The organism is Flavobacterium sp. 245 (assembly GCF_004362055.1).
Lineage (GTDB): Bacteria > Bacteroidota > Bacteroidia > Flavobacteriales > Flavobacteriaceae > Flavobacterium.
The window spans coordinates 230687-288357 of the sequence record NZ_SNXB01000006.1 but is presented as its reverse complement, the minus strand read 5'-3'; the positions used below and the strand labels follow the sequence as shown (position 1 = coordinate 288357).

General features: G+C 32.6%; 54 protein-coding genes (2 of these 54 running past the window's edge). 27 read left to right on the top strand and 27 right to left on the bottom strand.

Annotated features, from left to right (window positions below; genetic code table 11):
* The 5 genes from EV145_RS14215 to rpsF all read right to left on the bottom strand — a co-directional run.
* On the bottom strand, positions 1 to 2085 hold the 5' end (the start) of the coding sequence (locus EV145_RS14215) for a gliding motility-associated C-terminal domain-containing protein (protein WP_133525859.1). 8376 nt of this gene lie to the left of the window's left edge; the window shows 2085 of its 10461 coding nt (coding positions 1-2085); it begins with the start codon at positions 2083 to 2085; its stop codon lies beyond the left edge, outside the window.
* A 1230-nt stretch (positions 2086 to 3315) separates the two neighbouring features.
* The gene (locus EV145_RS14210) at positions 3316 to 3789 is read right to left on the bottom strand and encodes a DUF6495 family protein (RefSeq protein WP_133525858.1); all 474 of its coding nucleotides are present in this window, start codon (positions 3787 to 3789) and stop codon (positions 3316 to 3318) included.
* Between the two features lie 124 nt (positions 3790 to 3913).
* Positions 3914 to 4354, bottom strand: coding sequence for a 50S ribosomal protein L9 (rplI, locus tag EV145_RS14205; RefSeq protein WP_133525857.1), 441 nt, complete (start codon positions 4352 to 4354; stop codon positions 3914 to 3916).
* Between the two features lie 68 nt (positions 4355 to 4422).
* Positions 4423 to 4719: a 30S ribosomal protein S18 gene (gene rpsR / locus EV145_RS14200; protein ID WP_002987043.1), complete on the bottom strand. Its 297-nt coding sequence runs from the start codon at positions 4717 to 4719 to the stop codon at positions 4423 to 4425.
* A 5-nt stretch (positions 4720 to 4724) separates the two neighbouring features.
* Positions 4725 to 5066, bottom strand: coding sequence for a 30S ribosomal protein S6 (gene rpsF / locus EV145_RS14195; RefSeq protein WP_007810575.1), 342 nt, complete (start codon positions 5064 to 5066; stop codon positions 4725 to 4727).
* A 178-nt stretch (positions 5067 to 5244) separates the two neighbouring features.
* Between rpsF and EV145_RS14190 the strand changes: the two genes are divergently transcribed.
* Entirely contained in the window at positions 5245 to 5943 is a 699-nt protein-coding gene (locus tag EV145_RS14190) for a LytR/AlgR family response regulator transcription factor (protein ID WP_026729423.1), read from the top strand.
* Here EV145_RS14190 and priA read toward each other — a convergent pair.
* The 5 genes from priA to nadC form a co-directional block, all read right to left on the bottom strand.
* Positions 5940 to 8390 carry a primosomal protein N' gene (priA, locus tag EV145_RS14185; RefSeq protein ID WP_133525856.1) on the bottom strand — a complete coding sequence of 817 codons (2451 nt, stop codon included), beginning with the start codon at positions 8388 to 8390 and terminating at the stop codon, positions 5940 to 5942. The two genes, EV145_RS14190 and priA, sit on opposite strands and share 4 nt — an antisense overlap.
* Positions 8391 to 8419: 29 nt before the next feature.
* Positions 8420 to 9166, bottom strand: a complete 747-nt coding sequence (gene bla-B1-FLAV / locus EV145_RS14180) for a subclass B1 metallo-beta-lactamase (protein WP_133525855.1) — start codon at positions 9164 to 9166, stop codon at positions 8420 to 8422.
* 17 nt (positions 9167 to 9183) lie between these two features.
* Positions 9184 to 9609 (bottom strand): DUF2147 domain-containing protein, encoded by a 426-nt coding sequence (locus EV145_RS14175; protein ID WP_133525854.1) that lies wholly within the window; start codon positions 9607 to 9609, stop codon positions 9184 to 9186.
* Position 9610: 1 nt separating this feature from the next.
* Complete coding sequence (locus EV145_RS14170; protein WP_133525853.1) at positions 9611 to 10534, bottom strand: YihY/virulence factor BrkB family protein; 924 nt, start codon at positions 10532 to 10534, stop codon at positions 9611 to 9613.
* 80 nt (positions 10535 to 10614) lie between these two features.
* A complete protein-coding gene (gene nadC, locus EV145_RS14165; protein WP_133525852.1) occupies positions 10615 to 11472 on the bottom strand; it encodes a carboxylating nicotinate-nucleotide diphosphorylase in 858 nt (285 codons plus the stop codon).
* A gap of 297 nt (positions 11473 to 11769) precedes the next feature.
* Here nadC and EV145_RS14160 point away from each other — a divergent pair, with 297 nt between their 5' ends.
* From EV145_RS14160 to rlmH, 7 genes are all read left to right on the top strand, one after another.
* Positions 11770 to 12870, top strand: a complete 1101-nt coding sequence (locus EV145_RS14160; RefSeq protein ID WP_133525851.1) for a DNA alkylation repair protein — start codon at positions 11770 to 11772, stop codon at positions 12868 to 12870.
* A 284-nt stretch (positions 12871 to 13154) separates the two neighbouring features.
* Entirely contained in the window at positions 13155 to 14036 is an 882-nt protein-coding gene (locus EV145_RS14155) for a pirin family protein (RefSeq protein WP_133525850.1), read from the top strand.
* A gap of 3 nt (positions 14037 to 14039) precedes the next feature.
* Entirely contained in the window at positions 14040 to 14435 is a 396-nt protein-coding gene (locus tag EV145_RS14150) for an OsmC family protein (protein WP_133525849.1), read from the top strand.
* A 5-nt stretch (positions 14436 to 14440) separates the two neighbouring features.
* Positions 14441 to 14725: a GNAT family N-acetyltransferase gene (locus EV145_RS14145; RefSeq protein WP_133525848.1), complete on the top strand. Its 285-nt coding sequence runs from the start codon at positions 14441 to 14443 to the stop codon at positions 14723 to 14725.
* 206 nt (positions 14726 to 14931) lie between these two features.
* The gene (locus EV145_RS14140) at positions 14932 to 16347 is read left to right on the top strand and encodes an adenosine deaminase (RefSeq protein ID WP_133525847.1); all 1416 of its coding nucleotides are present in this window, start codon (positions 14932 to 14934) and stop codon (positions 16345 to 16347) included.
* Between the two features lie 13 nt (positions 16348 to 16360).
* Positions 16361 to 16663, top strand: a complete 303-nt coding sequence (locus tag EV145_RS14135) for an antibiotic biosynthesis monooxygenase family protein (protein ID WP_133525846.1) — start codon at positions 16361 to 16363, stop codon at positions 16661 to 16663.
* A 96-nt stretch (positions 16664 to 16759) separates the two neighbouring features.
* Positions 16760 to 17233 carry a 23S rRNA (pseudouridine(1915)-N(3))-methyltransferase RlmH gene (gene rlmH / locus EV145_RS14130; RefSeq protein ID WP_026982293.1) on the top strand — a complete coding sequence of 158 codons (474 nt, stop codon included), beginning with the start codon at positions 16760 to 16762 and terminating at the stop codon, positions 17231 to 17233.
* Between the two features lie 63 nt (positions 17234 to 17296).
* On the opposite strand, the gene EV145_RS14125 is transcribed toward rlmH, so the two are convergent.
* On the bottom strand, positions 17297 to 17947 hold the full coding sequence (locus EV145_RS14125) for a hypothetical protein (protein ID WP_133525845.1): 651 nt from the start codon (positions 17945 to 17947) through the stop codon (positions 17297 to 17299).
* Positions 17948 to 17981: 34 nt separating this feature from the next.
* Positions 17982 to 18806: a dihydropteroate synthase gene (gene folP, locus EV145_RS14120; protein WP_133525844.1), complete on the bottom strand. Its 825-nt coding sequence runs from the start codon at positions 18804 to 18806 to the stop codon at positions 17982 to 17984.
* A 252-nt stretch (positions 18807 to 19058) separates the two neighbouring features.
* Here folP and EV145_RS14115 point away from each other — a divergent pair, with 252 nt between their 5' ends.
* From EV145_RS14115 to EV145_RS14020, 19 genes are all read left to right on the top strand, one after another.
* On the top strand, positions 19059 to 19598 hold the full coding sequence (locus tag EV145_RS14115) for a DUF1599 domain-containing protein (protein ID WP_133525843.1): 540 nt from the start codon (positions 19059 to 19061) through the stop codon (positions 19596 to 19598).
* A gap of 77 nt (positions 19599 to 19675) precedes the next feature.
* Positions 19676 to 20797 carry a BT_3928 family protein gene (locus EV145_RS14110; protein WP_133525842.1) on the top strand — a complete coding sequence of 374 codons (1122 nt, stop codon included), beginning with the start codon at positions 19676 to 19678 and terminating at the stop codon, positions 20795 to 20797.
* 88 nt (positions 20798 to 20885) lie between these two features.
* Positions 20886 to 21956 carry a hypothetical protein gene (locus tag EV145_RS14105; RefSeq protein ID WP_133525841.1) on the top strand — a complete coding sequence of 357 codons (1071 nt, stop codon included), beginning with the start codon at positions 20886 to 20888 and terminating at the stop codon, positions 21954 to 21956.
* A 246-nt stretch (positions 21957 to 22202) separates the two neighbouring features.
* Positions 22203 to 22862 carry an alpha/beta hydrolase gene (locus EV145_RS14095; RefSeq protein ID WP_133525840.1) on the top strand — a complete coding sequence of 220 codons (660 nt, stop codon included), beginning with the start codon at positions 22203 to 22205 and terminating at the stop codon, positions 22860 to 22862.
* A 327-nt stretch (positions 22863 to 23189) separates the two neighbouring features.
* A complete protein-coding gene (locus EV145_RS14090) occupies positions 23190 to 23690 on the top strand; it encodes a TlpA family protein disulfide reductase (protein WP_133525839.1) in 501 nt (166 codons plus the stop codon).
* Between the two features lie 50 nt (positions 23691 to 23740).
* Complete coding sequence (tpiA, locus tag EV145_RS14085) at positions 23741 to 24493, top strand: triose-phosphate isomerase (RefSeq protein WP_133525838.1); 753 nt, start codon at positions 23741 to 23743, stop codon at positions 24491 to 24493.
* A gap of 198 nt (positions 24494 to 24691) precedes the next feature.
* Positions 24692 to 25525, top strand: coding sequence for a 50S ribosomal protein L11 methyltransferase (gene prmA, locus EV145_RS14080; protein ID WP_133525837.1), 834 nt, complete (start codon positions 24692 to 24694; stop codon positions 25523 to 25525).
* 34 nt (positions 25526 to 25559) lie between these two features.
* Complete coding sequence (locus EV145_RS14075) at positions 25560 to 25835, top strand: ATP-dependent Clp protease adaptor ClpS (protein WP_133525836.1); 276 nt, start codon at positions 25560 to 25562, stop codon at positions 25833 to 25835.
* Between the two features lie 64 nt (positions 25836 to 25899).
* The gene (locus tag EV145_RS14070) at positions 25900 to 27183 is read left to right on the top strand and encodes a sterol desaturase family protein (protein ID WP_133525835.1); all 1284 of its coding nucleotides are present in this window, start codon (positions 25900 to 25902) and stop codon (positions 27181 to 27183) included.
* Positions 27180 to 27854 (top strand): lysoplasmalogenase, encoded by a 675-nt coding sequence (locus EV145_RS14065; protein WP_133525834.1) that lies wholly within the window; start codon positions 27180 to 27182, stop codon positions 27852 to 27854. The genes EV145_RS14070 and EV145_RS14065 overlap by 4 nt, the downstream gene beginning before the upstream one ends.
* Before the next feature lie 90 nt (positions 27855 to 27944).
* Positions 27945 to 28400: a 2-dehydro-3-deoxyphosphooctonate aldolase gene (locus EV145_RS14060; protein ID WP_133525833.1), complete on the top strand. Its 456-nt coding sequence runs from the start codon at positions 27945 to 27947 to the stop codon at positions 28398 to 28400.
* Between the two features lie 33 nt (positions 28401 to 28433).
* Positions 28434 to 28766, top strand: coding sequence for a hypothetical protein (locus EV145_RS14055; protein ID WP_133525832.1), 333 nt, complete (start codon positions 28434 to 28436; stop codon positions 28764 to 28766).
* Between the two features lie 4 nt (positions 28767 to 28770).
* On the top strand, positions 28771 to 29220 hold the full coding sequence (locus EV145_RS22540) for a hypothetical protein (protein ID WP_133525831.1): 450 nt from the start codon (positions 28771 to 28773) through the stop codon (positions 29218 to 29220).
* 126 nt (positions 29221 to 29346) lie between these two features.
* Positions 29347 to 30141, top strand: a complete 795-nt coding sequence (locus EV145_RS14045) for an arylamine N-acetyltransferase family protein (protein WP_133525830.1) — start codon at positions 29347 to 29349, stop codon at positions 30139 to 30141.
* Between the two features lie 273 nt (positions 30142 to 30414).
* A complete protein-coding gene (gene kdsA, locus EV145_RS14040; protein ID WP_133525829.1) occupies positions 30415 to 31233 on the top strand; it encodes a 3-deoxy-8-phosphooctulonate synthase in 819 nt (272 codons plus the stop codon).
* Positions 31234 to 31253: 20 nt separating this feature from the next.
* Positions 31254 to 32159 carry a hypothetical protein gene (locus EV145_RS14035; protein WP_133525828.1) on the top strand — a complete coding sequence of 302 codons (906 nt, stop codon included), beginning with the start codon at positions 31254 to 31256 and terminating at the stop codon, positions 32157 to 32159.
* A 226-nt stretch (positions 32160 to 32385) separates the two neighbouring features.
* Positions 32386 to 33060: a YiiX family permuted papain-like enzyme gene (locus EV145_RS14030; protein ID WP_133525827.1), complete on the top strand. Its 675-nt coding sequence runs from the start codon at positions 32386 to 32388 to the stop codon at positions 33058 to 33060.
* Positions 33061 to 33149: 89 nt separating this feature from the next.
* Positions 33150 to 33602 carry a hypothetical protein gene (locus EV145_RS14025; RefSeq protein WP_133525826.1) on the top strand — a complete coding sequence of 151 codons (453 nt, stop codon included), beginning with the start codon at positions 33150 to 33152 and terminating at the stop codon, positions 33600 to 33602.
* A gap of 4 nt (positions 33603 to 33606) precedes the next feature.
* Positions 33607 to 33912: a hypothetical protein gene (locus EV145_RS14020; protein WP_133525825.1), complete on the top strand. Its 306-nt coding sequence runs from the start codon at positions 33607 to 33609 to the stop codon at positions 33910 to 33912.
* A gap of 79 nt (positions 33913 to 33991) precedes the next feature.
* On the opposite strand, the gene EV145_RS14015 is transcribed toward EV145_RS14020, so the two are convergent.
* The 15 genes from EV145_RS14015 to EV145_RS13945 form a co-directional block, all read right to left on the bottom strand.
* Complete coding sequence (locus EV145_RS14015) at positions 33992 to 35380, bottom strand: M20/M25/M40 family metallo-hydrolase (RefSeq protein ID WP_133525824.1); 1389 nt, start codon at positions 35378 to 35380, stop codon at positions 33992 to 33994.
* A gap of 147 nt (positions 35381 to 35527) precedes the next feature.
* Positions 35528 to 37453, bottom strand: a complete 1926-nt coding sequence (locus EV145_RS14010; protein WP_133525823.1) for a discoidin domain-containing protein — start codon at positions 37451 to 37453, stop codon at positions 35528 to 35530.
* 31 nt (positions 37454 to 37484) lie between these two features.
* A complete protein-coding gene (locus EV145_RS14005; protein ID WP_133525822.1) occupies positions 37485 to 38267 on the bottom strand; it encodes a glycerophosphodiester phosphodiesterase family protein in 783 nt (260 codons plus the stop codon).
* An 81-nt stretch (positions 38268 to 38348) separates the two neighbouring features.
* Positions 38349 to 40649: a beta-glucosidase BglX gene (gene bglX, locus EV145_RS14000; protein ID WP_133525821.1), complete on the bottom strand. Its 2301-nt coding sequence runs from the start codon at positions 40647 to 40649 to the stop codon at positions 38349 to 38351.
* A gap of 10 nt (positions 40650 to 40659) precedes the next feature.
* Positions 40660 to 41373: a prolyl oligopeptidase family serine peptidase gene (locus EV145_RS13995; RefSeq protein WP_133525820.1), complete on the bottom strand. Its 714-nt coding sequence runs from the start codon at positions 41371 to 41373 to the stop codon at positions 40660 to 40662.
* Between the two features lie 10 nt (positions 41374 to 41383).
* Positions 41384 to 42772 carry a glucoamylase family protein gene (locus tag EV145_RS13990; RefSeq protein ID WP_133525819.1) on the bottom strand — a complete coding sequence of 463 codons (1389 nt, stop codon included), beginning with the start codon at positions 42770 to 42772 and terminating at the stop codon, positions 41384 to 41386.
* 70 nt (positions 42773 to 42842) lie between these two features.
* Positions 42843 to 43820: a LamG-like jellyroll fold domain-containing protein gene (locus EV145_RS13985; RefSeq protein ID WP_133525818.1), complete on the bottom strand. Its 978-nt coding sequence runs from the start codon at positions 43818 to 43820 to the stop codon at positions 42843 to 42845.
* A gap of 19 nt (positions 43821 to 43839) precedes the next feature.
* Positions 43840 to 45294, bottom strand: a complete 1455-nt coding sequence (locus tag EV145_RS13980) for a RagB/SusD family nutrient uptake outer membrane protein (protein WP_133525817.1) — start codon at positions 45292 to 45294, stop codon at positions 43840 to 43842.
* 4 nt (positions 45295 to 45298) lie between these two features.
* Positions 45299 to 48331 carry a SusC/RagA family TonB-linked outer membrane protein gene (locus EV145_RS13975; RefSeq protein WP_133525816.1) on the bottom strand — a complete coding sequence of 1011 codons (3033 nt, stop codon included), beginning with the start codon at positions 48329 to 48331 and terminating at the stop codon, positions 45299 to 45301.
* 244 nt (positions 48332 to 48575) lie between these two features.
* A complete protein-coding gene (locus tag EV145_RS13970) occupies positions 48576 to 51320 on the bottom strand; it encodes a LuxR C-terminal-related transcriptional regulator (RefSeq protein WP_133525815.1) in 2745 nt (914 codons plus the stop codon).
* Between the two features lie 102 nt (positions 51321 to 51422).
* Entirely contained in the window at positions 51423 to 52607 is a 1185-nt protein-coding gene (locus tag EV145_RS13965; protein WP_133525814.1) for an acetate/propionate family kinase, read from the bottom strand.
* A 147-nt stretch (positions 52608 to 52754) separates the two neighbouring features.
* Positions 52755 to 54848, bottom strand: a complete 2094-nt coding sequence (gene pta / locus EV145_RS13960) for a phosphate acetyltransferase (RefSeq protein WP_133525813.1) — start codon at positions 54846 to 54848, stop codon at positions 52755 to 52757.
* Positions 54849 to 54892: 44 nt separating this feature from the next.
* Complete coding sequence (gene corA / locus EV145_RS13955; protein ID WP_133525812.1) at positions 54893 to 55966, bottom strand: magnesium/cobalt transporter CorA; 1074 nt, start codon at positions 55964 to 55966, stop codon at positions 54893 to 54895.
* Positions 55967 to 56451: 485 nt separating this feature from the next.
* On the bottom strand, positions 56452 to 57654 hold the full coding sequence (locus EV145_RS13950; protein ID WP_133525811.1) for a hypothetical protein: 1203 nt from the start codon (positions 57652 to 57654) through the stop codon (positions 56452 to 56454).
* On the bottom strand, positions 57651 to 57671 hold the end of the coding sequence (locus EV145_RS13945; protein WP_133525810.1) for a hypothetical protein. The gene runs 4788 nt beyond the window's last position; 21 of the gene's 4809 nt are visible here — the last part of the coding sequence; the start codon falls outside the window, past its right edge; it ends in the stop codon at positions 57651 to 57653. Before EV145_RS13945 ends, EV145_RS13950 begins: the two co-directional genes overlap by 4 nt.

Here is a 57671-nt window from a genome sequence, read left to right as displayed (position 1 = left end):
AATACTGGAAGAACCTGGACTAAGAGTTGCTGCAACTGGATTATTAACTGTGATTGGCACTGCAAAACGTACACTGTTTACACAGCCGTTTCGAGTGATCTCAGCATAATAAGTTGTATCAGCCGTTAAATTTGGCGTTGTAAAAGCTGCAGTACCTGCCAGTGAAGCACCGCCTGTGGCTGCAGAATACCAATTAACGGTTTCTCCAACAGCAAGGCCTGCAGTTAGTGTTGTATTTTGTCCGCTGCAAATAATTTTATTTCCAGTAACACTTGGATCGCTATATCTATAACTTGCCTGATAAATATCTAAACTTGTCAATACCGTTGCTAAACCACCTAAACGAACCTCTACTCGGTCAAAATTTGCACCTGCAGTAATACTCGCTTTAAAACGGTTTCCTCCTAATAATTGAACACTGACTAAATTATTTATAGAAATTCTGTCATTATTAAAAGTTGTTCCATTATATGTAGCTAAACTAATATAATTCAATAAACTTAAATCAAGAACACCTCCAGGTAATTCTAATTCAACATCTATAATATCTCCAGCTTTTCCCGGATTATTAAATTGTAATGTTTGCTGAATCCATCCGTTTATTAAGCCAACCGGCACAGTCAAACGTGCTGCTGTAGCAATATTTCCATCAACAGAATTGTCTTGATTCGTACTGCTGCACAATAAACAAAGCCCGTTTAAACTAGTCTGCTGACTGTTTGCCTGTAAACACCCACCTAATGGAGTAGTAATGACATTAACCGTAATTGGAGCTCTTGAAGCGCTTACACATCCGCCTGCTGCACTTTGAGTTTCTACGTAATAGGTTTTTGTTGCAGTTAAAATAGGTGTTGTAAAAGTTGAAGTATTTGTTGAGATGGCTGTACCGCCTGTTGCAACATCATACCAATTTAAAGTTACTCCAACTTCAGATGTTGTTGCGCTCAAAGTAGCATTTTGACCTGACTGAATTGTTACACTTTGTGTCAATGCCGTTGCCAATGCAGGAACTGGATTCGACACTACATCAACTTGGGCACGAGTCGGACTTATACAGCTTCCTATAACGGCTTCTACATAAAAACTAGTTGTTCCAATCGGAACTGTTGGAGAATAAGAATTCCCAGAAGCTAATATTGTTCCGCCACTTGACGTAGAATACCAATTATAAGTTGTTCCCGGAATTGGGTTAATTAAAGATAATGTGGTCTGTTGTGTTGCACCGCTTGAACATACCGCTCTTCCAGAAGAATTGATTGCAGGTGCAACAGGATTAGAAACATTAACCACAACTGGCACACGATTATTTCCTTCACAGCCTCCTGCTCTCGTTACTCCAATATAATAGGTTGTATTTGCAGTTAAATTAGGAGTTACAAGTGTATTTCCTGTCGCTAATGCTGTTGTAGATGATGCTGAATTGTACCATGCTAATGTTGTTCCCGCAACAGGTGTTGCGGTTAGTGTCGTTGAAGTTCCAGAACAAATCGTCTGATTTAGACCTCCAGTAACAGTAGGTTTAGCAAAATCCAGACGAACGTCATAAATTCTTAAGTTTACAAGAAGACTCAAAAGCCCTCCCACTTGAATTTGAACTTGGTTGGCATCACCCGGAACTGTATATCTCACTTCTCCTACAGCGTTGCCTGACAATAAACTTAAATTCAAAACTGGACTGTTAAGCGCCACTCTTGGACCCACGTCTGTGCCAGAAAGCTTTGTCTGAATTGAAACATTAGAAAGTAGTCCAACATCAAGCAAACCATTTCCTGTACCTAAATAAAGTACAATTTCATCTCCGGCTCTTACGGTCTGATTCAATGTCATGGTCTCTTCAGCCATACAAAGGAGTCCGACCGCATTTTGCAGAGTTGCATAAGTCGTTAGGCCCGGATCGTTATCATAGGCCAATGTAGGACTATTAACATCTAAACCTATACACAATAAGCCCGCCTGACTGTTTGTTTGTGACACTGGTCTACAAACAGTCTGAGAAAAAGCATTACCACATAATAGGAATAAAAACAATAGTCCTAATAATCTCTTCTTAACGCAGAGATCACAAAAAGTAAAAATTTTTTTCATAATTTGGAAGATTAGAAAATGGACAATAAAATACCTGTTGCGATAAGCACGTATGCTTAGGCAATTTTAAAAAACATTAATACTCAAACAGTTAAAATGAAATTTAAAACATTTGGGGCCGAACTTTAAATCTTCATTTCATTAAAAAAATAAATTAGGCTATACATGTTAGTATATAACCAGAGTTCTTTTATCCATTAAGAATAAAATCCCTCGAAACTTTTAGGAAATATGGATCTAGACCAATCTTCCTCAGGAAGTGATTTGTTTGATACATAATTTTCATAAAAGAAAATTTATATGTTATGTAAAGGGGGGGGTAAAAATATTTTACTGATTCAATAGCTAACAAAGCTGATTAGACTTTATAAGTTTTTAATTAGAAGAATCTAAAAATCGAAACAGTAATCTGATCAAATAATTAGTATCGCACTTTCTTAAAATATTAAATACGACAAAACATTACTTCATCAACAAAACCGCCGATTGGGGTTTGGAAACAAACTAATATTAGATTTATATTTTTGGAATAAATTTAAAACTGGATAGAAAGAAATTTGACGAACAAATCCTGACACATTGCATAGGCCAAAAAACAAAGCAAAAATAACTTGAACACTTAATGCAAACTTGATAATGAGAGTAATTGTCAATTCCATATGCAGGCTAATTAAGTTAATAAAAAAAGATAAATCTTTTGTTTATCCAAACTAAAAACATTAAACAAAATAAAGAATAAAATATCAAAAGAAGATTCCTTTATAAAAAAGAGAACTGTTTTGTTTAACATTTCTATTTCAAAAATATAGAAAATAAAAACAAAAAACAACCAAATATTTTTTATTTTTTTTGAGGTTACTGGTTCGAAAAGTATACAAAAACAACCAAAACATAAGAAAAAACCACATTTTAGCTTCAAAAGCTACTTACATTTATGAGTGTGAAAATAACGTTTCTTTTTTGTTAAATTTTAATTTTGAAATCTAATTCCTACATATAATCATTCTAAAACGATTGAAATTTAACATAAACACAAATCAAAGCCTTAAAACACGTTAATTCATACCTAAAAACACAAAATTCTGAGAATTTCAAAATAAACACGTAAAACTACTTGGTTTAAAAAACAATAAAGATTAAACAAATGTTAAAAAAATAAAAAAAGACTAAACAATTTGAAGGTAAATTGTTTAGTCTTTTTAACATGCTTTAAACTAAGAATCCTATTTTCTACGACTCAATAATAGTATTGATTTGTTTAAATAATTGCCCATCACTTAAAAAAGCGCCTTGCTGAATCAGTTCAAAAATAGAAGCGTTGCGGTCTTCAGTAAAAACTTTTTTCCCTACTTTCATTTCGATTGTTTCAGTAAACATATTATCACTCAACCACTGCAGACCATCTTGAGTCAAAAAATCAGTTTCAGGAACTAATGATTTCAATACAATTGATTGAACGTGAGTTTCAAAACATTGAAACAAGAAAATATGATTTTTAGAGAAATGCTCTAAAAATTCAGCCCTGGACAAAACACCTTCCCAGATCAAATCTGAAAAAACATCTAATTCCTGCTCAGCAACCTCAGGCTTGTTTATTTTTAACGAATCCCATTCGGCTTTATCAATTGCCTGCGTAGCTAAAAAGCTTGCAAATTCAGCATGCAGTTCTTCAAATTGCTCTTTTGTTAATCTTGCGTATTTCATTTATTATTTGGCTTTATGCCTTACGCTATAAGCTATAGGCAAATAACTTTAAATCTATTTAATATTTTCTTTAAACAAAAAAATCCCGATTCGCATCGGGATTTTTGTATAGTTTTTAAAACTATTACTTTTCAGCAACAATTTCGTAAGCTAATTCAACGATAACATCTCTGTGTAAACGAATGCTAGCATTGTATTTACCAGTACGTTTAACGATACCACTAGTGATGAATTTTCTATCGATAGCATTTCCAGATTTCTCTAAAGCTTCAGCGATATCAATATTAGTTATAGAACCAAAAAGTTTCTCTCCACCAGCTTTTGCAGTAAGTTTAATTTCAAGAGCTTTTAAAGTTTCAGCTAATGCTTTAGCATCAGCAACAACTTTAGCCTCTTTGTGTGCTCTTTGTTTTAGGTTTTCAGCTAAAACTTTTTTAGCAGAAGGAGTTGCTAATGTAGCAAAACCTTGAGGAATTAAAAAGTTACGACCGTAACCAGGTTTTACAGATACTACATCATCTTTAAATCCTAAGTTTTGTACGTCTTGTTTTAAAATAATTTCCATGTTGTTGTCCTTATATTTTAGAAGTTAGGTTCTGATAAAACAGAAACCAGCGACTAGATTTTTTTATACTATTTTAATAAATCGGCCACGTATGGCATTAAAGCTAAGTGACGAGCTCTTTTTACAGCTACAGAAACTTTTCTTTGGTATTTCAATGAAGTTCCAGTTAAACGACGAGGAAGAATTTTCCCTTGCTCATTTACGAATTTCAATAAGAAATCAGCATCTTTATAATCGATGTATTTGATTCCTGATTTTTTGAAACGACAATACTTTTTAGTTTTGTTAGTTTCAATGTTTAAAGGCGTTAAATATCTGATATCTCCGTCTTTTTTTCCTTTTGCAGATTGTTCGATTGTAGACATAATAATTACGCTTTAGTAGATTTTAATTTAGCTCTTCTTCTCTCCGCCCATGAAATAGCATGTTTATCTAAACTTACAGTTAAGAAACGCATAACTCTTTCGTCACGTCTAAATTCAGTTTCAAAAGCAATTAGAACTTCTCCAGCTACTTTGAATTCGAATAAATGGTAAAAACCACTTTTTTTGTTTTGGATTTCGTAAGCCATTTTTTTCAGACCCCAATCCTCTTTCGATACCATTTCAGCTCCTCTACTAGTAAGAAATTCTTCAAATTTCGTTACTGTTTCCTTCACCTGAACCTCAGATAAAACGGGATTTAAAATGAAAACAGTTTCATAATGATTCATAAATACAATATTTATTTGTTAAAATTGGGTGCAAAAGTAATCATAAAATTTAAATACACAACACATTTTTGCTTTTATTCGTCATAATGCAAAAAATATATGCCCACTTTAGTTTTTTTTACAAAAAAAATAATACTTTTACTAATGCTATCCTGAATTTATTCTAAATTTAAATGTTATGAAACTAAACTGTGTTGTTGTAGATGATAGTTCTATACAGAGGACCATTATTGCAAAATTAGTTAATAATCACCCAGGTTTGCACTTAATCGGGGATTTTTCTAATGCAATAGAAGCAAAAAGCTGTATCTCTTTAAATAATATCGATTTAATATTTCTAGATATTGAAATGCCTGTTATTAACGGTTTTGACTTCCTTGATGGGCTTAAATCAAAACCGCAAATTATATTCATTACTTCTAAAGCAGAGTATGCCTTAAAAGCTTTTGACTATGATGCTACAGATTATCTGCAAAAACCAATTGCGGTCGATCGATTCAACGCTTCTGTCAAAAGGGCAATCGACATGCACTTACTTAAAAAAGAAGTTAAAGAAGAAGAAGGCGAACACATATTCATCAAAAGCAATCTTAAAAAACTAAAAATCTTTACTGCTAAAATCAAATGGATTGAAGCATTTGGAGATTATGTTAGGGTGGTTACAGAAGACGACAGCAATTTGGTGCTTTCAACAATGAAATCTTTTGAAAACGATTTATCAAAAGATAAATTTATACGTGTGCACAAATCTTATATTATTAATATTGATAAGGTAGAACGCTTCAACAGCAAATTTGCAGAGATTGGAATCACAAAAATTCCTTTAAGCCGAAACAAAAAAGAAGATTTAGTTAAAGCATTATCTACTTCATCTTAATAGAAATCTACATTCACAACAACTTTTATAGCTCTGTATTGAGCAACAGCCTCAAAACTATTCAGCATTTTCTGAATAGTTTTTTTTGTATTTCCTAAATGCAGGTTTTGCGGAATCTTAATTAATATAGTACGTATGTATTCATTTCTGATTCGGCTTATTGCGGGTTCCTCTGGCCCTAAAACTGGCATATTCAAGTTTTGACTCAAAACCTGATACAACCACATAGAGCCTTCTTTCAGCTTATCAAAATCTTTATGTTTTATGGTAAGCTTGATAATCCTGAAATAAGGCGGATATTTATAAATTTGTCGGTCGTATAATTGCTCCTTATACATACCTATATAATTATGGTTTGTAACTTGCTGGATTGTATTATGATTTGGATTATAAGTCTGAATTACAACTTTCCCTTGCTTTTCTGACCTTCCTGCCCTTCCTGCAACCTGTGTCATCATCTGAAAACTGCGTTCAAAAGCCCTAAAATCAGGATGATGCAACATATTATCGGCATTCATAATTCCGACCAAACTTACATTATCAAAATCCAAACCTTTAGCCAACATTTGCGTTCCGACTAAAATATCAATTTCTCTGTTTTTGAATGTATCGATGATTTTCTCGAAACCAAATTTTCCGCGGGTTGTATCCTGATCCATTCGTGCTGTTTTAGCTTTTGGGAAAAGAGAAACCAACTCCTGCTCTATTTGTTCGGTTCCAAAACCTTTCGTTGTTAAATCAATACTTGAACAACTGTGGCAATTGGTTGGCTTTGCAATCGAATAACCACAATAATGACAACGCAATTGATTTTTAAATTTATGAAAAGTCAAACTCACATCACATTGCTGGCAATGCGGTACATGTCCGCAGGTCAAACATTCTATTATAGGAGAATATCCTCTTCTGTTTTGAAATAAAATTACCTGCTCACCCAAAGACAAGGCTTCGGCAATTTCTTCGATTAAAAGATCGCTAAAATGCCCTGTCATTCTTTTCCTGAAGTGCTTGTCTTTCAAATCGACTAAAACAACTTCAGGCATACGAACATTTTTATATCGTTCTGTAAGCGTAACTAAACCGTATTTATCATTTTGTGTATTAAAATACGTTTCAATACTTGGCGTTGCAGATCCTAATAAAACTTTAGCATTATAAAAATTAGCCAAAACTATAGCACTGTCTCTCGCGTGATATCTTGGTGCTGGATCCGTTTGTTTAAAAGTTTGTTCGTGCTCTTCATCAACAATTAACAACCCTAAATCATTAAAAGGTAAAAACAAAGCCGATCTTGCTCCTATTACGATTTGAGCTTTTTCTGAATTTTCGAGCGTTTGTTTCCAAACCTCTACCCTTTCGTTGTTGCTGTATTTTGAATGAAAAACAGCCACTTTATCGCCAAAGTGAAATCTTAAACGAGAAACCAATTGTGTTGTAAGTGCAATTTCAGGAAGCAAATACAAAACCTGTCTTCCAGTCTGCAAATATTCCTCAATTAATTTAATGTAAATTTCTGTTTTCCCGCTTGACGTAACACCATGAAGCAGGCAAACTTCTTTTTCAGAAAAACGCTCTTTTATCGCAAGAAAAGCATTTTCCTGAGCTTCACTTAATTGAAGCTCTTTTTCTGATTTTTCTCCATTAAATGAAACTCGGTCGTGCTGTAAATAATATTCTTCGAAAATTTCTTTTTCTATTAAAGCTTTAACAACAGCTCCTGTTACATTCGAAGTCTCGGTAAGTTTTTTTACTGTAATTGGCTTTTTCTCTGAAGCATTTAGCTGAAAGTAAGCCAAAACAACTTCTTTTTGTTTATTGGCACTTTTCAACGCATCCAGCAATTCGGTCAAACCATTTTCAGATTCATATTTGGAATGCAGTTTTACATACCTAACCAATTTTGGTTTATAGTTTTCTTTTATTTCTTCTTCTAAAACAATAATATCTTTACTTATCAATTTCTGAAGAACCGGAAGTATGTTTTTCTTATTTAAAATCGAAGCAATTTCCTGAACCTTTAACGAACTTTGATGCTGTAAAGCTTCATAAACTAAAAATTCATCATCCGAAAGCTCACTGTCATTTACAATTACTTCGGGTTTGTGGGACACAATTGTTTCACTTTCCAATAATAATCCGCTCGGAAATGCACCACGATATACATCGCCAATACCACACATGTAATAATTAGCAACCCAGAGCCAATGTTTTATCTGGATTTCAGTTGCAATTGGTTTTTCATCCAAAATCTGATGAATTTCTTTGGCATCGTATAATGTTGGCGCATTTTCATGAATATCCAGAACAAGTGCCGTGTATATTTTATTTTTACCAAAAGGCACTGCCACGCGCATTCCTTTTTTAATGAAATGATATTCAGCCTCAGAAATACGATAAGTAAACGTTTTTGCTAAGGAAAGCGGTAAAATAACTTCGATAAAAAACATGTAGAAATTTTAAAGTATGATTTAGAGAATTATTTTTTCTCAATAGATTTTTGAGCCAAATACTCATCAACCAATTTTAAAGTATGATTTAAAGATTCTATATTTTTCCAATCTTCGTGACCAGGAATAATATACTTTGGATTTTTAAATTTAGTCTTCACATTACCGATTGACTTCTTCCATTCTTTCACATCAGAATCACCTAAATAACCAAGATCTTTTGCATCGGCACTTTTTATAAAACAAGCTCCATAAAGCACTTTTTCTTTAGCAAACCAAACTACAATATTGTCTGGCGCATGGCCTTTTCCTGGATAATAAACTTCAAAAGTATACTGCCCAATTGTAAAAGTTTTGTCATTCGGAATTATAAATTCTGCTCTTGATTTCTTTTCTTTTTTAAGAATATCATCGGTCAACTTAATCGAATAGGTTTTGATTCCTTTTTTTCTGTAAAATTCAAATCCGCCCGCGCGATCATCATGCGAATGTGTTGCAAAAAGCATTATGACATCTTTATGATGCCTTGCTTTTATTGTATCTAATAAAGGCTGAAATTGTGTTTCATCCCAAGGAGCATCAAACAGAACAACACCTTTATCCGTAACTAAATACATGGCATTGGCAGAAATCATCGTACCATTATATTCATGAAAGGTTCTATAAACATAAAAGTCACCTGTAAGATGACTTATTTGTAATAGCGAATTCTTAGATTGTCCAAAGCTATTTGAAGTTAAAACTAAGAATAAAATTATCGAAGCTAATTTTCGCATGTATTATTTTGAATTAATTATTTCACTCGTGTCCAGTATTGCGTTCTTCCCATTAAAGAAATCCCAACATAACCGCGAAGTTTTAATTTATCAGCAGATTCTAAAGTGATGTAACATTTGTATTTTTTACCGTTTGTAGGATCTAAAATAGTTCCGTCGTTATATTCACTTCCATCTTTTTTAAGACCGTTAATAATTACCATTCCTAAAATTGGTTTGTTTTTTTCAGCACCTTCACATTTAGAACAAACATCTTTTTTATGATTCTCACGAAGTATTTCTACTACTTTACCGTATATTTTTCCTGATTTTTCGTAAACCTCTACAATTGATTTTGCTTCTCCAGTTTCATCGTCAATTGTTTTCCATTTTCCAATAACACTTTGAGCCTGAACACTCATTGCGAAGAAAAAAACACCAATTGCTAACATCCAATTTTTCATACTATTTATTTTTTTTTTGTTTTAATTTTCTGATAGTAGCATTCAATTCGAACCCTAAAAGCAGAATCATACAGTTTATCCAAATGTAAAACATTAGAATTAATAATGTCCCAATAGAACCGTAAAGTTCGTTATATTTTGAGAATTTTATAACCCAAATCCCAAAAAAGAATGAAGATATAACAATTAATACCGTTGTAAAAACAGATCCGATACTTATAAAAGGGACTTTATTGTACTGTTTAGTACCATAACGCAATAATATTGAAGATGTTATCAAAATCATTAAAACAACAAACAAATATCGGCCCAAAATAATCAATGGAATTCGGTCACTGAGCACATCCTGAATAATTGTTTTTTGAATAAATACCTCAAAAACAACAATCGTTGCCACCGTTACAAACAATATTATAGTCATTACAAGCGAAATTGCCAGCGCTACCAAATATTGATGTAAAAATCCTCGTTTATCAAAAACATGTTTTGAAGATTCAAAACCGCTTAATATTCCGTTAATGCCATTTGCCATCAAGAAAATCGAAAGAAAAAAACCAGTTGACAATAATCCCGAGTGACTATTATTTAAGATATCGCTGATAATTTTGCTGATAGCATCATACGTATTTGGAGGAACTCCTTGTTGCACAAACTGAAGAAAATCATCCTGAAAATTATCTATTGGGATAAAGGGAATTAAGTTTAAAATGAATAAGGCAAACGGAAATAAAGCCATAAAAAAGCTAAAAGAAACCGCACTTGCGTGATAAGAAAATGCACCGTCAATAATTCCGATAACGTACATTTCGATCAAATCATACAGCGAAAAACCTTCCAGCCAAGGCAATTTTATTTTCTTTAAAAGTCGGGCTAAAGAGCGCACTACAGGCAATTTCTCAATCCGAGCTTCTATTTCTTGCGACATATTTTATTGATTTTAGATTTTAGAGTTCCGATTTTAGATTACAAAACTCATAACTTATAACTCAAAACTCATAACTTTCACTAAAACGCTTTCAAACTCAAATCCATATTATAAACCGAATGCGTTAAAGCTCCGGATGATATATAGTTAACACCGCAAAGACCGTACCCGCGAATAGTTTTTTCGTTGATATTTCCAGAAGATTCTGTCTGGCATTTTTTACCAATTAAATCTACAGCCTTTTTGGTATCTTCATAATTAAAGTTATCGATCAAAATCCTGTGAACGCCGTCGCTTAGTAAAATCTCACGAATTTCGTCAAGGTTTCGGGCCTCAACAATAATCTTTAAATCTAAATTATTAGCTTTTAAATATTCTTTAGTTTTTTTGATCGCAAGGGTTATTCCGCCTGCAAAATCAATGTGATTATCTTTCAGCATAATCATATCATACAACGCATAACGGTGATTTTCGCCTCCGCCAATTTTTACTGCCCATTTTTCGGCTACTCTGAAATTCGGTGTTGTTTTGCGTGTGTCTAAAATTTTAGCGTCCGTTCCTTCTAAAAGTTGCATTAAATGATTTGTTTTTGTTGCAATGGCCGACATACGTTGCATGGTATTTAAAACCACTCTTTCAGACTTTAAAATCGACTGCGAACTTCCCGAAACTTCAAAAACAACATCTCCGTATTCTACATGCGTTCCATCTTCAATAAAAGTCTTTATTTTTAATTTTGGATCAACAAATTCAAAAATCATTTTCGCCAAGGCAACACCCGCAATAATCCCCTGATCTTTTACTAACAATTTAGCCTGTCCATGCGCCGTATCAGGAATACAAGCCAATGAACTATAATCTCCCGGACCTACATCTTCTCGAATTGCATTGCTTATCATTAACTGTAATTCGGTTTGAAATTGTGCTTCGCTAATCATTTTTTTCTAAATTTTATAAGATGCTAAAGTAGCACATATTTTATGGATTTGAAAGTTTCCTTAACATGAAAAATTTTTCAAAACATTAAAATTTTCTTTTTTAACCATTAAGAAATTAAGAAAATTAAGTTCGAATTCTTAATGTCACTTCCCACCTTTAACTAAACAATGATTTTAAAATATTTCTTTTTTAAACAAGCAACCGATTAAGAAAAATTAATCAAAAAAACTTAATAAACTTAATGGTAGAAAATTCAATGAACATTAAATATCTTTGAAGTTCATTCAAACAAAATCATGGGATTAATTAAAGATATTTACTCCGTTTCTTTTTACGAAAAATTTAGTCAGGCTGTTGCCGAAGTGCATGCAACATTCAACAAACAAAAATTTATTGAAGCGATTTATGAAGGCGATTTTGCGCAAAAAGAATGGAAAGAAAGAATGAAACACACAACAGTTGTGTTTCATCAATTTATGCCTCAAAATTTTCCCGAAGCTGTTTCTTTGATTGATAAAATCATCGAAAACTTAAAGAAAAACAATTTTGCAGATAGTAATCTCGCTTTCATTTTCTTTGCCGATTATATTGAAATGTACGGCTTAAACGATTTTAAAACTTCGGCGAAAGCCTTTGTTTCTATAACACAATTTATTAGTTGTGAATTTGCCGTTCGTCCTTTTATTTTAAAATATAAAGAACAAATGATTGACGAAATGGTAAAATGGTCTTTACACGAAAATCATCACGTTAGACGTTTAGCCAGCGAAGGTTCACGCCCGAGATTACCTTGGGCAATGGCGATTCCGTTTCTAAAAAAAGATCCTTCTTCTATTCTTCCTATTTTAGAAAATCTAAAAAATGATCCTTCAGAATATGTCCGCAGAAGTGTTGCTAATAATTTAAATGATATTGCAAAAGATAATCCTCAAATAGTATTAGAAATCGCTTCAAAATGGAAGGGACACAACAAAGAAACTGATGCAATTATTAAACACGGATGCCGAACTTTATTAAAACAAGGTCATCCTGAAATTCTAAGTCATTATGGTTTAGAAAGCACAAATATTGAACTTTCGTCTTTTGAAATTAAAACGCCAAAAGTCAAAATTGGAGATTACTTACAGTTCAAATTTCACTTGAATAATAAAAATAAAGAAGCAAAAACGATTCGTTTAGAATATGCGGTTCATTACAAAAAAGCAAAGGGTCATTTAGCTAAAAAAGTCTTTAAAATCAGTGAGAAAATTTACCATCCAAATCAATTGACGAAAATTGAGAGAAATCAATCTTTTAAATTAATTACGACGAGAGTTTTTCATACTGGAATACATCAATTGTCGATTATTATTAATGGAACTGAGAGTGAAGTTTTGGAATTTGAGTTGATTGATTAAAAAAACAAATTATTCCTGTTTAACGGGTCAGTTTGTCATTCCGAGGAACGAGGAATCTCCGCAAGTAACTCCGTAATCTAAAGCTCCAATCTTTGTCGAGCTTCTCGTGGGGATTCCTCGTTCCTCGGAATGACAAACAAGACTGCATAAAAAGAAGCATTTGAATTATTCGACATTTTCCTTACTTTTATAGTTAATACAAAAAACAACTTTTCTTAATCTAAATTAAGTTACAGATTCCTATCACAACTGTAATTTTGTTTTCAAATCAAATCAAAATAACCATGTCAAATATCAGTTTAATTATCGAAGAACGTGCTGCCAACATTGGCAATTTTATGGTAGGCCGTTTATTGCCTTTCCGTGAAAAAAGAGCTGTCGGACCCTTTGTATTTATCGATCATATGGGACCTGCACATTTAAGTGATCATGAAAATATGGATGTTCCTCCGCATCCGCATATTGGCCTTTCAACTCTAACTTTTTTGTTTGAAGGAAGCATTATGCACCGTGACAGTTTGGGAACCGACTTAGAAATAAAACCGGGCGCCGTGAACTGGATGACGGCCGGAAAAGGAATTGTTCACTCTGAAAGAACACCAGAATACTTAAGACATTCAGACAAAATGCTTCACGGATTGCAGATTTGGGTGGCGCTTCCAAAAGAATTAGAGCAAATGGATCCAAACTTCACACACGTTGAAGCAGATGATATTCCGAAATGGGAAGAAGATGGCGTTTCATACAAATTAATCGCTGGTGAAGCTTTTGGTAAAAAGTCACCAGTTCCGGTTTATAGTCCGCTTTATTTTATTGAAATTAAAAGTACTGAGGCGAAGAAAATCAATATCGGAAAAGATTTATTCGGCGAAAGCGGCTTGTATATCTTAGAAGGAAGCATCAAAAGTGGTGAACACGTTTATGATCCAAAACAAATTTTAATTACAAACGACAGTACACTTTGTGAATTTGAAATTTCTGAAAATTCAACCATTTATATCTTTGGTGGACAGCCATTCCCTGAAGAACATTTTATCTTTTGGAATTTTGTTTCTTCGGATAAAGAATTACTCGAAAAAGCAAAAAAAGACTGGACAGAACAAACTTTTCCAAAAGTTCCAGGCGAAACCGAATTTGTTCCATTACCTGAACCAAGAATCAAATAAATTATGGATACAATCTCAGCAAAAATAGATACACGATTATATCGTACAGAAGTCACATCAGCAAGCGGAAATGTTTTGATTGCTGATGAACCTCAAGAAATTGGAGGAAAAAATTTAGGTCTCAATCCAACAGAACTTTTGGCTTCTTCATTAGCTTCTTGCACTTTAATCACATTAAGAATGTACATTAATCGTAAACAATGGGAAGTTTCTGAAATAAATGTCAAAATAGATTTTGAAAGAGATTCTGATCGAAATGTATCTTCATTTACAAGAAAAATAGAAGTAATTGGCGAAGTTGACGAAACACAAAGACAGCGTTTAGAAACAATAGCAAACAGCTGCCCAATTCATAAAGTACTTACACACTCAATAGAAATCAAAACTACATTAATATAATTATCATGGAAATAAATCAAATAAATGACGGAAGAAAAGGCTATTTTGAAGCTGTAGAAGACGGAAAACAAGCCGGAAAAATGACATATACTTGGGCTGGAGACTCAAAATTCATCATAGATCACACAGAAGTAAACGAAGAATTCAACGGAAAAGGTGTTGGAAAAAAATTAGTTATGGCGGCGGTTGAATATGCTCGAACCAACAATTTAAAAATTATTCCACTTTGTCCTTTTGCTAAAAGTGTTTTTGATAAGGTTGAAGCAATTCATGATGTTTTATTTTCTTAAGATGCTAAGGTTCTAAGATACTAAGGTTCTAAGATTTTAATATAGAGACGCACTAATGTGCGTCTTTTTTGTTTGCGTCTGGTTAAAACTGTGCTATACCATTGCGTTCTTTGCGGTTAAATCAACATAAAGAAACACTAATTTCAAAACACATTTTCAAATCTCCTTGAAAAGCCTTACATTTGCATGTAATTTAATCTTAGAGTATGACAAGAATAATTACGCTTTTCTGTATTTTTATAACACAAATCGGCTTTTCTCAAACGGCTGAAAGTTATTTAGAAAAAATCAGAAATAATGAAGCTCTCTTAACAGCTTTTTTTCAACAAATGCCAAAAGGAGGCGATTTACACCACCATTTTTCAGGATCAATTTATGCAGAACCACTTTTAGAAAGAGCTATTGCGAAAAATTTTTATTTGAATCTAGAAACTCTAGCAGTTTCTGAAACCAAACCAGAAAAAGGAAACTGGATAAATTTCGATAGTATAAAAAAACTCAAAAAACTGGATTATTACGAACAACAAATTATGCAAACTTGGTCGGTTAAGGATTATAACGGCTCTGTTCCTTCTGACGATTTGTTTTTTGACTCTTTTATGAAATTTGAACCAACTATTGCAGGTCATTTTGCAGAAGGAATGCTCGAGTTAAAAAAGCGCGCCATTACTGAAAATGTAAGCTATATTGAAACACAATTATCTACAATTCCGTGTGATATGAATGTTTCAGATTTAACTGATTTCAACACAAAACTTCGTCAGGCTTCCGCTCAAAAAGATGAAAAAGCAGTTTTAAAACTTTTAGACGAATTGTATAAATCACTTCAGAGAAAAGACGCTAAAAAATATGCTGAAGATTTCAATACCAATTTCTTAGCAAAACTTCATAAAGACTTAAAAATTGATGATGAGCGTTTTACAATGCGTTATCAGAACTTTGTTTTGCGCTTTATGGAGCCTGTAGATTTATTCAAAAATCTGGTAATTGCTTTTATTTCTTCAAACGAAAGCAAACTTACTGCCGGTGTAAATATCGTTTCACCAGAACATGGCGAAAATTCTATGAAAGATTACTGGCTTCATATGGTCATGTTTAAATATTGTCACACTAAGTTTCCAGATGTAAAATACACGCTTCACGCTGGCGAGCTTACTTTAGGTTTAGTGCAGCCCGAAGATTTGACTTGGCATATTAACGATGCTATTCATGTTGCTGGTGCAAACCGAATTGGTCATGGAGTTGACATCGCTTACGAAGCAAATTCGTATGATTTATTGAACTATATGTCTAAAAATAATATTCCAATTGAGATTAATTTAGCAAGTAACGAATTCATTTTGAAAGTAAAAGAAAACAGACATCCGTTTACGCTTTACAAAGAATTTAATGTTCCAATTGTTATCAGCACAGACGATGCGGGGATTTTAAGAAGCAATATGACAGAACAATATGTTTTGTTAGCCAAAAGATATCAGGACGTTTCGTATGCAACTATAAAGCAATACGTTTACAACAGTATCAATTTTAGCTTTATTCAGGATGCTTCGGTAAAAAAGCAATTATTGAAAGATTTAGATTCAAGATTTAAAACTTTTGAAGATAAATTTTCTAAAAACTAACGAAACCTAAACTATGATTCTAGAAGCCGTTTATTTATTTATAAAACCTGATTTAGCTAATCAATTTGAAGCTGATTTTGCTAAGGCAAGTCAATATATTTCATCAATTGATGGTTATTTAGGACATCGTTTAGAAAAATGTCTGGAAGTTGAAAATAAATATCTTTTATTGGTTGATTGGAATACATTGGAAGATCATACAGTAGGTTTTAGAACTTCAGAAGCATATTTAGAATGGAAGAAGATTTTGCACAATTATTATGAGCCTTTTCCGGTTGTTGAGCATTTTGAAACCGTTTTTGAAAATAAAAAATAATCTTTTATCCCACACACAGATTAAAAGATTTTAAATGATTTTTAAACCTTTGAGAATCTGTGTAATCTGTGTAATCTGTCGTAAAAAAACAATACAATGAACATCAAACTTATCGCCATTGGCAAAACCGATAATAAATCGCTTCAAACTTTGATTGACGATTATACCAAACGTTTGTCGTTTTATATCAAATTTGATTTGGAGATTATTCCCGATATCAAAAACGTAAAAAACTTATCTGAAAGCCAACAAAAGGAAAAAGAAGGCGAATTGATTCTGTCAAAACTTTCTCCAACAGATCAACTGATTCTATTGGATGAAAATGGAAAAAACTTCTCAAGCGTTGGTTTTTCTGAAGAATTACAAAAGAAGATGAACTCAGGAATCAAAACTTTGGTTTTTGTAATTGGCGGTCCTTACGGATTTTCAGACACGGTTTACAGCAAAGCACAGGGGAAAATTTCGCTTTCGCTAATGACGTTTTCACATCAAATGGTTCGTTTATTTTTTATTGAACAATTGTATCGCGGATTTACGATTTTACGAAATGAACCTTATCATCATCAATAGAGTTTAACCGTTTAATTGGTTAATCGTTGATTTGATTATTTGTCATTTTTTTTTGTAAAATTGTTAATAGATATATTCTTTTTCGTCATTTATAAAAACGAATGGAATCTTTTTATCAATTATCGTTTTGACCAAGATTTTACATTGAATATAATCTCCGTAAAGCATCTTTTTATCGTATGAAAATATAATTTCAGCTTTTGGATTTATTACCAAACTATCTAAAAAAGGTTTCAAATTATTTTTAGGAAAATCATAGGTTTTTCTGCCTCTATATTCTATCATTCCATTTTTTCTGAAATACAATTGGCTGGTATTTTTACTGATATTTTCTATTTTATAATACACTTTCGTGAAAGGCAGAAAAGCTAAATTCTTCCCGATGGAATCTGCATAAGAATAATAATTTTGGGCGTTTTCGTTTTTGTGCGCGCTGTCACCACGCTTTTTCTCCTGCAATTTCATTACTTCCGGTATTACCAATTTTAAAGGCAAACGTTTGTCAATATTGAAAATCCAATTGGTTGAGATGATGCTGTTTTTTCTGTTTACTTCACCGATGGTGTCTTTTCCATCCGTTTTGAAAAAGATGTAAATTGGCGAATGATCCTGAACGTCTTTTACAATAGTTATGTTTGCTTTTGGAAGTAAAACGTCTTTTTTTTCTCCACAAGAAAAAAGAAGAAAAGTAATAATTAGAGTAAAGTATTTCATATTTTATTTGTTTTTAAAAAGACAAACCATGCGATTATAAATTCATTTTATTAAACAAAGTCACACATTCCACCGCCTCTTTTACATCGTGAACGCGCAAAATTTTTGCTCCTTTTGTCAACGCAATTGTATTTAAAACCGTTGTTCCATTTAAAGCTTCTTGCGCTGAATTTCCAAGCGTTTTATAAATCATCGATTTTCTTGAAACTCCGGCTAAAACTGGTAATTCTAATAAATTAAAAAGTTCCATTTTTTGCAAAACTTCATAATTCTGGTCGGTTGTTTTAGCAAATCCGAAACCTGGATCCAGAATCAAATCATTTATTCCGAGGCTTCTCGCCTTTTTCACTTTTTCAGAAAAATAGAAAAGTATTTCTTTTACAATATCATCATATTGCGTCAAACTCTGCATGGTTTGTGGATTCCCGCGCATGTGCATCATGATATACGGAACATTGTATTTGGCAATAACATCAAACATTTTATCGTCTAATTCTCCTGCTGCAATATCATTTATAATCGCTGCGCCGCTTTCTATACTCGCTTTTGCAACTTCGGCTCTAAAGGTATCAATTGACAATAAAGCTTTAGGAAAATGCTTCAAAATCAATTCAATGGCAGGAACTATCCGGTCGATTTCTTCTTGTTCGGTAACAAATTCGGCACTTGGTTTACTTGAGTAAGCTCCAATATCAATAAATGTTGCGCCTTCAGAAAGCATTTTATCAACCTGCGAAATAATTTCGTCTTCATTTTTATATTTTCCTCCGTCAAAAAAGGAATTTGGCGTTACATTCAAAATTCCCATAACTTTAGGAATTGATAAATCTATAAGTTCGCCTTTGCAGTTAATCAACATTTTGTTTCAAGTTTTATTTGTTTCAAGTTTCAAGTTAGTCAAGATTGCGTAAGTTCGAGAACTTGACCCGAGGCTGAAAGCCGAACTGGCGAAGCAAACCTGAAACCTGAAACGTAAAACATAATTTTTACTTTCAAGTTACACCGTTAACACTTTGTTTAGAAAAAACTTGAAACAAAGAAAACCTGAAACTTGAAACTCTTTAATTTAATCCTTATTTTTGAAGAAATTTTAGCAAATATACAGCAATAAATGAAGAATACTTCCCTTGAATTTGATAATGTAATCACGGTTTGCCGAACCTTGTTTATCAATAAAATGAAAGATTACGGCAGTGCGTGGAGAATTTTAAGACTCCCATCATTGACTGATCAAATTTTCATAAAAGCGCAACGAATCAGAAGTTTACAAGAAAATGACGTCCGTAAAGTGGATGAAGATGAAAAAGGAGAATTCATCGGAATCATCAATTATTCTATTATGGCTTTGATTCAATTAGAATTAGGCGTTGTTGATCAGCCTGATTTGGATGTTGAAAAAGCAACCGAATTATATGATGCTAAAGTAAAGTTAACCAAGGAATTAATGGAAGCCAAAAATCACGATTATGGTGAAGCGTGGCGTGATATGCGTGTGAGTTCTTTGACAGATTTGATTCTGCAAAAATTGCTTCGCGTTAAGCAAATTGAAGACAACAAAGGCGCAACTTTAGTTTCTGAAGGAATCGATGCTAATTATCAAGACATGATTAATTATGCTGTTTTTGCCTTAATTCTAAATCCTATTAAATAAAAACAAGCCACAAATTTCACGAATTTTCACAAATTAATTCGTGGAAATTCTTGGCAAAAAATCCCAAATAAATTCCCATGAAAAACATCATTACTCAATTTTCCCGATTATTTGTCGGTGTTTTATTTATCATTTCCGGATTAATCAAACTAAATGATCCTGTTGGTTTCTCTTATAAATTGGCCGAATATTTTAGCGAACCAGTATTTAACATGCCTTTTTTAGAGCCATTGGCTTTAGGGTTAGCCATCTTTTTGGTAATTTTAGAAGTAGTTTTGGGCGTGATGTTATTGGTTGGTTATAAATCAAAATTAACCATTTGGGCATTATTATTATTAATTGTTTTCTTCACATTCCTTACCTTCTACTCTGCTTATTTTGATGTCGTAAAAGATTGTGGATGTTTTGGTGATGCTTTACATTTAACGCCTTGGCAATCCTTTACAAAAGATATTGTTTTACTTTTCTTTATTATAATTTTATTCATCAATAAAAAATTGGTAAAACCTTTATTTTCGAAAATGGTTACCAATATACTTACATTAATCAGCATTGTTTTATGCGTTTTTATGGCGGTTTGGGTTTTAAATCATAATCCGATAAAAGATTTTCGTCCATACAAAGTGGGAACTAATATCGAAAAAGGAATGGAAATTCCGGAAGGCGCTCCAAAATCAGTAGTTGAAATGATTTTCATTTACAAAGTAAACGGAGTTGATAAAGAATTTACCGAAAAAGATTTGATGAATATCCCAGAAGGCGCAACTTTTGTTGACCGAAAAGACAAAGTGATTACTGAAGGTTACGTACCGCCTATTCATGATTTTACCATGACAAAAGACGATTCTGATTATAAAGCAGAATTATTGCAAGAACCCAAATTACTGGTTTTTGTAACTTATGACCTGGCTTTATCTAATCCTGAAGGAATGAAAAAATTAGCAAAAGTGAGTGCCGACGCAAAAGCAAAAGGTTACAAAGTTGTTGCTATGACAGCATCTGGAGCTGATGAAATTACAAAAGCTAAAAAACAATATAATCTTGATATTGACTTTTATTTCTGTGATGCAACAGCTTTAAAAACGATTGAAAGAGCAAACCCAAGCATTGTGGTAATACATAAAGGAACTATTGTTCAAAAAGTGCATTATAACGATGTTGATGATTTAAAATTATCTGATGTTGCTTACGGTATCTAAAAGCTTGAACAAATAATTTACAGAACGCCAATATTCTTTTTTAGAGTTATTGGCGTTTTTTTGAATAAACAATTAACCAATAAGAAACATGATTTCAATACCAAAAAATGAATCAACTATCAAGTTTTCTAAAATTCTTTATTTTTTTTTATTTATATTCTTTGTGGTTCTTTATGCCATTTGTGATTCTAATTTTTACGAAACTGATGGCATGCATTTGATTCCTCTTCACATCCTGGCATTAATCTCAGGTATTATTTTCGAAAGCAAAAGAATCACAAAAACATGGACAACAGCTGCTGTAATAGCTATTATTTCTTTTATTTCTACTTTTTGTTTAGGTCTTTATTTATATCACATCTCGCCTAATTCAAAATTTGATTTGACGCAAATTTTAAATCTAAGTATTTTAGCTTGGCCTATTGTTTTCTTTATTTTATATGTTGCTTTTTCACTAATATTTAACAAGAGAAGAATTGCTCCTCAATTAACAGAAGGCATAACCTTAATACTTTCGATATCCATGATTTATTGGGTTATAGATAATGGTTTGATAAGATTTGATAATATCATCTTACGAACATTTATTATTATTGTAATTTTACTTTCCTTATTTTCTTTTTATAATGCTTTTAGTAAAGCTTATTTATCTGATACTAAAAAACTAATCCTAAGCATCTGGAGTTCGATAATCATGATGTTTTTTGCTATCGATAATTTATCTGGATTTTTTCATAATGGAAATGCTGTAAGCACTAATGAATTAATACAAGCAACTTATATTGCAATTCAATATTTTCTGTTAGGTATTTCAAGTATTTACATGATTCAGAATTTTATGATGCTTATTGGTTTTCTGCCAAGTTGGAAAATATTCTTCTTTATAGAGTATTCTGATACAATAAGAGAACTCAAAAATCAACACATCGATCGATATTCAGATACACAAGTAAGCAAATCAGACTCTAAGTTCTGTATTCTTTTTGTTAGTACTATTTTCTTTTTAAATTATTATTTTGAAATCGTTCCCAGATCATTTATAATCTGGCTAATTTTTGTAACATTCCCATTTCTTTTAATGACGTATCATCATTTTCTAAAAAAGAAAAAACAACCTTATTTTCTATTTTTGCGACGCAACAGCTTTAAAAACGATTGAAAAAGCAAATTCGAGTATTGTGGTTTTTACTAAAAGAAACTATTGTTCAAAAAGTGCATTATAACGATGTTGATCATTTAAAATTATCTGATGTTGCTTACGGTATTTAAAAAACCAACGACTTAAATAGTATAAACGCCAATATTTTTCTTTAAATATTGGCGTTTATTTTTATAAGAAAATTATTAAATTCCTTTATTGTTTAATTATATTTGGTTCTAGAATTATCCGAAACAAACCTTATCCATGAAACAATTACCAAAGTTCTTTGCTGCTCATTTACTACTTATGTTTTTCAGTATTCTTGCTTCTGCTCAAGATAACAAAGACCAGCGATATATCTTTTTTCTCCACAATGCTTTTGTAGAACAGAACCCTTTAAATGTGGCACATCCTGAATATGGAAAAGCAGAATACAATGAAATTTTAGCTTCATTTAGAAAAGACAATTTTGTTGTCTATAGTGAAATAAGAAGTAAAAACACTAATGCCGCTGAGTATGCAAAAAAAATTGTCAAACAAATAAAAGCATTATTAAAAAAAGGTGTTCCTCCAAGTAAAATTACTGTAATTGGAACATCAAAGGGAGGATATATTGCACAATATACATCTACTTACTTAGCTAATCCTGATGTGAATTTTGTTTTTATCGGATGTTTTAGAGATGTTGATATTGAGCAGGCTCCAGAAATCAATTTTTGTGGAAACATTCTGACCATTTATGAAAAATCAGATATCTATGGCGTTTCGGCAATCAAAAGAAAAGAAACTTCAAAACTAAAAATAAATCATTTTAAAGAAATTGAATTAAACACTAATCTTAAGCATGGCTTTTTATATAAAGCTTCGGACTTGTGGATTGCTCCGAGTAAAAAATGGGCAAATGAGAATTATGATTTGAATTAAAGATTCTCAAATTAAAAACATAAAAAGCTTTCAATATTTAAAATTTATTGAAAGCTTTTTTCGTTGAAATCTGACGTTTTTTTACTTTAAAAATTAGCCTTCAAACTAAAAATTCAATCCATTCTCTCCTTAAAAAATACGCATTCAAAAAAATAAAGGTTTTTTTGTATCTACTATTACGATTTCATTCTGTTTTTCGTAACCAAAATTTAACGAATTGTTACAAAACAAACGACTCTTCAAATTTTGTTAATCTCCATTTGGCATTCAATTTGTTTGTTTAACTTTGTGAATTCAGTACTTAATAAAAATAATTTAAAATATAATATGAAACAGTTAGCCTTAATTGTTATAGCATTTATTACATTTTCATGTTCTCAAGCACAGAAAAAAGAATTTTCAAAAGAAGCTTTATCTGAAAAATTATTAGCAACAGACGACAGTCAAGTTGCATTCAAAAGCATTTTAAAAAAATATAAAGGAAAAACTTTAGTTATCGAAGTTTGGGCTTCATGGTGTGGTGACTGTGTAAAAGCAATGCCAAAAGTAAAAGAACTTCAAGCAAATAATCCTGATGTTTCTTATTTATTTATTTCTGCTGATAAAACAGCTGATAAATGGAAAGCGGGAATTGAAAAACACGAGTTAAAAGGCGATCATTATATGATGAATGACGGAATGAAAGGTCTTTTTGGAAAAGCGATCGATTTAGACTGGATTCCACGTTACATCATCGTTGATAAAAAAGGAAATATAGTGCTTTACCGTGCTATTGAAACTGATTTTGATAAAATCAATGAAGCTTTAAAAGGTTTAAAACAAGCTTAAAAAATTACCGAAAAAAACAAAAAATTAAAAGAATAATAAAAACTACCAAAATGAGAAAAAAGATTGTTGCAGGAAACTGGAAAATGCATAAAAACGCAGCACAGACTGAAGAATTATTAAGCGAATTAATCACTAAAATACCTGCACAAACAACTGCACAAGTTATTGTAGCGCCTACATTTGTAAATTTACAAGCAGCTGTTGCAAAAGTAAAAAACACAACTATTGGAGTTGCTGCTCAAAACGTTCACCAAGCTGAAGGCGGTGCTTTTACAGGAGAAATTTCTGCAGATATGCTAACAAGTATTGGTGTTAATACTGTAATTCTAGGTCACTCTGAGCGCAGAGCTATTTTTCACGAAACTGATGCATTAATCGCTAACAAAGTTGATACAGCTTTGAAACATGACATGACTGTTATTTTCTGTTTTGGAGAAGAATTAAAAGACCGTCAATCTGGAAATCACTTCAACATTGTTGAAAACCAATTGCGTGACGGATTATTCCATATTGCGAAAGAATCTTGGTCTAAAGTTGTTTTAGCTTATGAGCCAGTTTGGGCTATTGGAACTGGAGAAACTGCTTCGCCAGAACAAGCTCAGGAAATGCACGAATTTATCAGAGAAACGATTCGTAAAGCTTTTGGAGCTGAAATCGCTGATGAAGTTTCAATTTTATACGGTGGTTCTGTAAAACCAGACAATGCTAAAGAAATCTTCTCTAAACCAGATGTAGACGGTGGTTTAATTGGAGGTGCAGCTTTAAAAGCTGATGACTTTTTAGCTATTGTAACAGCAATTTAAAAAATTATTTTGCCGCAGATTGCACAGATTTTCACAGATTTTTTTTAATCATTTTAATCTGTAGCTTAAATTAAATACAAAGCGATACTTAACGGTATCGCTTTTTTTATGTTTTAAAATATTCTTAAATTATCAATGTTCTTCTAGATTTATAATTTACTTCTCCTTTCTATTCTTACCTTTGCAAAAAAATCATTTATGTCGAATATATATTTAGGTTATCATTTTACGATTGAACCGAAAGAACCAGGATCAGAAATTTTAATTGCAGAATTAGGCGAAAAAGCGTTTGAGACTTTTACAGAATCAGAAACCGGAATTTCAGCTTATGTGAAAAAAGATTTATGGGATGAAAATATTCTGGATGACATTTATATTTTACAGTCTGAAGAATTTAAAATTGAATATACCATTGAAGAAATCGATCAGGTAAACTGGAATGAAGAATGGGAAAAGAATTTTGAACCAATTGACGTTGACGGAAAATGCCACGTTCGCGCTCCTTTTCACCCAAAAACGGATGCCGAATTTGATATTTTAATTGAACCAAAAATGAGTTTTGGAACCGGACATCATGAAACAACACATATGATGATTCAACATTTATTAGATATGGATGTTAAAGGTTTAAAAACCCTTGATATGGGTTGCGGAACTGCTATTTTGGCTATTTTAGCTGAAATGAAAGGGGCCGAACCAATTGATGCAATCGATATTGACAACTGGTGTTATTTGAATTCGATTGAAAATGCTGAGCGCAATAATTGCAAACATATTACCGTTTACGAAGGCGATGCCGCCTTATTAGCTGGTAAAAAATACGATTTGATTATTGCTAACATCAACAGAAATATTCTTTTAAATGATATGCAGGCTTATGTTGATTCTTTAAACCCAAAAGGGATTATATTATTCAGCGGTTTTTATGAAGAAGATATTCCGTTTATCGATGCTTCATGCGTTGAAAAAGGATTGACATATGTTAAAAAGCTACAGCGAAACAATTGGGTTTCATTAAAATACGTAAATTAGTTATAAGTAATTACCAGTACAAAAACTAGACAAGATGAGTACTAAAGAAAAAGTAAGAGAAAAAGTTCGCGAAAAGGAAGCAACAGTTTTCAATAACGAAATTATTGTTTATAATGACGATGTAAACACTTTTGACCACGTAATTGATACTTTAATGCGTGTTTGCAGCCATACTGCAGAACAGGCAGAACAATGTTCCTTGATTGTACACTACAACGGTAAATGCACCGTAAAAACAGGTCCGCTTGACAAGCTAAAACCGCAATGCATTCAACTTTTAGAAGCTGGATTAAGCGCAGAAATCGTTTAATTGCAAATAATTTAAAAAGCATTCTATTTTATTTTATATTTGAATAAAATAGAATGCTTTTTTTATGGAAGAATATGGAAAAATACTAATTATTGCCATGCCGGTTTTTTTAACTTTAATCATAATTGAAAAGTTATACGGCATATATAAAAAAAACGATACTGCCCCTTTAATAGACAGCGTATCGAGTATTAGTTCCGGAATTACCAATTCAGTTAAAGATGTTTTGGGCTTAAGTATTACTTTTCTTTCATATGAATGGCTGGTTTCAAAAATTGCTTTACAGCATTTAGAACCAAGCGTCCTCTCCTATTTCATTGCCTTTTTTGTTATTGATTTTTATGGTTATTGGAGCCATCGCTTAGCGCATCAAATCAATTTTCTTTGGAACAAACATGCTATTCATCACAGCAGTGAAGAATTTAATTTGGCCTGTGCGCTTCGTCAACCAATTGCAAGTTTAGTCAATCTTTTTACTTTTTTATTAATTCCTGCTGCGCTTCTTGGTGTTCCAGCTTCTGTAATCGCAATCACATTGCCACTTCATTTGTTTTTACAGTTTTGGTATCATACCAAACACATCAAAAAAATGGGGATTCTGGAGCATATTATTGTAACGCCTTCGCATCATCGTGTGCATCATGCCATAAACCCAGAATATTTAGATAAAAACCATTCTCAGATTTTTATTTTCTGGGATAAGCTTTTTGGAACTTTTCAGGCCGAATTAGATGATGTTCCTCCTGTTTTTGGCATTACAAGACCGGCAAATACTTGGAATCCTGTAAAAATTAATTTTCAGCATTTAACTTTATTGATAAAAGATGCCTGGCGCGCCGAAAATTGGAAAGATAAACTTACTATCTGGTTTAAACCAACGGGCTGGCGTCCAGAAAACTTCGAAGAAAAATATCCGGTAAACAAAATTGAAAATGTTTTTGCTTTTGACAAGTACGGAACACAAAACTCTCAAAAGCTTATTTATTGGTCTTTGACGCAAATGCTAATCACTCTTTTGTTTGTGAGCTATTTATTTGACAATATTGCTAAAATTGGTCTTCCAAATATCTTTGTATACGGATTTTTTATTCTGATAACGATTTACAGTTACACCGAATTGATGGATAAAAATAAATATGCTATTTTTTGGGAAGGATTGCGTTTTGCAGTTTTCAGTGGCATCATATTGTATTACGGAGACTGGTTTGGTTTAAATACTATTTTTCCAGCAGGAAATTACATCATTTCAGCCTATTTGGCTTTATCGTTTTTAACCACAATTTATTTTGTTACTATAGATTTTAAAAGATCCATGACCCAAACTGCTAATTTACTTAACCATTTATGAGAAACGCAACCTATTTTAAAATTTATAGCGCTTTCAGCATCGTTTATCTTCTTATTTTATTTTTAGGCTACGAAAATTTAGATTTATTTTTAAAGCCATTATTGATTCCGTTATTGAGTTTTGGAATCTACTTTTACCGAAATTTTCCAACAAAAAACATCCTGCTTCTTGCTTTGCTGTTTTCATGGGTTGGCGATGTTATTTTGCTTTTTACAGATTTAGGTGAAATCTATTTTATTTTAGGATTAGTTTCGTTCCTTATCTCGCATATTACGTACTGCGTTTTATTCAACAAACAAAATAAAGGCGAAATCAAAAGAAATCTAGTTCTTTTCGGAATTGGAAGTGTTTTTATTGCATTATATTTAATCGGAATGCTTTCTGTTTTACTGCCTTCTTTAGGCGATTTAAAAATTCCGGTAATGGTATATGCAACAGTCATTTCAATAATGCTTTTGTTTGCATATAACGGCTATTTAATATGGGCAAAACCAGGAAATTTATACGTTTTTTCAGGGGCAATTGTATTTGTGATTTCAGATAGTATTTTGGCCGTAAACAAATTCTATACGCCAGTTGAAAAAAGTTCTTTTTTTATTATGCTGACGTATCTTGTGGCACAATATCTGATTGTAATTGGCATATTGAAACTAAATCCAAAAAAGGCATAATAGATTCCTTAACTTTAGAATCATTTATATGATAGCTATTAGAAGTGACCGAAAAACCTTTTAAATTTGCATGACCAAATAACATAAACCATGAAAAAAACACTCTTTTTTTTAATTTTAATAATTACTGCATCATCTTGCATGAGTACAAAGTCGACATTGAAAAATGTAGATGACAATGCTCCTGATTTAATTTTGAAGAAAGACAATACGTTTGCCATTACGCTTTTTTCCAAAGACAAAAAATATGGCTATCACCCTGATTATCCAGTAAATATTTTTTACAGAAATACCAAAGACGAAACGCTTAACGAAACTCGTTTTTTAAACGCTCTTACTGGTCCAAACGGAGAAAAAATCACTTATAAACGCTTAGAAACTTGCTGTCCTTTTCCAACAAAAAGAAGTGATATGGGAGCAGGCTTTTTAAATGTTTATGAATTAACTTGGGAAGGACAAAAGAAACCTGTCACACTTTATTTGAATGTTTATGAAAAAGGAATTTTAATGGTTCCGATGGGATTGGGATTAAAGAAAGAGTATTAAATTAATTTACAGTTCAAAATTTACGAACATAATATGTTAGGAACAACACCGCTGATTTTAATCGTTTTGCCTTTATTGTTTCAGTTAACATTTGGAACCTTGGCAATTTTCAAGCCTCTTTTATTGAAGTTCAAAACTGTATTTATAATAAATATAATTCTGCAAATTACATTTTCGATTCTTTCATTTTATATTGCCACTCAGAATTTTTCAAAATATCTAGAACAATATCCTAATTCAAACAGATGCGGAATGGCATTTGTTGGCCTTGCTACACTCATTATACTTTTAGCTGGTGCTCTATTTACCGTTATTTTTATTCAATATTTCATAAAAAAATCAAAAGATAGGAAAGTCAAAATCTAATTTTATGATTAAAACTAAAACTTCATTTTTAACTTTTGCCATTTTATGTTTAATTGTTTTTCCGTACCACATTGCTGTTTTCTTCATCAATTCTGATGCTTTATTTTCAATTATTCCCGGCTGGCACACCACAATTGTTCCTGGTCAAATTGTTTCAAATTTAATTAAGTTTTTAATTCTCCTAATAGTTACAATCTGCTATTGGAAACTCTCACAAATACAGTACGAAATCAACTTCAAAAAGTTTTTGATTCATCTTTTGTTAACCATTCCCGCAATTTTTGTTGGAAGATTTAGTCTTTATGAATTAATTAGCCCTGACTCCATCAAACCTAAAGACTTCATAAATTGTATTCAGATTATTGTTCTCTTGAATATTTTCATTTCCATTTTATTTTTTCTCGGACAAACCCTTTTTTTGAGGTTTTACTACCAAAGTAAAAAATTTGCTTAATTTTTTTTTAATCAATTACGAAGATTTTCTTGCTGCTTTAGAATTTGTAACTTTACATAAACTCAATAATGAGTTTTTTATGAATTTGAGTTTCAAGATGAAATGAAACTAATAAAATAAGTTGCAATGAAACAATCAAAAAATCAATATAAAATTGAAGCGCCAAGTTTCAATTTACAGCAGTATTTAAAAAGAATCAAATTTTCAGGAGAAGTTGAATTAAATTTTGCAGGCATCAAAAAATTAATGCAGTCGCAATTATTTACTGTTCCGTTTGAAAATATTGATGTTCAGGCTGGGAAAATTATTTCTCTCGCTGGTGATGATATTGTAGATCAAATTATCAATAAAAATCGTGGTGGTTACTGCTATCAGATTAATGGAATATTTTCTTTGGCACTTCAAGAAATCGGAATTCCGCATTATTATATTGCGGCGCGACCAATGGTCAATCCGGGAGAAAATGCTAAAACTCATTTCGGAATTATTGCAACTATCGAAAACGAAGATTATCTAATTGATTTAGGTTTTGGCGGAAATAGTATTCGGGAGCCTTTAAAAATGAGTGAAATTGGAAAAGAAATAAAGCATGATTCTGACACATTTACTTTAGTCAAAACTGAAGATGACGAATATTTGCTTCAAATTTTAGTTGGAAAAGAATGGTCAAATTTGTACTCTTTCAATCTCACACCTCAAAGATGGATCGATTTTAAACCTGCGAATTATTACAATTACTCGCATCCTGATTCGTTTTTTGTTCAGAATTTAATTGTTGTTTTACCAAATCAACTGGGTAAAAAAATATTATTTAAAAATTCAGTGAAGTCAATAATTAATGGTAAAACCAAAATTGCTTCATTTGACGATGAAGACTTGAAAACTATTCTTGAAACGGAGTTTAATTTCAAAGATTTATAAAACTGAAATAGTAAGAAATCTAAAATTAACTTAAATTTTCTTAATTCGACTAAAGTTATAGCCCTGATAGAAGTGAAAATCATTTTGCTCTAAAACTTATTTTTTCCTGGCTGGGCAGAGCGACCGGAGGAAGCTCCTGAACAGACTTTGGAAAAAAATGTTTTAGAGAAAAATATTGAAACGGATAGCAGGATTAGCTTCATAAAATAATCTTAAATCTTCATCAGCTATTCATAAATCATAACTACCTTTGCACTGTCAAAAAATCATATTATGAACATACAACATATTCCACAAATTAAGCATACTGACAGCGGAAATTTCTTTTTATTAGCGGGACCTTGCGCTATTGAAGGAGAAGAAATGGCTCTTAGAATTGCTGAAAAATTAGTTGGTATTACCGACAATCTTCAGATTCCTTATGTATTTAAAGGATCTTTTAAAAAAGCTAATCGTTCTAGAATTGACAGTTTTTCTGGAATTGGCGACGAAAAAGCTTTAAAAATTTTAAGAAAAGTTTCAGAGACTTTTCACGTTCCAACTGTTACTGATATTCACACAAACGAGGATGCTGACATGGCAGCTCAATATGTTGATGTTTTACAGATTCCTGCATTTTTAGTTCGTCAGACAGATCTTGTTGTGGCTGCTGCTAATACTGGAAAAGTAGTAAATTTGAAAAAAGGACAATTTATGAGTCCGGAAAGCATGAAACATGCGGTTCAGAAAGTTTTAGACTGTAATAATGAAAATGTTATGGTTACTGATCGCGGGACTATGTTTGGTTACCAAGACATGATTGTTGATTTTAGAGGAATTCCTACTATGCAGCAGTATGCGTCTACGGTTTTAGATGTAACGCACTCTTTGCAACAGCCAAATCAAACTGCAGGTGTAACTGGAGGAAGACCAGATATGATTGAAACAGTTGCTAAAGCTGGTATTGCTGTTGGTGTTGATGGTATTTTTATCGAAACTCACTTCGATCCTGCAAATGCAAAAAGTGATGGCGCTAATATGCTTCATTTAGACTATTTTGAAGGCTTGATGACAAAATTAGTTGCTATTAGAAAAACGATTAATTCATTCTAAATTTATAATACTTAAGTTCTTTGAAAACAAAAATTTTATTTTTCCTTCTGGCTTGTGTTTCATTAAACACTTTTGCACAGAGCGAAATTCCAGTAGAAAAATACACTGCTCATAACAAAGGTAAATTCTTTGTTTCATGGGGAGGAAATAGAGATAGTTACACAAAATCTGATGTAAACTTTAGAGGGAAAGATTACAACTTTACGGTAGCTGATATGGATGCGCATGATAAGCCAAAAGGCTGGCATGTTGATTATGTTAACCCAGCAAAAATGACAATTCCTCAGACAAATTTGAGATTAGGTTATTTTTTTAGTGATCACTACAGTGTAACAATTGGAGTTGACCACATGAAATATGTAATGACTCAGGCTCAGACTGCTAATGTTACTGGTTATATTAATTTACCTGCTGATCAACCGGGGTCTATTTACAATGGAGTTTATAATAATACTCCTGTAGATATGTCGCAAGGTGGTGCTCAGGAAGGTGGTTATGATAACGGTGCTACTCCGGCTAACGGTCCTGCTTTTTTAATGTACGAACATACAGATGGTTTGAACTATATTAATACTGAGGTTTCCAGACATGACGATATTTCAAAATGGTTTGGTTTGCCAAATATAGATAAGGTTCAAATTAACTTAACTGAAGGTTTAGGAGCTGGAATTTTATACCCAAAAACAAATACAACTTTATTAGGAAAAGAACGTCATGATGATTTTCATGTTTCTGGTTTTGGTGTTTCTGCAAAAGCTGGAATCAACTTTACTTTCTTTAAACATTTTTACCTTCAAGGTGAGCTAAAAGGTGGTTATATTGACATGCAAGATATTAAAACTACAATAAGCAATGATGATAAAGCTTCTCAGCACTTTTTCTTTTTTCAGAGAATTATTGCTGTAGGCGGTATTTTTAGAATTTAAGTAAGTCGAAAGTTTAAAGTCGTAAAGTCAAAAGGATTGAAGACTATTTAAAATAGGACTTTATATTCTACATACTATTTCATATAAAATAGCTGTCATTTATTTGGCAGCTATTTTTTTTATTACTTACTTTGCAATTCAAAGTTCTTTTTGTGTTTGTCAAAATATTTAAAAAATAATTGACATAATACTTTATAAAGTACTTTTAGCATTCAAAAATAAAAAGATGAAAAAACAAAAATATCTGTTTCTTGGAATTACATTTCTATTAAGTTTTGGTTTGGCTTTATTTATAGCAATGTCTGTTTTTCCAAATAATCCTTTTTCGAAAACCAAAATAGAAAATACAGCTACAAGTAAACTTAAAGATGGTGATATTATTTTTCAAACTTCAGAATCCAAACAATGCAAAGCGGTTCGCATCGCAACTAATTCTAAGTTTTCGCACTGTGGGATAATTTATGATATTAACGGAAAATGGTTTGTTTTTGAAGCTCTTCAGCCTGTAAAATTGACTCCACTTGAAGATTGGGTTAAACATGGACGAGACAGTAAATATGTAGTTAAAAGATTGAAGAATGACAGTATCCTGAAACCTGAAGTTCTCCAAAAAATGAAAGAATACAGCCAGCAATTTGATGGTAAAGAATATGATGCTTATTTTGAATGGACTGACAATAGAATCTACTGCTCTGAATTGGTTTGGAAAATATATAAAAATGCTGCTGGAATTGAATTATCAAAGCTGAGAGAATTAAAAGAATTTAATTTAGAAAATCCACAAGTTCAAAAAATATTAAAAGAGCGTTATGGCAATGCTATTCCGTTAGAAGAAAAAGTCGTTGCTCCTTCAGATCTTGCTGATTCCAATTTATTGAAAACTGTTATCGACACTTACTAAATATTAAAAAGCTAGTTGAGTTATTATTTCTAGCTTTTTTTATTTACTGTTTCACTTTGAAACTCAAAGAACTTTTAAAAAACACATTTATGAGAGATTATTTAATTGAGAAATTGTATGAATGTTCTAAAAAACCATATCAAAAATACATCAAGAAAAATGAACCTTGGAAAATCGACAAAGCCAAACTAATGGATTATCCAACAGAAAGTTTAGGTTTTGGTTTAGGGAATTTTCTTTTCAATAATCATTTTGATATTCAGGAAAAACTGGAAGATCACGATATAATTCATGTTCTAACGAATACAGGAGTTTCTGTTTATGAGGAAATTGGAATGCAGTATTATCTGCTTGGAAACGGAAAGAAAAGTTTGTATTTGTCTATGGTTATTTTAACTGGAACTCTTTTTTATCCTAAACGAATAAATTACTTCATCCAGCAGTATAAAAAAGGAAAAAATGCGTTTTCGTTTCATTATTTAGATTTTTCAAAAATGCTTTTTATCCCAATTCAATCTATTCAACAGGCTTTTAAAATTTAATACTATGAAAACAATTAATGACAACCCTTTCAAAGAAAAACAATCAATCGAGCTGGCAGTTGGTTCTTTTATAATAACAACTGTATTATTTATTCTATACATTGTTTCAAATGAAAGCCCGAATGTTTTAGTTATTGCATGGCCGTTTGCTTTATCTGTAATAATCGTAAACTTCATTATGTTTTTTCATTTGACTGATAAATTCATTCATTTGCCACAACACCGAAAAGAAATAGGTATTAAAATTTTATTGCTGCTTTCTAATATTCCAATCACATTTATGTATTATTTGATTGTGATGAGGCTTTAAATATTCTCTCCTGACGGGATTCTTATATAAAAAAATAGGCTGTCAAAAATGACAGCCTATTTATACTATTTTAAGAATTTTAATTTGAAGCAGGAAGTGTTATTCCGTTTTGATCAACTAAATAAATTAAAGATGTCATTGTTGCTGCACCAAGCTCTAATTCTCTTTTATTGATTGCATCAAATTTATCATTTGCCGCGTGGTGGTAATCAAAATAACGCTGTGAATCTGGCTGTAAACCCGCTTTTACAATCGTTTTTGAAGTTAAATGCTCAATATCTGACCCTGCGTGTCCTTTTGTAAAATTATGGACTAAATAAGGCTCAAAAAGATCTTTATATCCTTGCAGTTTTTTGAAGTTTGCATCATCAGCTTCGATTGAAAATCCTCTTGGCGTAAATCCGCCTGAATCACTTTCTAAAGCAAAAATATGATTCTCGTTTTTTTGTTTTGAAACTTCTTCATATTTCGCACCACCTTTTCCTCCGTTCTCTTCATTCATAAACAAGACAACACGAATTGTATTTTTAGGTTTGTAGTTCAAGTTTTTTAGAATACGAACCACTTCCATACTTTGTACTACTCCTGCTCCGTCGTCATGAGAACCGTCAGCTAAATCCCAAGAATCAAGATGCCCGCCAACAACCATAATATTTTCTGGCGTTACAGTTCCTGTCAATTCTCCAATTACGTTATAAGACAATACATCTGGCAAAGTTTCGCAAGATTGTTTGAAATAGAACTTTAAACCTGGATTACTTTTTAAAGTTTTGCTCAACAATTCAGCTCCATTTGTACTAATTGCAGCACAAGGAATATATTGCGCTTTTGGCAAATCACCATAACTCTGATTTCCAGCATGTGGAAAATCATCTAAACGCAAATTCAGTGATCGTACAAGAGTTCCTACTGCACCAAATTTAGCAGCTTCTTTTGCTCCAATTCTTCTTTGATCTCCAGCCTCAGAGTAAGAATCAAAAGTTCCAATATTTTCTGGATTCATTGGTCTGTTGTAAAAAACAATTTTGCCTCTTACTTTTTCACCTAATTCATTCAATTCTTTAATGCTTTGAACCTCTATAACTTCAGCTGTTATTCCTGTTTTTGGAGTTGCAACTGACGCTCCTAAAGCGCAAATTGGCACAACTGTTTTCACTTTTCCGTCAAGGATATACGCGGTTTCTTTTTCGCCTCGTACCCAATGCGGTACCATAACTTCCTGAAGATATACTTTATCAAGACCTAGACTTTCTAATTGTGTTTTTGTATACTGAACGGCCTGAGCTGCGCTTGGCGAACCTGATAAACGGGCTCCAATATCATTAGATAAATACTCCAGCCAAGTATAACACTTTGCTTCAGTTAAAGCTTTTTTATAGAATAATTTAATGTTTTTTTCATCATTTGACTGTGCAAAAGATGTCAATCCGTTTATAACTAGAGCAGCTAAAAGAATCGTTTTTTTCATGGTATTTATAGCATTTTTGGGTTGTTTCACAAAGGAACAAAATTCTTTAGACCTGTCAGTGTTTTTTTTATAGTCTTTTCTCAAAAAAAAAGCTCTGACGCAATTTTTTACTTGCTGTCAGAGCTTTTAAATTTTATTCACTTATAATTATTTTACTTCAATAAGCTTATTCCTTGTGCCAATGCCGTTTTCGTTAAAAGGTTCAATGGTGAAGTAATATTTTGTTCCTTTATCCAATCCTCTAAAATCATATGAATTCTCGCCGTAAACCATAATACTATTGTACAATTTATCAGGAGCGATTCCGTAAAAAATATTGTATCCAACGGCATCATTTTGTTTTTTCCAAGAAATCATAGCATTTCGGGAATCCGTTTTATTTCGGTCCACTTTAAAAGAAGTCACTGCTTTTGGTTTTTCAGCTAAACCATTTCCAAAAACTCTGAAATCAGATATTGCAAACAATCCAGAGGCATTATGAATGTTTTCCATTTTGATGTAGCGGGCTTTTATTGATTTGGTAAGCTCAACATAATCATGAGGTACATCTTTATCATTTTTAGATTTATCTACAACCAAAGTCCAGTTTACAGCATCATCAGACATGAATATTTTGTATTGATAATAAATATCCATTGCTTTGTTATACTGTGTTGCTTTATGATCAGCATAATTAATCTGAAGTGCATTTATTTCCATTTTTCTGCCTAAATCCATCTGCAGCCATTCACCAGGATTACTAGTTTTGGCAGACCAATACGTTTGGATGTTTTCATCGGTTAAATTCTCAGCTCCATAACAGAATTTCTCATAGACTTTTTTGCCTCCGTTATCCATTCTATGTGTTTCAACTTCCATACATTCTTCTGAAGAAGAAACAGTCACTGGCTTTTTATACGAAAGCAGCATCCAGCCAGATGAAGCACCTTTTGTTTGATCACGCTGCGCAGTTGGCAGCACAATCGGGAAATCTCCATAAGCTGTAATAGAATACATTACATCATCTTTATCAAATCCGGCAGGAAACATATCGATACGACGTTCAAAACGGTCTTTTATTGATATTTTACAGGTTCCTGTATTCCAGTAATTTCCATAATTATCTGCAAATGTATTTCCGTGTCCAGCTCCTATTACAAATCCGCCAGGTTTATAAGACATTGGGTTGTGTTTTTGGTATGTAAACGGCCCCAGAGGATTATCTCCTACGTGAACACCATTTGCATAACCTTTAAACTCCGTCGCCGGCGCACCGTATTGCATATAATATTTTCCGTTATGTTTTGTCATCCAAGCGCCTTCAATGAAATTTCCCCAAGGCGCAGGTTCCATGTCGTTATTTGGGCCAAAACGCTCCCAACCATGAACTGAAGGATCTAGAATTGCAACTTCTTTGATCTGCCCATACGGACGCTGAATATCCTCTACTTCTGTTGCTTTGTATAATAGCGCATAATTTGCCTGATTTCCTTTTGGAAGCCATGTATTATAATCAACTTCTGTTCCCACAAGAGGCAATTTACCGCTTGAACCATAATACATATAGACTTTTTTGTCATCGTCCTGAAAAATCGCTGGATCCCAAGTTGGAAGCATTGCTTTATCTACGTGACGCGTCCATCTTCCAGATTTTGGATCAGCTGTTTTCCAGATTGGATGGTCTCTTTTCCAAGTTGAACCAACGTAAAATAAAGTATCATTTACAACCCATGCAGCAGGCGCGCATTGATCATCATCGGCCGGCTGTCTCTGAAAGCTTCCGTATACAAATTTCCAGTCAGACATATCTTTGCTCCAAAAGAAGCCCGCCTGATTGGTTGCAAACAAATAATATTCGCCTTTGTACGTAATAATAACAGGGTCAGCACTAGAACGGCGTGAATACGGAATTCCGTTATGATTGTAAGTCGTATAATTGTAGCCAATATTTATTGGATTACAATAGGTTGTTGCGGGTTTATTTGGGTCAAACCATTCTGTTTTTCCCCCTGCATTTTGTGCCAAAATACTGTTGCTAAAAATAATCAAACACAATACGATTGGCAGTCTCAATTGTTTATATATTTTTTTCATGATTTGATTTGTTTTTGAAAAAGACAAAACATTATTTTTTTATGCTTAATCTTTCCTTTAAAAGTTCTGGTTCATTTGTGGTGATATAATCAAATTTTTGATCAATAATCCAATCCATATCAGCAGTTTCATTTACAGTCCAGGCATTCAAAATAATTTTGCTGTCCTTTGCTTCTTTTATCCATTCTGGATGTTTTTTAAAAACAGAATAATGATAATCAACACCATTAATGTTATCGGCTTTAACTTCGATTGGAGATTTATTCCCTTCCAAATATTGAAGAGAAGTTTTTGAATCTATAGCTCTAATTTGCTTTAGAATATCGTAGTCAAAACTTATGTAGCATGTTTTTTTATTGGCTTTAAGTTTTTTGATTGTTTCTACCGTTTTTATCGCCGTTTCTTTTCCGCGCTCTTTGCTTATTTCCGAAGGTTTTATTTCGCAAACCAAAAGAGTTTGTTTATTGTTTTTTATTCCTTCTGAAATGTATTCATAAAGCGTTGGAAGCTTTTCTCCATTTGATAATTTAAACTTTATCAAATCAGAATAATTTGTTTTTTCGATCAGTAATTTATTAAAATGTGCGTCATGATTAATTACCAATGAATCATCAGCAGTGCGCCAAACATCAAATTCTGACCCCGGCAATTTTAAATCAATTGCATGTCTTAAAGAAGCTATGGAGTTTTCTGGAAAGTTGTTTTTTTTCCATGCTCCTCTATGCGCTACAATTGCATTTTTCTGCACATTGCAGGAAGCGAAAACCAATACTAACATTAAAGAAAGAACGTGAGATATTTTAGAAGTATTCATAGATGAAAAATTAAAAAGTGAATCTTTATTTTAGAAAAAAAGCCCTCCATATGAAGGGCTCTTAACTAACCAATAAACCAACTATTTAGTTAACTCGAAACTAACTTTCTTGTCGGCAGTTGAATTTCCTCCAACGAAAATATCAAACTGTCCAGGTTCTGCTGCGAATTGCAAATCAGAATTATAAAATTTTAAATCTTCAACAGTAATATCAAAACTTACTGTTTGTTTTTCACCTTTTTTAAGTGCCATTTTTTGGAAACCTTTCAATTCTCTAACTGGTCTTGTTACTGAACCAACTAAATCTCTAATGTATAATTGAACTGTTTCTTTTCCGTCAAAATTTCCTGTATTAGCAACATCTACAGTTACTTTTAATTTACCGCTGAAATTCATTTTATCAGAAGAAATTTTAAGGTTTGAATAATCAAAAGTGGTGTAGCTTAAACCAAATCCGAATGGGAATAAAGGCTCGTTTCTTTCGTCAATATAATTTGATCTGAACTTCTCGAATTTTCCTTCTGTATTAGAAAGTGGTCTTCCTGTATTCTTGTGTGCGTAGTAAATTGGCAATTGACCAACACTTCTTGGAAAAGTTGAAGTTAATTTTCCAGAAGGATTCACATCTCCAAATAAAACATCAGCAATGGCATAACCCGCTTCTGTACCAGCAAACCATGCATTTAAGATCGCAGGAACTGTTTTTTCTTCGTCAGTAATTACTAACGGGCGTCCGTCAAATAAAACTAAAACAACTGGTTTTCCTGTTTTTAATAAAGCGTTTAATAAATCTTTTTGTGCTTGTGGAATTTCTAACTTAGTACGACTGCTTGATTCTCCGCTCATTTCTGCAGATTCTCCAAGTGCTGCAACAATTACATCTGACTGATTGGCAACTTTTAAAGCTTCTGCCAATAATTCTTCTTTTGAACGCCCATCACGGTGTAATGTTTTTCCAAACATTGTTGCGTTGGTTTCAAAAGTTTCATCATAATCTAAGTTGCTTCCTTTCGCATACAAAACTTTAGTTCCGGCTCCAGCAACTTCTTTAATTCCAGCTAATAATGAAACTGCATTTTCCATTTTTGTAGCCACACTCCAAGTTCCTGGCATATTTTCTTTAGCATCTGCTAATGGCCCGATAAGTCCAATTGTTCCTGATTTTTTAAGAGGCAATAATTGATTTTGGTTTTTTAACAATACCAATGATTGTGCTGCAATCTGACGTGCCTCTTTTCTGCTGTCTGTTGTAAAAATTTCAGTTTTAGCTCTTTTTTCATCGCAATATTTATATGGATCTTGGAATAATCCTAAATCATATTTTGCTTCCAAAATAAGCTTAACCGCATTGTCGATTGTTTCGATTGAAACTCTTTTTTCGTCTAATGATTTTTTTAAAGTTCCTAAGAAACCTTCTCCAACCATATCCATTTCAACACCAGCATTTAAAGCCAAAGCTGAAACATCTTGAAGATTACCCATTCCGTGTTCGATCATTTCAGGAATTCCTGTAAAATCTGTTACCACAAAACCTTTGAAACCCCATTTTTTTCTCAAAACATCTGTCATTAACCATTTGTTTCCAGTTGCTGGAATTCCGTCAATTTCATTAAAAGATGCCATAACTGAACCTACACCAGCATCAACCGCTGCTTTGTATGGAGGAAAATAATCATTGAACATTCGGATATGACTCATATCAACTGTGTTGTAATCACGACCAGCTTCTGGAGCGCCATATAATGCAAAATGTTTAACACAAGCTAAAATTGAATTATTTTTAGAAAGATCATGCTGTTGGTAACCATTAACCATTGCTTTTGCAATTTGGCTTCCCAAGTACGGATCTTCTCCTGAACCTTCAGAAACTCTTCCCCATCTTGGGTCACGAGAAATATCAACCATTGGAGAAAATGTCCAGTTGATTCCGTCAGCACTTGCTTCCTTTGCTGCAATTTGAGCACTTCTTTCAATTAAAGCCATATCCCAAGTACAAGACAATCCTAACGGAATTGGGAATGTTGTTTCGTAACCGTGAATTACATCCATACCAAAAAGCAATGGAATTTTTAAACGGCTTTTTTCAACAGCAATTTTTTGTACTTCTTTAATTTTTTGGACTGATTTAATATTGAACAAACCGCCTACTTTACCTTCAGCAATATTTTTTGCAACATTTGAACTATTTGCCTGACCAGTTGTGATATCTCCAGATGTTGGTAAATTCAACTGTCCTAATTTTTCTTCTAATGTCATTTTTGACATTAACTCTGCCACAAACTCTGACTTAGGTTTAATTTTCACTGTACTTTTTGTGCTCTTTTTTTGAGCGTAACCCAAAACAGCACATCCTAAAAAAAGTAAGACTAATTTGTTTTTCATTCTATTTAATTTATTTGTTCGTATTCGTTTTTTTCTGCTGCAGCATCCAATCGTAGATTGCTGCATTATCATAAACTCTTGTCCAGCTATTATGTCCCGCATCATCAAAAATGGTCAGCTTTACATCTTTAGCATTACATTTTTTTAATTCTTTATAAATGCTAATCGCGCAATCAACATTTACAACATCATCTAATAATCCGTGATAAATTCTAGTCGGAACATTAGCAATTTTGCAAGCACCTTCTAACGGAATTAAATCTACAAAACCAGCAATAGGCACAACTGCAGCAAACATATCTGGATAGGAAAGTGCTAAATTCCAAGTCGCCCATCCGCCAGAACTTAAACCTGTAACATATATTCGATCGGGATCAATATTGTTTTCCTTCTGAATTTTTAAGATCAGCTGATAAATTGATTCTATATCCCAATTTTCATCTTCTTTGCATTGGGGAGCCAAAACATAGGCATCTAATTGATGTGTTTTTAAATAATTTAAAGGGCCATGAATTTTTACTTTTGCAATGTCTGTTCCCTTTTCACCATCTCCCGAAATAAAAACTATTAAAGGCTTCTTTTCTTTAGTATCTACAGGCTTATAAAATGCGTAGCCAAGCTCGTACTTTGCCATTACAATTGTATTGATTTTACCTGTTGTCACGGTTTGTGAAAAACCAAATGCCGAAAATAATACGATTAGAAGCGTTACTTTAAATTTCATTTAGATGTAATTAAATTCCGTATTTACCTGACGTGAAACCAAGTTTTTTCAACCCTTGTTTTGTATCAGACGCATTCATAAATAATTTCCACAATAAACCGCTTCGGTAGTTTTCAATCATTGGCGCAATAGTACCCTGATCGATTGCTAAATAACGAGCCGTTACCCAATTATATTGAGGGGAAAAAGCATCATAAGGCCCTGCGATTCCAACATATTTAGTTCTATTTTCATCATATAAATAATGTAAAAACTTCATTGCTTCAGTTGGTGCATAAGGAAATGATGACAATGCTGCAGTTGGAGAAATAACTCCGTTGTCATTATTTGGCTGATGCGCTGTATAACCAGTTGTTCCATCAGGATTACGGGTATAACTTGCTGTTAATCCCCAACATTTATCTGAATAATCTTTAAATCCTTTTGGATTAGCAATACTATACTGAACCATGATTTTAGCATGATTTTGTGTTAACTGCCAATAATCAGCATATTTATCTTTTAACATATTTGGATCTAAGCCTAAATACGAATAGTGCGACCAAAACATTGGCCCAACATTTCCTGAAGCTCCATTATAATTTAAAACTACTGGAATTCCATATTGTGATCTGCCATCGACTATAGCCCCATTTCTCGCCCATGCTTGGTGATAAGCTTCTGCAGAAATTGGATGTGTTGGAGATGAAGCGGCCATAACGTAAGTAATCAAACACTCGTTGTAGCCTTCAAGCTTAAAGTTCATTTCCCAGCCGTAATTTGGCGACCAGTGCCAATATAAAGCATTTTCACCTTTTGTGTACCAATCCCATTCAACACCTTTCCAAAGTTCATCAGCCTTTGCTGCTAACGCTTTTTCAGAAGTGCTTCCATCTTTAAAATATTCGCGAATCGTGATTAAAGCTTGACAAACGAAAGAAGTTTCAACTAAATCTCCTCCATTATCTTTTGTACCAAATGGTATAACTTTGCCCGCTTTATTGTCCATCCAATGTGGCCAAGCACCGTGAAAACGGTCAGCATTTTCTAAGAAAGTTAATGCTGTAGCAAGTCTAGAAACAGCTTCAGCCCTTGGCAAAAAACCTCTTTCTACACCTACAACAATAGACATTAATCCAAACCCAGATCCTCCTGTAGTTATAATATTTGACTCAAAACTTGGATCTTCTGTCAAGTATCTTTCTCTCGCCAATTTTGAATTCGGATCAGCATAATCCCAAAAATATTTTATTGCATCTTTTTGAACCTGATCCATTGCTTCAGCATCAGTCAAAGGTTTAGTCGGCGTTGTTGGATTTGTCGGTAATGGAGTTCCTCCACTTTTTCCTTCATCTGGTGAAGATGATGAACAAGAGCTAAAAGCGCTCAGGAATAGCATAATATATAAACCTATTCTCATTTCTATAAAATTGTAATATTATTAACTAAAAAATACACCTGGATTTTACTCCAGGTGTAAATTGAAAAATCTATCTTTTGTCTTTTTCTAGCTTATATAAAGCTGAAACTTCGTTACTTGTAAGTGCTGCATCATAAATTCTGAATTCATCCATTAATCCTGCGTAACTAGTTGCCCAATCTTGTTGAGAACCATTATTTAACGGAGGAGTTGTTTCGAATTGATGATTTCCAAAAACAACTTTACCATTGGTACCAACCATTTGAAATTCACCATATTTTGGAGCATTTTTAACGTTGTCATAAGTTCCCGGATCATCAGCATACCAAATTGCAGTACCAACCACTCCTGCAGCAGGAGCAAATGGGAAACCACTAACATTTGCACTTTGTAAGCCGTTAGTATAACAATTAATTGTACTAGTTTTAGAATCATAGGCAAGAACAATATGTACCCAAGTATTTAGACTATTATCAAGGTTTACAATTACGCTTTGTCCTCTCCATGCTACTCCGGCTCTTCCGTTTTCAACTCCAAGTTTTAATCTTAGTCTATTTGGATTGGCGCTATCTGGATTTTCTAAGAACAAATTAATTCCTCCCCAAAATTCCATTGGTCTAACAATTGAGAAAATACCTTGTGCTCCTTTTCCTTGTCCTGGACTTCCGCCATCAGGAACAGTATTAGCTGTATTCATCCAAAATGAAATACTGTAATCATTTAAGGAGGTAATTTTTGATGTAGCATTTCCTACAGCATACCTTGCAACAGAACTAGAGCCTTGATAGGCATCTCCTTTTACACCATCAGCATATGCGACATTCATACCTACAAGACCTGTAATATTACTTTTGCTATCGTTTAAATTACCATCAAAACTAAATTTAGATACTAAATGAGTAGCTGCAACATCATCTGAATTTTCATATCCGCCAATTGACTCGTATGGAATTGGACTATTAACTTTATCTATACTATCCTCACAGCTTACAAAAATTTGTGAAGCCAAAGCAAAAGAAAGTAATAAAATAGATTTATTTTTTTTCATTTTATTTATTATTTAAGGATTAGTAACCAGGATTTTGAGATGATAAACCACCAGCTTGTTTGATGAATGATGCCGGAATTGGGAATAATTCATTTTTACCTTCTGTAAAAGTTTTGCCATCAACCGCAAAAGCAGCTTTAGCTTGACCTGTACGCACTAAATCAAAGAATCTATCGTGCTCAAAAGCCATTTCAACTCTTCTTTCTTTCCAGATTGCCGTTCTAACATCAGCCTGAGAACTTGCGGTTGTATTTCCTAATCCAGCTCTGTTTCTGATTTGATTCAATAACGGAATTGCTGCAGAAGTTTGTCCTAATTCATTTGATGCCTCTGCTTTCATTAGTAAAACTTCAGCATATCTTAAGTATTTAATATCAACATCTGTTTCCCACGCATCTGTATAAGCAGATGAGTATGCTTTGTAGTTGTATCTTTCGTTTTCAACCGTATTTGGCACTACTCTTCCATCATATAAAGTTTGCCCTCTAAAAATGATAGTTGCTGCTTTTCTAACGTCACCTGGTTCATATGCATTTACTAGGCTTTGAGATGGCGTATTGAAGCCCCAGCCCCAGCCTCCTGTACCACGAGCACCTTGCGTATTAGAATAACCTTCAATACCTTTTGCCGGTACAGCACCTTGTGCATAGATTTCGAAAATAGATTCAGAGTCAAATTTTCCTGTAGCTTTATACATTGATGCATAATCACTTACAAGTGCATACCCTGTAACTTTATTACAATTGTCAATTACTTGCTGCCATTTCTTTTGGTATAAACTTACTTTAGCTAATAAAGCATAAGCTGCACCTTTTGAAACTCTTGATTTTTCATTAGCTGAATAAGCTGTTTTTTCAGGTAATGCAGCAATCGCATCATTTAAATCAGCTTCTATAAAAGTGTAAACTTCTGCTGCCGTTTTACGTGTTAACTGCATAATTTTGTCTGAATCTGAACTTGGAGATGGTATATGATCTACAATTGGCACTCCACCATAACATTTTACTAAAGTAAAATACATAAAAGCTCTTAAAAACTTAGCTTCGCCAATAAGTCTACTTCTAAGGTTCAAATCTACTTTGTCTAATTTTGGAAGTATGTTTAGGGCCTGATTGCATCTATTAATTCCATCATAATTAGCAATAAAAGTACTTTCCGCTGAAGGATTAGAAGCATTGTAAGTCAAAGCATCTAATACATCTTTATCTGTTCCGGTATCTCCTGCTGAAGACCCTTTATCAGCATCATCAGATGTAATGCTTGATAATCCGATCCAACCAAAAGAGGTCATGTCCCAATTTAAGAACTTGTTATAAATAGCAGTTACAAACTGCGATGCTCCTGCATCATTATTATATAACTCAGTATCATTTGTCGAAATAGTCTCTGTTTGCTCAACATCTAAATAATCGTCTGCACATCCTGTAAAAAAGAATGCCGAAAGCACAAACGCTGTAATATATATCTTTTTCATCTTTTTAAAATTTTAAATTAGCACCAATTACAAATGATCTCAATGTTGGATAAGCATCAAGCTCAACTCCCTGAGTACCATATGGATTTCCATCTCCATTTAATTCTGGAGAAAATCCTGAGAATTTTTGTGTAATAAATGGATTAATAGCATTTACATAAATTCTGCAAGCGCTAATAAAATTATTTTCTTGTATAGGCAATTTGTATCCTACTGTAATATTGTTGATTCTGAAAAAGTCACCTGACTCTAAATAATAAGTAGAAGCAACTGGTACCTGATTAAAAGGTGCAGGGTTTGAAGCTGTTAAATTATTTGGTGTCCAGAAATCTGTAGCAAGTGAATTTTCAATATTTTCTCCTGCAAAACGCTGTGCTTTTTTACCATTATAAACTTTAGCACCGCCTGTTCCGTATCCGTCAACAGAAAAATCAAAGTTTTTATAGTTGAATCCTAAACTAACGCCATAGTTAGTTTTTGGTAAACTAGACCCAACATATTTTCTATCTTTATTAGCATCTAATGCGTCTTGAGTAACTTTATCTCCTGCTGCATTGTAATAAAGCATTTTTCCATTTGTAGCATCAAAACCAGCATAATCGTAAATATAGAAACTTCCTAAAGGCTGTCCGATTGTTGTATTGTCTAACAATTTAGTAGTTTGTCCATTGCCTAAACTACCTCCAACAACTGGAGATAAAATAGCATCTTTTAAACTTGTAAGTTCATTTTTATTATTAGAGAAGTTACCTCCAATCCAATAACTGAAATTATCCCCAATTTTGTCATCCCAACGTAATGAAATTTCGTAACCTTTGTTTGAAACTTCTCCCACGTGTGATGGTGACTGATCTGTAAGACCTGATGTCATATAAGGCTTTGTGTATAAAATTACATTTGATGTATTTTTCTCATACAAATCAAAAGTTCCTTTTAATCTGTTATTTAAAATTTCGAAATCTAAACCTACAGAAGATTCTTCTGTAATTTCCCAAGATAAAGTAGGATCAATTTGAGAGCTTATTGTTGTACCTTCATTTAGAATAGAACCTCCTAAATAAGCATTTTTTCCAGAAGCGTATGACTGATTGTTAAGCGGTACATTTTGATTACCTAATTTACCCCAGCCTCCTCTTAATTTCAACAAATTAATAGCTGTAACATCAGACATAAAACTTTCTTTTGTTATCACCCATCCTAAACCAAAAGCAGGAAAAGTTCCCCAACGGTAATCTTTACCAAAATTTGATGAACCATCACGTCTAAGTGTTCCGGTAACCAAATATCTGTCCATTAATTTATATTGGAAACGTCCAAAATAAGAAGCCAATTTAGTTTCATTAAATACAACATCATACAAGCTTGTAACTGTTGCAGCATATTCAACTCCATGTCCAGAAGCCGGATCATTTAATGCCCAGTAATTAGAATCTGGGTTTACATTTTTTCTAGCAATTGTAAGTTTTTCTCTTGGTCCTTTAACCGAAGTTTCAATACCTGCTGTTACCTCTACATCGTGAATCTCACTAAATAACTTGTTATATGTCAAATAATTAGATAAATTCCAGTTAAAGTAATCTTCGCGTCCTTTAGTTAATAAGTTAACATTAGCATTAGGGAATTCTTTAGCATAATCACTATCTACTTTATTAGGATTTGCTGCTAACCAAATATTCTTAGTGTCGTCATAATTATACTGTTTCCATGTATAATATTCACCATTAAATTGTGAAGTAAATTTTAATCCCTTCAAAATTTCATAATCTAATTTCAATCCTCCTTGCAGCGTAACACTTTTTTGTTGTTCGTTATAAAAGTTTAATTGAGCAACTGGGTTTCCAACGTTGTTAAATGAAGAACCTGTTTCACTTGCAAAACCATTATCGCCTACACGAGAAACACCATATTTGCCATCGGGAAAATAAACAGGTACAATAGGAGATTGCTTATAAGCATTCGTAAATGCACTTAATGGTTTTGGAGAAGAATTAGCTGCTGTAAAACTAAAAGTTTGATTTAAAGTCAGTTTTTTAGAAATTTTATATTCATTATTATTTCTAAAAGTAGTTCTTCCATAATCCAGGCCGTTTAAAACAGCTTTTTCTTCATAGTTTCCTAAACTGAAAAAATATTTTACATGTTCTGAAGCGCCTGAAATAGATATGTTATTTTGTGTATAACTTCCAGTTCTTGTAATTTCATCAAACCAATCAGTATTTACAGGCTGATCTTGAGAAAAAGTTGTAGATTGTAATGCAGCATTTGAGTAATACGAATAATTGTTACTTCCTGCCATCTTAACTTTTTTAAGTGGCTGTCTTACACCTCCAAAACTTTCAATTTCTACAGAAACTTTATCTCCTGTACCTTTTTTAGTTGTAATAATAATAACTCCGTTTGCCGCACGAGTTCCATAGATTGCTAATGCAGAAGCATCTTTTAAGATTTCATAAGAAGTAATATCATTTGCATTGATATTGTTGATATTCTCCGTTTGCATACCATCAACAATATATAGAGGATTTCTTCCTCCTAATGCAGTTCCTAAACCTCTAATCACAACAGAAGGAGTGCTTCCTGGCAAATCAGATGAAATCACCTGAACACCAGCTGCTTTACCTTGAATAGCCTGCGATGCGTTTATAACTTTAGTTTTAGTAATTTCTTCTGCTTTTATTGAAGAAATTGCGGTAGTATTATCGACCTTTTTTCTGGTTCCGTACCCAATTACAACTACTTCTTTTAAAGCTGTGTCATCAGATTCTTTTAAAGTGATTCGCATTGGAGCTGTCGTTGCCGCTACAGAAACAGCGTCGAAACCCAACATAGAGATTTTTAAAATCTCACCTTCTTTGGCATTGATTGTAAAATTACCGTCGAAGTCAGCATCGGCAGTTGTTCTGGAATTTGAAGCGCTGATAACTGCTCCTGGTACTCCCATCCCGCTGCTGTCTACTACTTTTCCTTTAATTGCTTGTCCAGACATATAAGCCGGAAGTAGCAATAGCGCTAAAAAGCTAAAAATAAAATTTTTCATACAGTATGTAATCGTTTAAGTTAGTAGAGCCAAATTAAACAATTACAACGTTGTAGTACATCAATTTGCACTACTACATAGCTACATCATTATGTTAAAAACCTTTTGTATACTACTAAAAATCAAGCCTATAAATGTTAATTTATTTTCTTTAACATAACCTTATGATGTAGTAATGATGTATTGGAATTATATAAAAAAAGGTATGAAAAAATATAAAATCTTTAAAATTCAATGTCGAATCTTACACAGTTAATAAAAACTTTGATAGATTTTCGTCCTGTGTGAGGTTTAGCTTCTTTCTTAAGCGATATCTGTGCAATTCTACACCTCTAAAAGAGATATTCATCATTGGAGCAATTTCCTTAGATGAAAGGTTCATTTTTAGATAAACACACAGTTTAATATCCTTTGGAGTCAGGTTAGGGAATTTTTTAGAAAGATTAATAATAAACTCATTATGAATCTGATTCAGATTAGTTTCAAAAATCTCCCATTCGTGTTTATTTACTTCATTAATTTTAATTGCTTTTTTGATTTCGCTCTTAAGTTTATTAAAATCTTTTTCAGAATCTAGAATATTTTGAATATTCTCAATCATTTCGCTTTGCTTGGCAATCGACAACGATTTTCCAGCAACTTCTGATGATTTTGTCTGAAGTTCTAATTCTAAAATATGCTTCTCGTATTCCTGAACATTCAGTTCATTTTCTTTTTTCAATTCCATTTCGAGAATTTCACGCTGATGCTTCAGTTCTTCGGCCTGCAGTTTTAATTTCTGAGTATATCGAAGTTTATTCCATTTGTAATAAAAGAACAAGACCGCTCCTATTACTAATAAATAAAGTAAGATCATCCAAAATGAAAAATACCAAGGCTGGGCAACCTTAAACTCAAATACTGCAACATTATCGTAATTTGCTCCGTCGTGCTTAAAAATTTCGACAGAATGAAAACCGCTGTTAAGGTTGTTTAAGACAATTGTTCCATTTGAAATTGGAATGTAATTTTTATTTCCATTTATCTTGTAAAATAAATTTGGTTTGCTTGCTCCATAAATTCCGGAGATCACATTAATACGCAATTCTGTATTGTGTTTTATTTTACCTTCTTCTGGCAATAGTATATTGTTGTTGTAAGCCTCAACTTTTACTCCTTTGTTTTGCTTGTTTTCATATGACAACTGCAACGAAATAAAACCATCATCAAGATTCATTAAATAATGATTATTGCTTTTGAAGATTCGTAGATTTTCATTAATTAGTTTTCCTTTATAATATTTCTCCTGAATCATATTCCAGACAAACTTATTGCCGTTTGCATAAATATGATATAAAATTCCTTCCTGAAGTACTATAAAATGGTTTTCATCAATGGCAACAACATCAGAAATATTTTTAAAGTTTGTATTGAACAATTCATTCTCTTCCAATTTATTTGTAATTGAATTGAATGTGTACCATACATTATTTATTAAAAAAAGGATTTCTTCTCTAAACTCAAAAATCTTGACACCAAAGTCATTTTCAATTTTACTTTGCTGCGTGATATTTTCAACTTTTGTTGTTTTAAAATTGTTATCAAAAAGAACTCTATATAATCCGCGGTAATTATCTGCTGCCCAAATTTCATTTCTTTTGTTTTGTGCAACATATTTTATTGGTTTTGAAAGATCATTAAACTTTGAACTTTCTGTCAGTTTTGAAGCATTATTATAAACTAAAATACCGCTGTAGGTAGATTGGAAATAAGTGTCATTTATAATACTTTTTGATAAATTCCATCCGCCGCTGACATTGTTGATTTTTGTCAATGCGCCATTTTCATAACAAAAAGTTCCGTCATTGTGGCCTATAACATATTTACTGCCAATTTTAGTAATATTCCAGCCTTGCCCTTGTGTATTAGGCAACATTTTAAAATTACCCGAATCAAATTCAAAAATACCATGATTTGATGCAATTAAATATCCTTTATCGATTGTAGCAACCGAATAAACGGAGCCTAAAATACCCGAATTGTCATAAAAAAAGGAAATGGGAGAATTAACCTCAACATGTGCAATTCCGTTATCGAGTCCAAGCCATAAATCTTCTTCTTTATCAAAACCAATGCATAAAACCGAATTGTTCATTAAAACATTATTTCGGTCTATATTCTTAAAAGTTTGAGTGCCGAAATCGTAAATAAAAACGCCTTTGTTTCCCGTTCCAATGACCAATTTATTGTTTTTAATAAATTTTGCCACATTAATTCCTGTTCCTTTCAGCGTTTCATTTATTGGATTATTCCATGCTGTCAATCCATTTTTTTCGACAATAAAAATTCCCTTCTTGTGGGTAAAAATATAGGTTTTGCCGTTGTACTTTTCGATAGCATGAACAACCGTGTTTTTTAAAACATTCCAACCCTTAGGATTTGCAATTTTTGAGCCATTCATCCTAAAAATACCTTTGTCGACAGATGCCACATAGAGATTTTGATCAACAACAAAACAATACGATATCAGAAAAGGAAATTTGATTTTTTTAATATGTTTTCCATCATAAATAAAAACATCATTAAAAGACTGAAAGTATAAAGAGCCATTGAATCTAAAAATTTTCCAGATTTCTTCATTGTCTTTTTCATCAAACAAACGCAGATTTTTGGTGATCGAAACGTACACCATTTTTCCGTCCTTTCTATGCCAATATCCAAATTCTTTATAGGAACCGGAATAAATTCGGTCACCTTCAATCAATATAGAACGAATAATGGTTTTATTAGGCAAAGAGTATTTCTCCCAAACTACGCCATCATATCGCAACAAATAGTGATTATTAGCAAAATACATTGCCCTATCCTGACCTTGAGCAATATTCCAGATTTGATTATCGCCTTGATAATCTGATTTATTGTAATTTTCAACAAAGGGAAGTAATTCTTGTGCTTGTAGATGCGAAGCAATGAAAAAGAAGAAAACTAGTTTTATAAGTATCGATTTCAAGATATTCGGTTTTATAGTCAAAGATACTGACAAATATTTAATTTTGGGCGTAAAAAAAGCCTCTCTAACGAGAAGCTTTGTTATGTAAAATCGGCTTAAATCTTAACTGTTTAACAATTGATAAACTTGATTTGCAATTTCATATTCTTCATCTGTTGGAACAACCAAAACTTTAGCTCTTGAATTGGCTTTATTAATTTCTCTTACTTCCTTAGATCGAATTTGATTTTTTTCAGAATCAATTTCAATTCCAAAATAATCCATATCAGTACAAACCAATTGACGCATATATGAAGAGTTTTCTCCAATTCCGGCCGTAAAAACAATAGCATCTAAACCATTCAGCGCTGCCGTATAAGCACCAATAGTCTTTTTGATGCGGTAAGCATTCATCAATAAAGCTAATTGGCAGTCTTTATTTCCTTTTTCCGCCTCTGATTCAATATCACGAAGATCACTATAACCAGTCAAACCAAGCATACCGCTTTGTTTTAGCAATACTGCATTTACTTCGTCAGGAGTATATCCAAGATTTTTTATCATATAAAAAACTACTGATTGGTCAATGTCGCCCGCACGTGTACCCATAATTAAACCATTTGATGGTGAAAATCCCATTGAAGTATCAATACATTTTCCGTCTTTTACAGCTGCCATACTGCATCCGTTGCCTAAGTGAATAGTAATTATTTTAGAATGATTTTCTAGAAATTTAATTGCTTTTTCAGAAACGTATTTGTGGCTTGTTCCGTGAAAACCGTAAACACGAACTTTATTTTCTGTCAAAAGATAATTCGGAATTGCATATTTATATGCCACTTCCGGCATAGACTGATGAAAAGCAGTATCAAAAACTGCAATTTGTTCCGCCGAACTAAATATTTCTTCAGCAACATTAATTCCTTCTAAGTTTGCAGGATTGTGCAACGGAGCCAGCTCAAAAAGCTGTTTTATTTTTAGTTTTACTTTCTCGTCGATTTTTACTGTATCACTAAAGTCGCTTCCTCCGTGCACCACACGATGCCCGACTGCAGCAATTTCGGAAGTGCTTTTAATCACCCCTTTTTCAGTATCTAAAAGCATACTGGCAACTTTTTGCAAACCAACTTTATGATTTGGAATTGGGAGTAATTCCTCAATCGAGTTTGAGGATGTTTTAAAAGTAACATTTGAAGTTTCTAAACCAATTCTGTCAATCATTCCAGAACAAATTACTTCGTTCTTTGGCATAATCATTAATTGATATTTAATAGATGAACTTCCTGAGTTTATAATTAGTATTTTCATTTTTTTTTATAGATGCTAAGATTCTAAGTTACTAAGGTTCTGAGTTTTTTTAAAGGCTTATTTTTTATTGTGAATTTAGATTAAAATAAAAGCAATTTTCAAGACAAAGAATAAATTTACAATTCACAATTAACAATTTACAATTAACTACAATCCCTGCGCCTGAATTGCTGTAATTACGACCGTATTAATAATATCATCCACAGTACAACCGCGGCTCAAATCGTTTACAGGCTTATTTAAACCTTGCAACATTGGTCCAATGGCTAAAGCTCCTGTTTCTCTTTGTACTGCTTTATAGGTATTATTTCCGGTATTTAAATCGGGGAAAATGAGCACACTTGCCTGCCCTGCTACTTCAGAATCTGGCATTTTGCTTTTTCCAACTGCGCGATCCACGGCTGCATCATATTGAATTGGTCCTTCGATTTTTAAATCGGGACGTTTTTGTTTTACAATTTCAGTTGCTGTCCTTACTTTATCGACTTCATCTCCTTTTCCAGAAGCTCCAGAAGAATAGGAAAGCATGGCTATTTTTGGTTCAATTCCGAAAGCTGCACTTGACTCTGCAGATGAAATAGCAATTTCTGCCAATTGCTCAGCCGTTGGGTTTGGATTGATGGCACAATCACCAAAAACAGAAACTCTGTCTTCTAAACACATAAAAAATACAGACGAAACGACAGATGAATTAGGTTTGGTTTTAATGAATTGAAGCGCTGGTAAAATTGTGTGCTGAGTAGTGTGCGCAGCTCCCGAAACCATTCCGTCTGCGTGACCTTTATACACCATCATTGTTCCGAAATAGGAAACATCTTCCATTAAATCTCTTGCCATTGTTATACTCACATTTTTAGCTTTTCTAAGCTCATAATAGGTATTGGCATAGTCTTCATAAAGCTCTGATTCTTTGGGATTAATAATCTGTACTTTTGAAAAATCAAACGTAATTCCAAGTTCGGCAACTTTACTCTCAATTTGTTTTTTATCTCCAATAATAGAAATATCAACCACGTCCATATCTAGCAATCTTGACGCTGCAGTAATAATTCGGTCATCATTTCCTTCTGGAAGTACAATATGTTTACGATGCTGTTTTGCTCTTTTTACCATGTTGTATTGAAACATTTTTGGCGTCATTCCTTCGGGCACAAAGGTGATCACTCTTTCAGATAAAGCTTCAATTGCTACATATTTTTCAAAAGTGGTGATAGAGGTTTCAATTTTGTGTGTGTTATTAGCGTAAATTTCAGATTTTATAGAGCCAATTTTGTTTGTAATATTATAAGTTCCGCCATCGACAGCGATAATTGGAACAATAGCAGAAAGTCCTTCTATAAGCTTTAAAATACTTTCCTCAGGAACAATATTTCCGGTTAAAATGATACCTGAAATCGTTGGATAATTAACCGATTCATTTGCCTGCAAAGCTCCCAAAATAATATCTGAGCGATCTCCGGGAGTTATAACCAGTGCATTGTTATGTAAATGAACTAAATAATTATGCAATTGCATGGCTCCCACGCTATAATGTCCAATTTCGTTATTAAGATAGTTTTCACCAAACAAAACTTTGGCACCAAGCTCATTTACAATTTCCTGCATTGTAGGATTATTTAAACTTGATATCAGCGGAATTGTATTAACTAAAACATTTGGTGGCAAACTTTTCTGAAGACTTTTCGTTACCAATTTGATGTTTTCAGGCTGTACTTTATTGGCAAAAACCGACAAAACCTCAACTTCTTTCACTTTGAAAGAATCATACACTAAATACAAACTGTCAACAAGCTCTTCTAAGGTTTTACCAACACCAGAACCGATAATTATAGTTGGGATTCCGAGGTTTTTTGCGATTAAAACATTCAAATCTAATTCAATTGAAGTTCCTTCACCAGTAAAGCTTGTTCCTTCAACTAGAACAAAATCAAAACGTTCTTCGAGCTTTTTATATTTTTCGATAATTAAATCTAAAACCTCCCCTATTTTGCCTTTATTTTTTTTCTTTATCAGTTTACTTTTTGTGATTGCATAAGCATCTTCAAACTTAATGTCGAGATTAAAATGCGACAAAACTGTTTCAATATGATTGTCTTGTTCACCGTCTACAAAATCTTCGACAATAGGTCTAAAATAACCCACTTTTGCTGTTTTGCCTATCAAAATGCTCATTAAACCAAGGGTAATTATTGATTTACCGCTATTATGATCACTTGTGGCAATGTATATCGCTTTACTCATAATTTATATTTTGAAACTATTATTGTTCTATAAAATTAAAACCGCTAAAACCAACGCCTTTTCTTGAAATATACTATCAATCCAACAACTAATAAAAACATTATGCCCATGACAATAAAATAGCCGTTTTTTGCACGAAGTTCTGGCATGTAGTCGAAATTCATTCCGTAAACTCCAACAATAAATGTCAGCGGAATAAATATGGCAGAAATGATAGTCAAGGTCTTCATAATTTCATTCATTTTTCGGCTTTGTTCTGAAAAATAAAAATTAGAAGCACTTTCTAATGAACTCATATCTGATTCTATTTGTTCTAAGAGCTCTAAACTCTTTTGATGAAGCCTTATGAAGAAATTAAATGTTTCCTTCTGAATAAGGCCGTTATTTTCATCATCATCTTTTATTGTTTTCAAATAATACAATGAATCTCGAAGTGGCACGATTGAACGTTTTAAAAAATTAAAATTATCGCGGTGGTTTTCAATCTTTTCCAGAATAACCGGATCAGCTCCTTTTTTTGTCAGATCAATTAATTCTTCAATATTATCTTCTTCATCTTCTATCGTAATGTAAAAATTTTCCATTACTGCGTCTAACAATAAATACAGTAAATAATCTACTTTTTTAGTTCTTACAATTCCCGCATGCGTGCGTAAACGCTCGCGTATATGAGTGAAGAAATCGCTCCTTTTTTCCTGAAATGAAATCAGAATTCCATCTTTCAAAATAAAACTCAACTGCTCAACTTTAAGACCGTCCGAATATTCAGAAGGTAAAAGCGATTTTATATTAAAGAATAAGACATCTTGCTGTTCTTCTAATTTGGTTCTTTTTGTTGTATTTAAAATATCGGCCAATAAAAAATCATCTAACTTAAAATGTGCACCGATTGTTTTAATTAATTCGATATCATTTAATCCATGAATATTCAGCCAATTATTTTTAGTGTAATCAATGCAAGTATTTAAAGCTAAAACGGTGAATTTTTCATATTCGATAACATCAGCATCGTTATATACAAAAAGCTGCATTTCTGATTCATGATCTTTATGAGATCCAGTATACTCTAAACTAGTATGTTGCAGTTTGCGTCCTTTTTTGTATTTTATCTTTCTCATTCAAAATGATTTATATAGTAATATTACAAAAAAGATTTTGAACGGGAAATGACAAATGTCATTTTGTGGATAGGATACTTGATGCAGATTCACTTTCCCAAGTTTCGACAAGTAAAAACGTCAAAAATGTTCATAAAAAAACCGGACTATTTCTAGTCCGGTTTTCTATTATTGTGAAAGAAGGATTATTTTACTTCTTCAAAAATAACAATACTGATTACCAACATATTATGTAACAATGGTACAAATATGATACAAAGTAACTGTTTTATTTCAGGAAACAAGATATTTTTTGCCCTCACAACTTAAGAAGTAGTTTTGAAAGTAACCCATCATTATTAGGCCCTTGTATAATATTTGAAGTCAAAATTACAACACATGATATCTAAAGTGCTAATAAAAAGTTATAAAGCTAATTTTGCTTACAATCGCTTTTTTTACATACTTATCATTCCTTTTTCAATTAAACAGTAACTGACATTTCATCAAATAACGTCATGCATTATAATATATTCCAGAACTTTTGCACTTGTCCAAGCAGCAAGTTTTTTTGCACCGTCCGTCTTTTTTTGTGTATTGTCCATAACCGATTTAATAATTAATGGTATGGTCTTCCCGTCATTAACAATTTCACATGCTCTTGCAATACCATATCCTTCCATTTCTAGTCCAATGGTTTTTCTATCAACAGTTAAAACATCACTTTCGAAAAAACCTTCTCGGTCAATCACCGACCGCACACATGCCACTGGTTCACAATGGATATTGACTTGCGTGTTATAAATTTCATCTTTCTCCTTTATAAAATCAATAATTTTACTCTTGATTCTATCTATTTTTACCGTGTATGAGCTTTCTGTAGAAACTGATTCAATTTCTCTTTTAAACTCATCTTCTGTTAATTTACCTTTATCGATTGTAAAAACTTTTTTACTAATAATAACATCCCCAATTCTTGTATCATCAGGTTTACCTCCCATGACTCCTGTCATTATTAAAAACTTTGGTTTATATAGGCAAATCAATTCTGTAGCGAGTATCGCGGCATCCACCATTCCCGAGTTTATTTGAGAAGCGTATATAACTTTTTTATCGGGTTTTGATTTAAAGTAGCCCAATTCAATAAGGTGTTTACTATTTTCAATTGTTTGCAATGTCTGAATTAATGGTAACACTTTTGTCATTTCATCTTGTTCCAAAGCAGTAATTATAACGTAATCAACATCATGAAAATCTTGATCGCTTTGAGTATTTTTAATCTTCAAGTGGTCTTTAACTTTAGATATTTTTACTTCTTCCGATTCAATACTAGGCCTTACAGAATAATATTTTTGAATTCTTTTTTCAATATATTCTTTATCGTTCGAGGAAAATTCTTTTCCGGAAATTTTCTCATTAATAATTGAAGTTGTTCCATCTGATATAAAGCGGGTATCAAGTAAAGGATATTTTTCCCTGATTCCTGATGATATAAATTGCTGTATACCTACTATATTGTCGGAGTAAAAAATATGAACTACTAGATGCACGAGAGTATCTTTATCCAATAAATTTAATTCTCTTTCAAAAGAAGCTAAGCTATCAATTCTAATAGGTTTCTTAAAAGAATCTTTTCCAAGATTATTAAGATTTTTTTGATAATGCTCTTCTTCATCAAAAACAAATAGTATTACATCTAATGAATTCATAATTTAAATTTTAATTT

Bases quoted from the DNA above. Each gene is read 5' to 3' on its own strand.
- EV145_RS14110 (WP_133525842.1), top strand. From the start codon at position 19,676: ATGAAAAACATCATTACTCAATTTTCCCGATTATTTGTCGGTGTTTTA.
- EV145_RS13975 (WP_133525816.1), bottom strand. From the start codon at position 48,331: ATGAAAAATTTTATTTTTAGCTTTTTAGCGCTATTGCTACTTCCGGCT.
- EV145_RS14140 (WP_133525847.1), top strand. From the start codon at position 14,932: ATGACAAGAATAATTACGCTTTTCTGTATTTTTATAACACAAATCGGC.
- EV145_RS14045 (WP_133525830.1), top strand. From the start codon at position 29,347: ATGAAACAATCAAAAAATCAATATAAAATTGAAGCGCCAAGTTTCAAT.
- EV145_RS14175 (WP_133525854.1), bottom strand. From the start codon at position 9,609: ATGAAAAATTGGATGTTAGCAATTGGTGTTTTTTTCTTCGCAATGAGT.
- EV145_RS14170 (WP_133525853.1), bottom strand. From the start codon at position 10,534: ATGTCGCAAGAAATAGAAGCTCGGATTGAGAAATTGCCTGTAGTGCGC.
- EV145_RS13990 (WP_133525819.1), bottom strand. From the start codon at position 42,772: ATGAGAATAGGTTTATATATTATGCTATTCCTGAGCGCTTTTAGCTCT.
- EV145_RS14020 (WP_133525825.1), top strand. From the start codon at position 33,607: ATGAAAACAATTAATGACAACCCTTTCAAAGAAAAACAATCAATCGAG.
- EV145_RS14160 (WP_133525851.1), top strand. From the start codon at position 11,770: ATGGGATTAATTAAAGATATTTACTCCGTTTCTTTTTACGAAAAATTT.
- EV145_RS14075 (WP_133525836.1), top strand. From the start codon at position 25,560: ATGAGTACTAAAGAAAAAGTAAGAGAAAAAGTTCGCGAAAAGGAAGCA.
- rplI (WP_133525857.1), bottom strand. From the start codon at position 4,354: ATGGAAATTATTTTAAAACAAGACGTACAAAACTTAGGATTTAAAGAT.
- EV145_RS14135 (WP_133525846.1), top strand. From the start codon at position 16,361: ATGATTCTAGAAGCCGTTTATTTATTTATAAAACCTGATTTAGCTAAT.
- rpsR (WP_002987043.1), bottom strand. From the start codon at position 4,719: ATGTCTACAATCGAACAATCTGCAAAAGGAAAAAAAGACGGAGATATC.
- EV145_RS14005 (WP_133525822.1), bottom strand. From the start codon at position 38,267: ATGAATACTTCTAAAATATCTCACGTTCTTTCTTTAATGTTAGTATTG.
- pta (WP_133525813.1), bottom strand. From the start codon at position 54,848: ATGAGTAAAGCGATATACATTGCCACAAGTGATCATAATAGCGGTAAA.
- EV145_RS14060 (WP_133525833.1), top strand. From the start codon at position 27,945: ATGAAAAAAACACTCTTTTTTTTAATTTTAATAATTACTGCATCATCT.
- tpiA (WP_133525838.1), top strand. From the start codon at position 23,741: ATGAGAAAAAAGATTGTTGCAGGAAACTGGAAAATGCATAAAAACGCA.
- EV145_RS14030 (WP_133525827.1), top strand. From the start codon at position 32,386: ATGAAAAAACAAAAATATCTGTTTCTTGGAATTACATTTCTATTAAGT.
- EV145_RS14025 (WP_133525826.1), top strand. From the start codon at position 33,150: ATGAGAGATTATTTAATTGAGAAATTGTATGAATGTTCTAAAAAACCA.
- rpsF (WP_007810575.1), bottom strand. From the start codon at position 5,066: ATGAATCATTATGAAACTGTTTTCATTTTAAATCCCGTTTTATCTGAG.
- EV145_RS14210 (WP_133525858.1), bottom strand. From the start codon at position 3,789: ATGAAATACGCAAGATTAACAAAAGAGCAATTTGAAGAACTGCATGCT.
- corA (WP_133525812.1), bottom strand. From the start codon at position 55,966: ATGAGAAAGATAAAATACAAAAAAGGACGCAAACTGCAACATACTAGT.
- folP (WP_133525844.1), bottom strand. From the start codon at position 18,806: ATGTTGATTAACTGCAAAGGCGAACTTATAGATTTATCAATTCCTAAA.
- EV145_RS14115 (WP_133525843.1), top strand. From the start codon at position 19,059: ATGAAGAATACTTCCCTTGAATTTGATAATGTAATCACGGTTTGCCGA.
- EV145_RS14125 (WP_133525845.1), bottom strand. From the start codon at position 17,947: ATGAAATACTTTACTCTAATTATTACTTTTCTTCTTTTTTCTTGTGGA.
- EV145_RS14070 (WP_133525835.1), top strand. From the start codon at position 25,900: ATGGAAGAATATGGAAAAATACTAATTATTGCCATGCCGGTTTTTTTA.
- EV145_RS13985 (WP_133525818.1), bottom strand. From the start codon at position 43,820: ATGAAAAAAAATAAATCTATTTTATTACTTTCTTTTGCTTTGGCTTCA.
- EV145_RS14010 (WP_133525823.1), bottom strand. From the start codon at position 37,453: ATGAAAAAAATATATAAACAATTGAGACTGCCAATCGTATTGTGTTTG.
- EV145_RS13965 (WP_133525814.1), bottom strand. From the start codon at position 52,607: ATGAAAATACTAATTATAAACTCAGGAAGTTCATCTATTAAATATCAA.
- EV145_RS14105 (WP_133525841.1), top strand. From the start codon at position 20,886: ATGATTTCAATACCAAAAAATGAATCAACTATCAAGTTTTCTAAAATT.
- EV145_RS14055 (WP_133525832.1), top strand. From the start codon at position 28,434: ATGTTAGGAACAACACCGCTGATTTTAATCGTTTTGCCTTTATTGTTT.
- EV145_RS14145 (WP_133525848.1), top strand. From the start codon at position 14,441: ATGGAAATAAATCAAATAAATGACGGAAGAAAAGGCTATTTTGAAGCT.
- kdsA (WP_133525829.1), top strand. From the start codon at position 30,415: ATGAACATACAACATATTCCACAAATTAAGCATACTGACAGCGGAAAT.
- EV145_RS22540 (WP_133525831.1), top strand. From the start codon at position 28,771: ATGATTAAAACTAAAACTTCATTTTTAACTTTTGCCATTTTATGTTTA.
- bla-B1-FLAV (WP_133525855.1), bottom strand. From the start codon at position 9,166: ATGCGAAAATTAGCTTCGATAATTTTATTCTTAGTTTTAACTTCAAAT.
- EV145_RS14015 (WP_133525824.1), bottom strand. From the start codon at position 35,380: ATGAAAAAAACGATTCTTTTAGCTGCTCTAGTTATAAACGGATTGACA.
- EV145_RS13980 (WP_133525817.1), bottom strand. From the start codon at position 45,294: ATGAAAAAGATATATATTACAGCGTTTGTGCTTTCGGCATTCTTTTTT.
- EV145_RS14065 (WP_133525834.1), top strand. From the start codon at position 27,180: ATGAGAAACGCAACCTATTTTAAAATTTATAGCGCTTTCAGCATCGTT.
- nadC (WP_133525852.1), bottom strand. From the start codon at position 11,472: ATGATTAGCGAAGCACAATTTCAAACCGAATTACAGTTAATGATAAGC.
- EV145_RS13995 (WP_133525820.1), bottom strand. From the start codon at position 41,373: ATGAAATTTAAAGTAACGCTTCTAATCGTATTATTTTCGGCATTTGGT.
- EV145_RS14155 (WP_133525850.1), top strand. From the start codon at position 13,155: ATGTCAAATATCAGTTTAATTATCGAAGAACGTGCTGCCAACATTGGC.
- prmA (WP_133525837.1), top strand. From the start codon at position 24,692: ATGTCGAATATATATTTAGGTTATCATTTTACGATTGAACCGAAAGAA.
- EV145_RS14090 (WP_133525839.1), top strand. From the start codon at position 23,190: ATGAAACAGTTAGCCTTAATTGTTATAGCATTTATTACATTTTCATGT.
- EV145_RS14095 (WP_133525840.1), top strand. From the start codon at position 22,203: ATGAAACAATTACCAAAGTTCTTTGCTGCTCATTTACTACTTATGTTT.
- bglX (WP_133525821.1), bottom strand. From the start codon at position 40,649: ATGAAAAACAAATTAGTCTTACTTTTTTTAGGATGTGCTGTTTTGGGT.
- EV145_RS13950 (WP_133525811.1), bottom strand. From the start codon at position 57,654: ATGAATTCATTAGATGTAATACTATTTGTTTTTGATGAAGAAGAGCAT.
- priA (WP_133525856.1), bottom strand. From the start codon at position 8,390: ATGTTTTTTATCGAAGTTATTTTACCGCTTTCCTTAGCAAAAACGTTT.
- EV145_RS14150 (WP_133525849.1), top strand. From the start codon at position 14,040: ATGGATACAATCTCAGCAAAAATAGATACACGATTATATCGTACAGAA.
- EV145_RS14190 (WP_026729423.1), top strand. From the start codon at position 5,245: ATGAAACTAAACTGTGTTGTTGTAGATGATAGTTCTATACAGAGGACC.
- rlmH (WP_026982293.1), top strand. From the start codon at position 16,760: ATGAACATCAAACTTATCGCCATTGGCAAAACCGATAATAAATCGCTT.